This window comes from Rhizobium altiplani (genome assembly GCF_001542405.1).
Taxonomy (GTDB): Bacteria; Pseudomonadota; Alphaproteobacteria; order Rhizobiales; family Rhizobiaceae; genus Rhizobium; species Rhizobium altiplani.
In genome coordinates, this window is sequence record NZ_LNCD01000003.1 from 1 (window position 1) to 57397 (window position 57397).

Sequence of the window (57397 nt, forward strand, 5' to 3'; positions counted from 1 at the left end):
CTACAGCGTAAACTCATAAAATTTCTTGGCATTTATCGACCGGCGTGATTCAAGGCTTCGAAATAGGGAAGCATTTGATGACACGTCGTCGCTACGAACTGACTGACCACGAATGGTCGATTATATCGCCGTTGTTACCCAACAAGCCACGCGGCGTTGCCCGCGTTGATGATCGGCGGGTACTGAATGGCATCCTCTGGCGGTTTCGAACGGGCTCGCCTTGGGCGGAAGTTCCGGAACGCTATGGCCCGCCGACGACCTGTTACAACCGCTTCGTCCGCTGGCGCAAAGCCGGGGTATGGGATCGGCTTCTTGAAGCGGTGTCCAAGGCCTACGATGGCGACATCGTCATGATCGACTCGACCTGTGTCCGCGTTCACCAGCACGCGGCCACGGGAAAAAAAGGGATGGAGACGATGGTGGCATGGGACGTTCCCGCGGCGGCCTTACGAGCAAAATCCATGCGCTCGTCGATGCCGAAGGTCGCCCGGTCAATCTGCGTCTGACTGGTGGACAGATCGCCGATTGTGCCGAAGCCGACGCGCTGACGGATGAGCTTGGCGAGGGGGACATCCTGCTGGCCGACAAGGGTTATGACACGAATGCCATACGGGCAAAGGCCGCCGAGAGAAAGGCCTGGGCCAACATCCCGCCGAAGAGTAATCGCAAGGGCTCTTTCGTATTTTCGCGCTGGGTCTATCGGCAACGTAATCTCGTGGAACGGTTCTTCAACAGGATCAAGCAGTTCCGAGGCATCGCAACCCGATATGACAAGCGCCCGGAAAACTACCTCGCCGCTGTAAAGCTCGTCGCAACAAGAATATGGTGCCAGAGTTTATGAGTCGACGCCGTAAGACAAGCGACTGATCAGATGGCTATGGTCTATTCCTACGATGGCGTCGTGCCGGTGATCCATCCGGCGGCCTTCGTCCATCCGGCCGCGGTGGTGATCGGCGACGTCATCATCGGACCAGCCTGCTATGTCGGGCCTTGCGCCGTGCTGCGCGGGGATTTCGGGCGCATTGTCATGGAACGCGGTTCGAACGTTCAGGAGACCTGCGTCGTACACAGTTTCCCCAATGTCGAGGTGGTGATCGGCGAGGAAGGCCACATCGGGCACGGCGCCGTGCTGCACGGCTGCCGGATCGGTCGCAACGCCATGGTGGGAATGAATGCGGTCGTCATGGACGAGGCTGTCATCGGCGAAAATTCGATCGTTGCCGCCATGGCCTTCGTCAAGGCGGGGGCTGACATCCCGGCAAACAGCCTGGCGGTCGGCTCGCCGGCCAGGGTCATCCGCGAGCTCAGTGAAAAGGAAATCGCTTGGAAGCGCCAGGGCACAGGCGTTTATCAGCGTCTCGCCCTTGAGGCCAGAGACAAGCTTCAACCGGCCGAACCACTCAGCGAGCCGGAGGCGGACCGTCGACGGATCCAGGCACCCGAATATGACCCACTGATCCTGGAACGTCTGAAATTCGGCGATTGAGCCAAGGCATGTTCCCAAAGTTACAACGCTGACCTGATATCGGGGCAAGGAGTTGGCTGACCATCGACGACTGGCAATAGGCGCGATAGGTGTTCTCATTTGGGCTGCGCTGCCGGGGTGATCTGGGCGCGGACCGGGAGCCGAGCCTTTTTTTCTCACAAGGCCTAATTATCAATATCCGCCGCCACCACCGCCTCTGGGAAAGAGTGCCTCTCGAACTGGCCGTAAGCATTGCTCTGAACTGCCTTGAATATCTTCTCGGCCAGGACATCGGCATCGATATTCGCCGCCTTGGCGATCGCGCCGGCGTCGGTGCAGGCTTGATGGAAGCTCTGGATCGACGAGCCGCTGCCATCGTTCGATCGCTGAAATAGAGGATCCGCAGTTGCGTGAGCGCAATATTTGCAAGAGAAGCGGAAATAATTTCCGCCCTGCGTGCTTTTCTGGCTATCCGCGACATTGGACCTGTATTCGCCGACACCGCTTTCGGACGGAATTGATAATCTTCTCGAGGACTATCACCGGATCGCCAGCGAGAGCCTCGACTTGCGGCGCTACGTCGTCGCACGCGGCGCTGACACGCTCGGCAAGTTCCACAACGCGCCTCAACGTCGATGCACCGCTTAATCCAACCTCGTCTGCCAGGGCCTGCCAATCCGCTCGCCGTAGGTCCGGAGCGTTGAACCGGCCGGCGATCCCCTGCGGCAAACTTTGGTCAACCTGACGGTACACAGCCGCGCACATCAGGTCATAGAGCGGCGCCATCTTCGCTGACCCGCCAGCACCGATCAGGATGGAATAGTTCTTGGCATGGGAATCCGAATTGCAAATCAGCACGTTGAATATAACTGCATCGAGCAGCGTCAGGCGCTCGGCAGGCGAAACCAGATCGCTGGCGGTGTCGAACATCATTTTCAGGGTCACGCCGCGTCCGGTGGAGGAGCGCTCATATTTCTGCGATGGGAAGTTGCCCGTTAGCTGGCAAAGATCTTCCTGATGCAGTCGACGAGTCTCGCCTTGCGGATCGGTGAAGCGGTCATGGCGCTTCACGAGCAGATAGCGCCGGTTACCCGCGACACCGATCGTTGCTTCGGCGGCCCCCAGTCCACAGGCGCGCGCGAGGGTAAGGCAGAAGGCTTCGTTCTCGACACTGCCCGCAAGCCGTTTTGAACCCGGCTTCAGAATATGGGTTGAGGGTGTCCCATCGATCGGAATGGAGATGGCGCCACCCTCATCCACGAAGACCGGTAGCTTCTCTTGCACGCCCGCAAGAGACATGGAGACGCCACGTTCTCCAACCAGGAAGGGTTTTGCCGGAAGCTCGCCCAGGATACGCTCCAGTGCCGTCGCATCCGGCACGGGCTGCAGATGAATGCCCGGCTTACGGGGCGCACCAATCGACAATGCACCCGCCGTGTCCCGCCCGATGTGGCCGAGCAGACCAACGATGTCCTGGGGCGAGACCTTCAGCCGCCGGCCGATTTCGGCGAGGTGCGTTTCCGGGAGCAGATTTGCAAGCCAGGGCAGGAGCCGTTCAGCACCGACTGGGCCTGCACGGAGCGACATGGTCAGCGACACTGGGAAGGCCGAGCGGCGCGCTTCCCAGCTCGGGTCATAGTCCAGTCGCCACTCGCCATCGAAGGTCAGGTGGGCGACGGGGAGGGCTTCGTAGAAGATCGTCGTCATCGACCGTCACCGAAGGTCGGCAGGAAGTCCAGGTCATCGTCAGGCGAGGCCGGGGCGGCTTGGGCCGTCCTGAGATCGCCGATCTCGATGCCGACAGTGCGCGCCACGATCAAGGACTTTTCAAGCTGGCAGCTTGGCTTGCCGGATTCGAGCTCGACGATGAAGCGCTCGCCGGTGCCGGACCGGGCGGCAAGCTCGGTCTGTGTCCAGCCAAGCGCCTTCCGATTTTTCCGGATGGCGGCGCCGAAATCGCGTGCGGACCTGAACACCGAGCATCTCCTGAGGTGGCTTACCGTACAGGAAGATTTCCGTTAGACCAACCAATCCTTACCGATCGGGAAGCGTGTGTCCGAAGGCATAAGAATCACCCCGATCGGGACGTTTTTGCGCATCCGGATACCCTTGAAAATCGAGGTCCCTGAGATCCGGGGATCGCGTGTGGTACAAGCCGAGGATGCGATCAAGCTCGCAGTGATACAAGCCTCCAACGAGGCGAATATCTCGAAGCGAGAACTGGCCCGCCGCCTCGGCAAGACCGAAAATGAAGCCAGACGGATCTTGGATCCTGACCATCATTCCAAGCTTGGACAGCTGCAGGATGCGATGCAGGCGCTCGGCAAAACCATCGTCGTTTCGGTTCTCGAAGCGGCTTGAAACAGAGAAAGGCGCGGACCGGGAGTCGGGCCTTTTTTCTCACAAGACCTGATTATCAATATCCACCTGCACCAACGCCTCTGGGAAAGAGTGCCTCAGGCGGCATCGTCCGACCGGTCTTCCCGCTGCCGTTTCCGATGCCGTTGTTCTTCGGCAGCGATCAATCGCCTCGAGAATTCTGCCGGCTATCGACGCCGCAAACTGGTCGCCAGCTGCACTAAGTTTCGCCGCCAGCGCATTACCTGCTTTTGATCCGGATTGCTCGATCGCACCTCCAGCCTCGCGACCGCCTTGAGCAAAACGATCCTCGATACCCTCAAAGACATTCAAGCTGTTCGCCCCGGACTGCGACGCTTTTCTTTCTCTTTGTGATTTCTGGCTCTTTGTGATTTCTGGGATATACTGGAAAATCATGAGCGTTCCGCAAGTGGTAGCGCTGAGCTTGAAGCGTTGGCGGTGGGTGCCGCCAATCCTGATCTCGTTGTTCTTGCTGCTCTTAGCTCCAGGCATCTACACGCTGTCGGCGTCGGCGCAATCCAATCGCGCTGCGGTCGTCCTCAAGGTGAACGGCGCCATCGGACCTGCAACGGCAGATTATGTCATACGGGGCCTTCAGCGTGCCGGCGGACATGCCAGCCTGATTATCCTTGAGATGGACACGCCCGGTGGCCTCGACACGTCCATGCGGGACATCATTCGCGCCATCCTTGCCTCGCCCGTCCCAGTCGCCGGCTTCGTCGCACCGAGCGGCGCAAGGGCTGCCAGCGCCGGTACCTATATTCTCTATGCAAGCCACATTGCCGCGATGGCGCCAGGCACGAACCTCGGAGCAGCCACACCGATCGCGCTCGGGGTGAACCCTTTTGGCGGCGATGCAAAACCCGGGAACGAACCGGACAAGCAAGATAACAAGCAAGCCGAGCCTCCAGCCAGTGCCAGCGAAAAGAAGATCATCAACGACGCGGTGGCGTATATTCGCGGGCTTGCGGAATTGCGCAATCGTAACGCCGACTGGGCAGAGCGGGCCGTGCGGGAAGGCGCGAGCCTTTCATCGACCGCAGCCGTGCGCGAACATGTCATTGATTTCACGGCGGTGGATGTCAACGATCTCCTTGCGCAGGCACAGGCGCGCGTGGTGCGGGTCGGTCAGACAGACATGCGAATTGATACCGCCGGTCTGGCGGTGCAGGAATTCGAACCGGACTGGCGAACACGCCTGCTTTCGGTGATCACCGATCCAAACATCGCAATCATCCTGATGATGGTTGGTATCTATGGCCTCATCTTCGAGTTTCTTGCGCCCGGGACGATGCTCCCAGGAACAATCGGCGGCATCTCACTCCTTCTTGGTCTCTATGCCCTGGCATTGCTTCCGGTGAGTTTTGCCGGCATCGGGCTCATTATCCTCGGCGTCGGATTGACGGTGGCCGAGATGCACTCGCCAAGCTTCGGCGCTCTGGGCATCGGCGGCGGGGTAGCCATGATCCTCGGCGCAACCATTCTGTTTGATACGGATATGCCGGGTCTTCAGGTTTCGCGCCCGGTACTTGGCGCAATCGCTCTTGCCAGCCTCGTTTTCAGCCTTCTCGTTGCACGCCTGGCATTTGCCTCGCGGAGGCGCGAGGTCGCAACGGGCGCTGAGCAGATGATCGGTATTTCGGGCCAGGTCGAGAGTTGGGCCGGGCCTAAAGGCTACGTCATCGCGCATGGCGAGCGCTGGAAGGCAATTTCCACCGAGGCGCTCGCCGCCGGGGACGCTATCGAGGTAATCGCCCGCAACGGTCTGACGCTCGAGGTCGAGAGACGCCTCGACAAGAGTTAGCGGCTTGAAGAGAGCAGGAGAACGTCATGGCTATGTTTGCAGATCTTGCCTTTTATCTTGTCGCGATCCTTATCTTGCTCGTGATCATTGCATCCGCGATCAAGATCCTGCGGGAATACGAACGCGGCGTCGTTTTCACGCTTGGCCGCTTCACAGGCGTCAAGGGACCCGGCCTGATACTCCTGATCCCCTACGTCCAGCAAATGATCCGGGTCGACTTGCGCACGCGGGTACTCGATGTGCCGAGCCAGGACGTCATTTCTCATGACAATGTCTCGGTCCGCGTCAGCGCGGTGATCTATTTCAGGGTCATTGATCCCGGAAAGTCGACGATACAGGTCGAGGACTTCATGATGGCGACCAGCCAGCTTGCCCAGACGACATTGCGCTCGGTCCTCGGCAAGCATGACCTGGACGAGATGCTGGCGGAACGTGACCGGCTCAACCTGGACATTCAGGAAATCCTTGACGCTCAGACGGATGCCTGGGGCATCAAGGTCGCCACTGTCGAGATCAAGCATGTCGACATCAACGAGTCGATGATCCGCGCGATTGCCCGCCAGGCGGAGGCCGAACGCGAGCGACGCGCAAAAGTCATCAATGCCGAGGGTGAACAGCAGGCGGCTGCAAAGCTCCTCGAAGCGGCCCAAGTCCTCGCCAGGCAGCCAGAGGCCATGCAGCTGCGCTATCTGAACACCTTGAACGTCATCGCAAGCGAGAAGAGCTCAACGATCCTGTTCCCCTTCCCGATGGAGTTCGGCAATCTCATGGCTCCGAAACCGAAATGATCAAGCTTCAGGCTCAGCCCGCGGGTCATGATCATCTTAAGAGGCCTTATGCGCGACTGAAGCGCAATTAGCGAAACGTCGCGGGCCCTTAGCGTACCGCCTTGACGCCCTCGAGGATCAGGGTCGTGGCGATATCGGCATACTCGTCACGGCTGACCTGGCCGCCTGGGCGAAACCACATGTAGACCCAGTTCATCATGCCGAAGAGCGACATGGTCACTGGCATCAGCAAGGGCTTGCTGGCATTGAGGTCCGGGTTGATCTCGATGATGGTATTGGAGAAGCGCTTGACGATCCGACGCTCGATGGCGCGCAACTCGTCCAGCTGTTCCTGCGACAGCGCACTCGTGCCGTTCAGCTGCACCTTGTGCTCGTTGTCCGCATCGCGATAATTCTCCAGGACTTGCCGCACCAGCAGCCGAAGTCGCTCCTGAGGCGTCACACTGGGCTCGTCTGCGGCGGCAACGGCAGCTTCCAGTTCCTCGAGATGGTTGCGAATGATGTCGAAAATCAACGCGTCCTTGCTCGGGTAATAGTGATAGAGGAGGGCTTTGGAGACGTTGCTGCGCGAGGCAATGTGGGCCATGGAGGCTTTCTCCATTCCCATTTCCGCAAAGACGGCAGCGGCGCTGCTCAAGAGGCTGCGTTGTTTCTCTTCAAAATCGATCGCGCGCGTTCGTGCCATATTATCCCTGCGTTCCTGTTCTTCCTCCGCGCCCCCACGCGATGAGCCGAAGGCTCCTGATTTTCAGCTTCCCGGAATGATCATCACGCCGGGAAGCAGTGGCCTTATTCCTTTGGCCTGTTGTCGACGACCCGCTTTGCCTTGCCCTCGGATCGTGCGACTCCACCCGGGTCGCGAATCTCGATCTTCGTGGTAACACCAACGACGCTCTTGATGTAGTGGGCAAGGGATTTTGCCGAGGAGGCGCGTGCAATTTCGTCCGCAGCCTCAGGCGTGCACTCGACATGAACCGTCATCTGGTCCATGCGACCGGCGCGGCTGAGCTCGATCTGGAAGTGCGGAGCAAGCCCCTGACACTTCAGAATCTGCTCCTCGATCTGGGTCGGGAAGACGTTGACACCGCGAAGGATCATCATGTCGTCGGAGCGGCCGGTGATCTTTTCGATACGCCGCATGGAGCGGGCCGTACCCGGCAGCAGCCGCGTCAGGTCGCGCGTGCGGTAACGGATGATCGGCAGGCCTTCCTTGGTCAGCGTCGTGAAGACGAGCTCGCCCATTTCACCATCGGGAAGAACCTCGCCCGTCGCCGGGTCGATGATTTCAGGATAGAAATGGTCTTCCCAGATGTGCAGCCCGTCCTTGGTCTCGACGCACTCACTGGCAACGCCGGGGCCCATGACTTCGGAGAGGCCATAGATATCGACCGCATGCATGTCGAACGACTGCTCGATTTCCTGACGCATCGCGTTCGTCCAGGGCTCGGCGCCGAAGATGCCGACCGCCAGCGAGCTCTCGCGCGGGTCGATGCCCTGTCTGTGGAACTCGTCGAGGATCGAAAGCATATAGGATGGCGTCACCATGATGATGCGCGGCCGGAAATCCTGTATCAACGTGACCTGACGTTCTGTCATGCCGCCCGACATCGGCACGACGGTACAGCCAAGCCGTTCGGCGCCGTAGTGGGCGCCAAGGCCACCCGTGAAGAGACCGTAGCCGTAGGCGACGTGGACCATGTCTCCAGGCCGGCCACCGGCAGCACGGATCGAGCGCGCCACCATATCTGCCCAGACGTCGATGTCCTTCTGCGTATAGCCGACGACCGTCGGCTTGCCTGTGGTGCCCGAAGATCCGTGGATGCGCGTCAGCTTCTCGCGCGGCACGGCAAACATGCCAAAGGGATAGGTATCGCGAAGATCCTTCTTGGTCGTGAAGGGGAACTTTGCGAGATCGGCCAGCGACTTCAGATCCGAGGGATGGACGCCCGCTTCGTCGAAACGCGCACGGTAGAAGGGCGAATTCTCATAGGCATGGCTCAGTGACCATTTCATCCGGTCAAGCTGAAGTGCTGCAATCTCGTCACGCGATGCTGTTTCTATCGCTTCGAGGTCGCCGGGGCGGGGTGAAAGGTCTTCCATGTCTGTCTCTCCTCCGAGATGAATGACCGGCGGCTTTACGCCTCTTCCGGCAAAAGGGTGCCCTTGACGGTGCGCGAATGGCCACGGAACTCGGCAATGTGCTCGCCGTTCTGATTGGTCACGTTGATATCGTAGATGCCGCCACGTCCGCGCCGGGAAACCTCCCGCGCGGTTGCCGTCAAGCGGTCGCCGGCAAAGGCCGGTGCGATGTAGGTAACCGAGCAATGCTGCGCGACGGCCCGCTGATTGTAGGTGTTGCAGGCAAAGGCAAAGGCGGAATCGGCCAGCGCGAAGATGTATCCGCCGTGGCAGGTCCCATGGCCGTTGGTCATCTCCGGCTTGATGACCATCGAAATGACCGCCATGCCGGGCGCCACACGTTCCATCGCCATGCCAAGATGACGGGAGGCATTGTCGTCGCGCCACATGGCGTCTGCGCAGGCGTTCGCAAGCTCCTGGGCCATGAGAATGATCCTGTCGGTCATTGTCCCTTGAACTCCGGCTTGCGCTTTTCCAGGAAGGCGGCAACGCCCTCGGCATAGTCGGCACTGCGTCCAGCTTCGCGCTGCAGATCGCGTTCAAGCTCAAGCTGCTCGTCGAGCGAATTGGTCGCCGCTGCCTGGATCGCGCGCTTGGTCATGCCGAGACCCTTTGTCGGTCCGGCAGCAAGTTTGGTGGCAAGGGTCCTGGCTTCATCGAGGAGTGCCGCATCGTCGACCGTCTTCCAGATCAGCCCCCAGCTTGCCGCCGTTTCCGCGTCGAGCGGCTCGGCGGTCAGTGCCAGCGCCTTGGCGCGCGCTTCGCCAAGCAGCCGCGGCAGGCTCCAGGTGCCGCCGGAATCGGGTACGAGGCCGATCTTGGCAAAGGCCTGAATGAACCGCGCCGAGCGCGCCGCCAGAGTGATATCGCATGCAAGCGCGATATTGGCGCCCGCACCCGCGGCAACGCCGTTGACGGCACAGATGACGGGCTTTTCCAGTGTCCTGATCAGCCGGATCAGCGGGTTGTAGAAAAGCTCGATCGTGCGTCCGAGGTCCGGGGCCGCCCCACCCTTGCGCGGATCGCGGTCGCCGAGGTCCTGCCCCGCGCAGAAGCCGCGACCGGCGCCGGTCAGAAGCACAGCCCGAACGGATGCATCCTGATGCGCACGTTCGAAGCCTGCCCTGAGCGCCAGGTGCATTTCTTCATTGAAGGCGTTGAGCTTGTCTGGACGGTTGAGCGTCAACGTAAGGACGCCATCGGCAAATGCCGATTGGACGGTGTCGGATTCGGACATGTTTCCTCCAGTTCCGCCAGGATCGGGCGGTTCATGAAAAAACTCTTGCATAAACCGACCGGCCGGTCAATTATAAATCCACAGCATGAGAGGAACATGTGAATGGATGCCCTTTTCGACCGCCACCAGCCAACCCTTGCCGCAGCCCTGAAGGCTGCGCAGGAACGCGGTTATTGGTCGGCCTATCCTGAAATCCCAAGCGGCAAGATCTATGGCGAAACAGCCAAGGACGATGGCCTGGCATCCTACAAGATCAGGCTCGGCAAGCCTTTCGACTTGCCTGGCCATCCCGAGACGACGAATGTCGGCGCGGAAGTCTCGCCATTTGGCCCGACGCTCGCCATCACCTATCCGGCTGCAGATGCAGACACGCTGATCGCCGCCTCACAGGCTGCGGCACCCGCATGGGCGGATGCGGCGGCAAAGACCCGCGTCGGCATCTGCCTCGAAGTTCTGGCCCGCCTCAATCGCATCAGCTTCGAAATCGCCAATGCCGTCATGCACACGACGGGACAGGCCTTTGCCATGGCATTCCAGGCTGGCGGACCGCATGCACAAGACCGCGGCCTCGAAGCCGTTGCTTATGCCTTCGCGGAGATGACCCGCACGCCGGCTCAGGCCATCTGGACCAAACCGCAGGGCAAGGCCGAGCCGATCGTTCTGGAAAAACACTGGCGTATCCTGCCGCGTGGGATCTCGCTGGTGATTGGCTGCCAGACATTTCCGACCTGGAACAGCTATCCAGGCCTGTTTGCCAGCCTCGCGACCGGCAACACCGTCATCGTCAAGCCGCATCCGGGCGCAATCCTGCCATTGGCGATCACGGTTTCGGTCATTCGCCAGGTGCTTGCCGAAGAGGGATTTGACGCCAATATCGCACTGCTGGCAGCCGATGCGCCGGGCGCCGAAATCACCCGCGATCTCGTTGAGAACAATGCGGTGCAGCTTATCGACTACACCGGCTCGAACAGCTTCGGCGATTGGGTGCGCAAGCATGCCGGAGACGCTCAGGTCTACACCGAAGAGGCTGGTGTCAATTCGATAGTCGTTGCCGGCACCGACGACTTTGCCGGCATGTGTGCCAACATCGCCTTTTCTCTCTCGCTCTACAGCGGCCAGATGTGCACCGCCCCCCAGAACATCTTCGTTCCAAGGAGCGGCATTAAGACCGATGAGGGCCACAAGAGCTTCGACGACGTGGCAAAGGCAATTGCCGCTGCCATCGACGACCTTCTTGGCGATCCGGCACGCGCCGCGGGAGTCTGTGGCGCGATTGCCAACCCGGCTACTCTATCGCGCATCGAGACCGCCCGCAGCCTCGGAACGCTCATTCGCGACTCTGCCCCGGTCACGACAGGCGATGCACGCACGGCAACGCCCCTCGTCCTTGCCGTCGATGCCGACAAGACGGATGCGCATGAGGAAGAGCGCTTCGGTCCGATCACCTTCATCGTCGCTGTTGCGGATGTTGGCGAGGGCATTGAAAAGGCGACAAGCCTCGCCCGTCGCAAGGGTGCGATCACCGCTGCACTTTATGACACCGACAGCAGCCGCATCGACGCTGCTGTCGACGCCTTCGCCAGGGCCGGCGTCAATCTCTCGATCAATCTGACCGGCGGCATCTTCGTCAATCAGAGTGCTGCGTTCAGTGATTTCCACGTCACCGGCGCCAACCCGGCCGGCAATGCCAGCCTGACAGACGCGGCCTTCGTGGCCAACCGCTTCCGAACCGTCATGTGGCGCCGTCCGAAGGCGGCGTGACGACTTTGACCTAACCTTTGTTCTCTTGGGAGGAGACTGACATGAAATTTGCGATGACCACCGCGCTCGCGGGTTCGCTTGCGCTCGGGCTTGGCTTTGCCGGCGAAGCCCTTGCCGACATCCGCATCGGAGCGACTGTCTCGGAAACAGGACCCGCCTCGTTCCTTGGCGACCCTGAAGCCAAGACGCTGAAGCTCCTGGTCGATGAGATCAATGCGGCAGGCGGCGTTCTCGGTGAGAAGCTCGAGCTCGTCATCTACGACGATGGCGGCGATCCGAACAAGGCACGCACCTTCGCAACGCGTCTGGTCGAGGACGACGAAGTCACCGCGGTCATTGGCGGCACCACCACCGGCACCTCGATGGCGATCATCCCGGTTGCCGAAGATGCCGAGATCCCATTCATCTCGCTTGCTGGCGCCATCGAAATCGTCGACCCGGTAAAACCCTACACCTTCAAGACGCCGCATACCGATCGCATGGCCTGCGCAAAGATCTTCGACGACATGAAGAAGAAGGGCTTCACGAAGATCGGCATGATCTCCGGCTCCGACGGCTTCGGCGCCTCCATGCACAAGCAGTGCCTGGCCATCGTTGGCGACTATGGCATTGAAGTGGTTGCAGACGAAACCTATGGGCCGAGCGATGCGGACATGACCCCGCAGCTCACCAACATCAAGAACACGTCAGGCGTGCAGGCAATCCTCAACCCGGGCTTCGGCCAGGGTCCGGCAATCGTCACCCGCAACTACGCACAGCTCGCCGTCGGTCTGCCGCTCTATCAGTCGCATGGTGTCGCCTCCAACGGCTTCATCGATCTGGCTGGCGCAAGTGCGGCCGAAGGCATTCGCCTGCCGGGTACTGCCCTGCTGGTGGCCGACCTCCTGCCAGAAAACGATCCGCAGCGCGCGGTCGTTGCCGCCTACAAGAAGAGCTTCGAAACAGCGACGGGCAAGCCGGTATCGACCTTCGGTGGCTACGCGCATGACGCGCTGCGCATCCTCGTCGACGCAATCAACCGTGCGGGCAAAGCCGATCCCGCAGCCATTCGCGAAGCCATTGAGCAGACGAAGGGCCTCGTCGGAACCACCGGAACCGTCACCATGACGGCTGACGATCACCTCGGCCTCGATCTCACGGCCTTCCGCATGCTGGAGATCCGTGACGGTAGCTGGAAGATCGTCGACTAAGTGCTGAGCCGTGCTTTCGGGAGCGCGTGGCGCTCCCGATCAGGCGCGGTGCAAAGGGAGGCAGCCAATGGCCGAGTTCATGCAATTTCTGCTGTCCGGGGTGACGGTCGGTGCGGTCTACGCGCTGGTGGCCCTCGGCTTCACCATCATCTACAACGCATCCGATGTCGTGAACTTCGCCCAGGGCGAATTCGTCATGCTCGGCGGCATGATCACCGTCTTTTCCTATCAGGCGGGCATTCCACTGCCGCTGGCGGCAATCCTTGCCATTCTCGTGACGGCGGCGATCGGGGTCGCGCTCAACAAGCTCGCCATCGAGCCCGCGCGCGGTGCCCCCGTGGTGTCCCTGATCATCATCACGATTGGCGCCTCGATCTTCATCCGCGGCCTGACGCAGATCGCCTTCGACAAGCAATTGCATCGCTTCCCCGCCTTTTCGGGTGATACGCCGATCGCAATCGGCGGCGCGACGATCCTGCCGCAGAGCCTGTGGGTCGTCGCCGGCGCGCTCATGGTCTTCATTGGCCTCTGGCTGTTCTTCACCAAGACGCTCACCGGCCGCGCGGTGCTGGCGACAGCCAATAACCGCATTGCCGCGCAACTGGTCGGCATCAACACGCGCTACATCATGACGCTGAGCTTCGCGCTTTCGGCCGCGATCGGCGCCTTGGCAGGTGTGCTCGTCACGCCGATCACGCTGACCAGCTATGATGTCGGCATCTCGCTGGCGCTCAAGGGCTTTGCCGCCGCCATGCTGGGCGGGATGGGCAACCCCAAGGGAGCACTCGTGGGCGGCCTGCTTCTCGGTGTCCTCGAGGCAATGACCGCCGGCTACATAAGCTCACAATACAAGGACGCGGCTGCCTTCATCGTGATCCTTGCCGTCCTCTTCGCCATGCCGCAGGGCATCTTCGGCCGCAAAGTCACGGATCGGGTATGACGATGAAGCTCTCCTCGAAAACCACCACGCTGCTTGTGCTGACGCTCGTCGTCGTCGCCCTGCCCTTCCTGTTTCCCTCCTCCTACTATTTCCGCGTCGGCTCGCTGATCTTCGTCAACGGACTTGCGGTGACGGGTCTTGTCATCCTCACCGGATATGCAGGCCAGATCAGCCTCGGCCATGCCGGCTTCGTCGGGATCGGCGGCTACAGCTGTGCGCTTGCGCCTCTCCACATCGGCCTGCATCCAGCCCTCGCCGTCATCCTTGGCGCCGTGCTCTCCGCGCTTGTCGCCTGGCTGGTCGGACGGCCTATCCTGCGGCTGAAGGGATACTACCTGGCCGTCGCCAGTCTCGGGCTTGGAGCGCTGGTTGCCATGGTGCTTGCCAATGAAGCGGGATTGACCGGTGGTCCTGACGGCATTGCCGTTGCCGACCTCGGATTGCGGCCGCTCCTGAAGTCACTCGGTCTCGACATGTCGAACCCGGTCTTCTGGTATGCCTTTACAGGTCTCATCATGCTGATCGGCGCCTGGCTCGCACTCAACCTCTTTCACAGCCCGACCGGGCGTGCGCTGCGCGCCCTTCATGGCTCGGAGGTCGCTGCCCGCACCGTCGGCGTCGATGTCGCGAAATACAAGCTGAGGGCCTTCGTGATCTCCGCCGTCTACGCGTCGGTCGCCGGTTCCCTGCTGGCGCTGCAGAACAAGTTCATCACCCCGGATGTTGCCGGCTACATGCATTCGATCGAGCTCGTCACCATGGCGGTTCTCGGTGGTGCGGGTTCTGTCGTCGGCGCGATCCTCGGGGCCGCCATCCTGACGACGCTGCCTCAGGTCCTGACCGTCTTTCAGGAATATGAGCAGCTCGTGCTCGGCCTCATCATGATGCTCGTGATGATCTTCATGCGCGACGGCCTGCTTCCGAGCCTTGCGCGCCTGATCAGAGGGAGGGGAGAATGAGCCTGCTTCAAGTCGAAGGCCTCGGGATCGACTTTGGCGGCCTGCGCGCCGTCAATGATGTGAGCTTTTCCCTGAAGGCCGGCGAAATCGTCTCGGTGATCGGACCGAACGGCGCCGGCAAGACGACCCTCTTCAACATGATTTCGGGCGTCTACCTGCCCGGCCGCGGGCGAATCCTGCTCGCAGGGGAGGATGTCACCGGCCTCGGGCCGCATCTGCTCGCCGAACGCGGTCTCTCCCGCACGTTCCAGAACCTGCAGATATTCCAGACAATGACGGTGCTGGAGAATGTCACCGTCGGTCATCACCTGCACGAACGGGGATCCATTCTCGCCGATCTCCTGGGTCTCCCGGGCTCGCGCCTGAGAAGCCAGGCCTCGGAAGCCGGAGCCCGCGAACTGCTTAAGCGTGTTGGCCTTGCCCAGGCAGCCGAGAGAACCGCGGGCTCCTTGTCCTACGGCGCGCTGAAACGGCTGGAGATCGCCCGCGCGCTTGCCTTGCAACCACGCGTGCTGCTTCTCGACGAGCCGGCAGCCGGCTGCAATGCCGTGGAAACGGAGGAGATCGATCACCTGATCGCCGAGGTCGCGGCAGAGGGCGTCTCCATCCTGCTTGTGGAGCATGACATGAAGATGGTGATGCGCATTTCGAACCATATCGTGGTGCTCGATCACGGCGAGAAGATCGCAGAAGGAGAACCGGCAGCGGTCGCCCGCAACCCGCGGGTCATCGAAGCCTATCTTGGCGCGCAAGCGGTGGAGGCGGCTGATGTTGACGGTTGAAGGATTGCGCTCCCGCTATGGCCGCATCGAGGTTCTGCACGGCATTGATCTTGAGGTCGGCTCCGGCGAAATCGTCACCGTGGTGGGGGCGAACGGCGCTGGCAAGACGACGCTTCTGCGTTGCCTTTCCGGCATACAGCCGGTGTCATCAGGTTCCATTGTGTTTCGCGGCGAGAGCCTGAACAGTGTTCCAGCCTATCGCCGCCCGGCGCGCGGCCTCGCGCAATCGCCTGAGGGACGGCAGATCTTCACGAACCTCTCCGTCGAGGAAAATCTGCGTCTCGGCGCCTTCCTTTTCTCCGACGACAAGGTCGAACGGGACATGGAGGAAGCATTCGTCATGTTCCCGGTGCTGCGCGAAAAACGCAATCTGGCGGCCGGGGGCCTGTCCGGCGGTCAGCAGCAGATGCTTGCGATTGCGCGTGCCCTGATGGCGCGCCCCTCCTGTCTTCTGCTCGACGAGCCAAGCATGGGACTGGCGCCGATCCTCGTCGCCCAGATCTTCGAGGTGGTGAAAGGCCTGCGTGCGCTCAACGTCACTGTGCTCCTCGTCGAACAGAACGCCTTTGGCGCACTGTCGATTGCCGACCGCGGCTATGTGATGGAGACCGGCCGTATTACAATGTCGGGACCAGCTAAGGACCTGATTGCCGACGAACGAATTCGCGAAGCCTATCTGGGAATTTGACATTATGACCGTGACCATCGAACGAAACGGCGACATCGCCATCGTCACCATCGACAACCCGCCCGTGAACGCCTTGTCGCAGGCAGTGCGGCAGGACCTGTGGAATGCGGCCGAGACGCTGGACGCCGATCCTTCGGTGCGCGCAGTGGTGCTGATCTGCGACGGACGGACGTTCATTGCCGGCGCCGATGTCAACGAATTCGGCAAGCCGCCGATGCCCCCTCACCTTCCCGACCTCGTCGCTCGTATCGAGACGGCAGCCAAGCCGTGGGTTGCCGCAATTCATGGCAGCGCGCTCGGTGGCGGCTTCGAAGTGGCGCTCGGCTGCCGCTTTCGCATAGCCGTGCCGTCGGCAAGCGTCGGGTTGCCCGAAGTCCGCCTCGGCATTGTTCCGGGTGCCGGGGGTACCGTGCGCCTGCCACGGCTGATCGGACCGGCGCTTGCCACCGAGATGGTCACAACGGGTACGCCCGTGGCAGCGCAGAAGGCGCGGTCTCAAGGGCTGATCGATGCTGTTGTCGAGGGTGATCTGGAAAAGGGGGCGATCGACTTTGCGCGTTCTGCCATCGATCAGTCCCTGCCACTTCCACTCCGCCAGCGGGGTGTACCAGCCGTCGACGCGACGTTCTGGGAAACGACCTCAAAGGCGGTCGCCACCCGCGCCAGGCGTGAGGACGCGCCGCTTCGTGCGCTCGCCTGCGTGAGGAAGGCGGCGGAGGCCGATTTCGAAACCGCGATGGCCTTCGAGCGGCAGACATTTCTCGAATTGCGCGGCTCACCCCAGGCTGCAGCCTTGCGCCACGTTTTCTTCACTGAGCGGGCAGCACCGAGGCCGCCTGAGCTTGCAGGGGTCGAGCCCCGAAAGATCCGTTCTGCCGCTGTTATCGGCGGCGGCACGATGGGCGCAGGTATTGCGGCCGCCCTTCGCGATGCGGGTCTGCCCGTAACGCTTGTGGAACGCGACGAGGCTGCGGTCGAGCGCGGCCTTTCTAACCTGCGTTCGATCTTCGAAGGCTCGCTCAAGCGCGGCAAGATCAGTCCAGACGTTGCGGCCGAGCGCCTGGCCGGCGTAACAGGAACGACCGACTACAGCCAGCTTTCTGCAACCGACCTGGTCATCGAAGCAGTGTTTGAGGATCTCGACGTGAAGCGCGAGGTCTTCAGCAGGCTTTCGACGGTTTGCCGCGCCGATGCGGTGCTTGCCACGAATACGTCCTACCTTAATCCCGAGCAGATCGCGGCAGGCATCAGGCACCCGGAGCGCTTCCTCGGGTTGCACTTCTTCAGTCCCGCACATGTCATGAAGCTGCTTGAAATCGTACCGACCGCTCATACCGCGCCCGCGACCCTTGCAACGGGCTTTGCACTTGCGAGGATGCTGAACAAGATCCCTGTGCGCGCCGGCATCTGCGATGGCTTTATAGGCAACCGGATCCTGAAAGTTACGCGCGCCCAGGCCGAACGTCTGTTGCTGGCGGGCGCGACACCACAGGCGGTCGATGCAGCGATGCGCAGCTTCGGGCTGCCCATGGGCCCATTCGAGGCCCAGGACCTCGGCGGCCTCGACATTGCCGCTTTCCAACGCAAGGCGGCGCGTGCCCGTGGCGAGACCCCCTTCGCTCCAATCGCGGAACGGCTTTGCGCATTGGAACGCTTTGGCCAGAAAAGCGGTGGTGGCTGGTACGACTACGCCAAGGGCGATCGCACGCCCAGACACTCGGATATCGTCGCCGACATCATTGCCGGGGAAGCACGAGAAACGCCGCAGCGAGAGTGGGATGAAGCCAGTATCATCGACTGCATCGTCCTGCCGATGGTCAATGAGGCGACAAAGATCCTCAACGAGAAGGTGGCGCTAAGGGCTGAGGATATCGACCTTGTGGAAATCCACGGATATGGCTTTCCGCGCTGGCGCGGTGGTCTGATGCACTATGCTGAAGGGCGCGGACTTGCCGAAATCGCCGCAAGGCTTGACGAGTTCGCAGCAAATGGTCTTGCCGAACCGCCTTGCAATCACTTCGAGAATATTGGACGCGAGCGCGAGATCCCCCTGGAGAAGGGGTCAAACTGATTTGGACAGGAATGTCTGGATGGCCACGTCCTTTAGTAGCCGTATTGTTCCGGATTGTACTGGCTCTTGTTCAGGACAACGCCCAGCACGTTCGTCTTCTCGCGCAGGGTCTGCTCGCAGATATCCACTTCACGTACTGTGCTTTGGCCGGAGGCGGCAACAAGAATAACCCCGTCCACATTCGGCAGAAACGCAAGCACATCGTCGGTCGACAGCATTGGAGGCAAATCATAGAGGATAACGTCCGGATTTATCTCCTGACGCATGTCCTGCAACGATTGAGCCGCCGCCGCACTTTGAAGGAGTTCCGCAGAGAACTGCACCGGCTGCCGGTTTGCTGCAATCGCCAGATTGGCTCCGTGACGGAAGAACGTTTCGCGCAAGCTCGCATCGCCCTTCAGGAAGCTCTCGAGAGAGCCCGGATTCTTGACTGCAAGGGACTTGCCAATCTGCGGGCGCCGCAGATCGAGATCGATCAGGACAGTTCGACAATCCTTTTGATTGGCCAGACTGAATGCAAGGTTGAGCGCGATGCACGTTTTCCCGCATGCTGGGGTAGGAGACGTTATTGCGACCGAAGTCCAATTGTTCTCCCTGAGCAGATGGAGCAGTTTGGTGCGCATCATGTCAAAGGCAACGTGAGCCGCGGATGAACGGCCTAAAGTGATAACGCGATTGTTAACCGCCGAATCGTGGTCGATAACCAGGGGAGGTAGCCCCTCCCAGGTTCCTCTGACAATCTCCAGTGGTTCCGGCAGCACCGGACTGCGATCGTCCATCTCGGCCATCCCTCTGCTATGCGACGCTCTACCAGCATATTCCATTAAAAATCCTCAATCACCGCGTCAGAGGCTGACGCTACTTGGGGTTCACTTTCCTGCTACCAGGTTGCGAAGGACGCCCTCCTCCCGGGCACAACATCACCGGTAGCTGAATGCGCGCGCGACGCTGTTAAGCTTCCTCTTAAATGGTGGCATTCGCGTTTCATTAGGGGTGGCGATGAAAGGGATCACCGCCAATGGCTGGGTCTGGAGCATTTGAACCAATTCGGACGGCCGACGGATCGTCTTGTTCAGTAGCTCGAGCAGTACGATGATTGCGAAACTCAACCCAAGACCAGCGAGGACGCCACCAAGGACGACAAGGCGACGTCGCGACCGCATCGGCTGTTGCGGTTCGGTGGCTTCCTCCAGTAGCGAGAATCGCCCTCCGTCAGAACGCGCTTCAATTTGCTGGCCGACCGAGGCCTCCGCGCGCTTGGCAATTGCCGTGTTGTATTGCGTTTGCGTGTTTTCCCGCGTTCGTTCAAGGGCGTTCAGGCGAATATCAGTAGCCGGCGTGGCGGTTATCGATTGCGTAAGAGAAGCAATCTTCTCGGCTATCTGCACCCGCTCCTTTTCGATCGCATCTATTCGCCTGTCCACGTCCGACAGTTGGAGATCAAGACCGGACTGAGCTCTCGTATCAACACCCTCCTGCTTTGCGGGAACGGTCTTCCCGCGCAGGGCTGCTATGCGCGCCCGCAACGCGACTATATTGGGGCTTGATTCCGCGAAGACCGTTAGTTGATCGGCAAGGGCCTTGTTGAGATCGAGAAGCATCTGCTGTTCTGCGGTAAGAGGTTCGCCCGTTGGATATTTCCCGGTCACCATATAGGTCTCTACCAAAAGACTGCGCCTGGTGCGGAGGTCGGATTCTTCGCGTTCAAGCGATATCAGTCGTTCCTGTAGTGTGCTTTGCTGGGCACGGCGAAACGCGAGACTCTCTGGCAAAGTATCCCTGTTCTCGTTCTTGAATTTCAACAAATCCGCTTCAATACGACTGAGGTCGCCATCGAGACGTTTTACCTCGTCGTTAAAGAACTCCAGCGTGTTGCCCGCCCTATCGGTTCTCTGCTTCTGATTGCTGCTCAGAATCGATGTCGCAAGTTCATTGGCGACACGCGCCGCCAGGGCTGGCGTGCCCGCCTCGAATCCAATGGTGAAAACCGATGCGCCATCCACACTGGTGAGCGCGGTCTGCTCGAAGATAATGCGGGATCGCAAATCCTTGACGAGGTACTCGACCGGGGGTTTTTCCTTCTCGTCGGCATAAATGTCGAGCTTGGCGGCGAGCATGACGAGATTGTCCCGCGTCGTCAGTTGCTGCTGAATTATCTGGAACTGGCCAAGCGAGCTTATCGGCACGGTGGACCGCACGAGATTAGCCGGAATCTGCGGTGCCTCGACCAGGATTCTGGCTGCTGACTGATAGCTGCGCGGCAGAAGGACAGCGACAACGAGAGCGATAGCTGTAGTCACCGCCACGCATAACAGAATTAACGGCAATCTCCGCAGAAGAACAGAAAGATAAAAACGGACGTCGATGTCACCCATTACGAATTCATCCGAACTAAAGAAACAGAGCGGTGTAGTGTAGATATGTCATATTCTGTCAGTTTCGCGATGCAAGATAGTTGGTCTATAGTGTAGGTTTCACCAGGGGATTTCTAGTCAATTTGGCTAGGGCTTTGCTTCACGCAGGCGTAGATTCCAAGTTAACACAACGCCATGAAAGACTTTTCGCCATCACCATCGTCGAGATGTAACCATTATTGGTAAGCATAGTCACCTTGTCTGGCAATCTTATATAAATGTATTCTTCGGGAAGAAACTTGGAGATATACATACCACTGCACGCGTATCGCGACTAAAGCCGTGAAGAACCAACTCCGGATGCTTGCTGATGCACTATTCGATATTAAAGATGGGCCGCCGCAATCTTTTGCGGTCGATCATGCGACTTCCCACGGCGGCGATCGCCTCGTTAATTTTGCTGAACGCCGGCGCAGCACTTGGCGCGCCCCTTCTTCCCAACACGAAAATTCGGCTGACGATCGTCCAGTGGATGCCGACGAAGGGCACCTACGAGCAACTGGCTACAGTTGGAGGAGAGTTTACTGTTTCGGAAGAAGGAACGATTTCGGTTCCTCTCCTTGGCTCTGTTTCTGTTGAAAACATGGATGAGGCAGCACTGGCACCGATCATCGCGAAGCGGTTGAAGGAAAAAATCGGTCTGGTCGATGAGCCGGCCGCCACCGTCGAGATCCTCAGCTACCCTCCGATCTACGTCGTGGGTGACGTTGCAAAACCCGGTGAGTATCAGTTTCGCACCGGAGTCACCGTTCTCCAGGCCCTGGCCATGAGTGGTGGTCAGTTGCGCACGGTCGATACCTTGCAAAGCTCACAAGATACCACCCGGCTGCTTGGCGTATTGAAGGAAATTGACGATGGTCTCGTTCGCAGTTCGGCAAAGATAGAGCGCTTGGAAGCAGAAATGGCAGGAGAAAAGACAATCACGCCACGAGAGGACCGCTCGAAGGCGGACGCTTTCACCACAGCAATCTACAAGCAGGAAGATGTGATTTTTTCCACTCGCGCGAACGAACTGACACGACAATCCAATACACTCTCAGGTTTGCGCGACCTCCTGTCGGACGAGATTGATGTCCTTCAGGAAAAGATAAAAAGCACCGACGCGAATATAAACTCAGCGCAACAGCAGCTTGACAGTACCATCGCTCTCGTTGAGCGAGGCGCGCTCGTCGCGACGCGGCAGGCAGAGGCCGAACGCATGATGAGAAACTATCAAAATGATCGGCTTGATCTCACAGTTGCAATCATGAGAGCCCGCCAAAGTATAAGTCAGACGACACGCGATCTGGAGGGGCTGTACGACAAACGGCAGACAGAAGTCGCGGCGGAGCTGCAATCTGAGCGCGCGACCATGACGCAACTGAAACTGAAAAGGGACACAAATCGGAATCTGCTAATCGACACTCTGTCGTCCGGCAGTGCGTCACAACAGAATGAACAACAGAAGCTAAAATTCGATATCGTACGTCGTGTCTCCGGGAACATTAGCGAGATTGATGCCTCCGAAACGACCGCGATGTTGCCGGGAGATGTTCTGAAAGTGACCGAGCCGAGACCCTCACGCAGTTCTGTTCAAACGATCTTGAATACCGCCAGCCAGTAACGAGAGCACCCGACTCGTGGCGCCACGTACCTAATGATAGGCCAGTCAAAATGACCCTCCCCAGCGGCAGCGGCAGCGGCAGCAAGAGCTACACACAGATTATCAAATCGACGACGCTCATCGGCGGATCGTCTGCTATCAACGTTGTCTTCTCCATTCTCCGAAACAAGGCAATGGCGCTGCTTTTGGGCCCTCAAGGCATCGGCATGATGGCATTTTACAGCTCGATCGCGGATATTTCACAAGCGGTGGCGGGGCTAGGTATCAACGCGAGCGGCGTTCGCCAGATAGCGGCTACCGATTCACGAGATACCCAGCGAATATCCGAGGTCGTGACCGTGCTGCGCCGTGTGTCCTTGCTTTTGGGGCTCGCTGGAGCTGCCATGCTGCTTGTCTTCTCAGCCCCGGTCGCACGGTTCACCTTTGGGGATGACCAGCATACTCTCGGGGTGATGGTCCTATCGCTTGTGGTTTTTTTTCAGGTTGCAGCCGGAGGGAGAGCTGCGCTGCTCCAGGGCGTTCGTGACATATCCGGCCTGGCTCGGATGGGCGTGCTGGGTGGCTTCTTCAGCCTGGCAGTCGGCGTACCAATCATCTATTTCTTCGGAGAGGCTGGGATCGCGGTCTCGCTGGCCGCTGCGAGCTTTGCCGGCTTTGTGACGTCGTGGTGGTTTAGTCGCAGGATTGACATACCCTTGGTTTCCCTCTCGGTGCGACGAGCGTTCCAGGAAACCAGCGCACTTTTCCAACTTGGCATCGTCTTCATGGCGAGCGGATTTCTGACCATGGGCAGTGCTTATGCCATTCGCCTCATCATTTCTGCGGAAAATGGGTTACATGCTGCGGGCCTCTATCAGGCAGCATGGGGGTTGGGAGGCCTATATGCCGGGTTCATCCTGCAGGCGATGGGCACCGACTTTTATCCCCGTCTGACGGGGATCGCGAATGATAATGCTGAATGCAATAGGCTGGTGAATGAACAGGCAGAGGTCAGCATTTTGCTGGCCGGCCCTGGGCTAGTCGCTACCCTTACCTTGGCCCCGGTCGTGATGACCTTTTTCTACTCTTCCGAATTTCGCGAGGCTGTCGATATTCTGCGATGGATCTGCCTCGGGATGATGCTCCGCATCGTCGCCTGGCCGATCGGATTTATTATTCTCGCCAAAAGTGCGAAGGGTATCTTCTTCTCGGTGGAGGTTGCCGCGGCGGTTGTGCACGTTGGCCTTGCTTGGCTGTTCGTGGGCACATTCGGCATTGCCGGCGCCGGCATTGCCTTCTTTGGCCTCTATGTGTGGCATAGTATCGTGATGTACTGGATCGTACGACGTTTCACGCAGTTCCGGTGGTCAGCTGCCAATCGCCGGCTGATCATGGCCTATTTGCCGATATCGACCGTCGTCTTCGGTGCGTTCAAGGTTTTGCCGCTCTGGCAAGCAACCGGCCTCGGACTGGCGACCACGATCGTGGTCGGCCTCTACTCCTTGAGGGTGCTAGCCGGTTTGCTTCCTGAACACGCGTTTCCGCGGCTGATCCGGCCCCTCCTGAATATGCGGGGCGTTTAAGAACGACAGGGCGTCTATCGCCCCCAGATTGCCCTCCTCCACATCGCATCGCTCGTGACAACCAGGCGTTTTCAACAAACCCCTGACAAATCCGCAATACGTCAATTGCAAAGCGCCCGATCATTCGGCCTTGTGGGCCTCGCGGAATGCGTGCACCTCGGTCAGCGACCGGTATCACCTTGCGTCCCTTTCACGGTCGACGATGGCGAACCCAATCCAGCCTCACATCCATTTTCTTCATCGAAATGGGACGAAAGGCCTGGACGCGCTGCCAATTGGGGGTACGGGAAGAGCTTTAGCCGATTCGTAAACGACACTCTGGTTCACGGACGGCCTCACTGATGAGAGCTTACAGCGACGGCTTGCATCCGTGCCGGGCACTCAAAGCCCTAGCTCGCGACATGCTTGCCCACTCGATGAAAAGGCTTTCGCTCTACGCCACTCGCTAGCGAGCAGTACAATCAAAATCCCGGCCATCTCCAGTATCCAGTACCATTTGAGGCCCAAGAAGCGGCTTCTGAAGAAGGTGTCGAGATGATGAAAAGAGGCAGCGCGAATGAGCACGTATCCGATCACAAACGTCGAGCCAATCGATGCAATCCACATCTGAACTGGGGATTTCCTGATACGGTAGATGAAGGCCAGGATAATGGCGACGCACGCGGCAGCAACACCGAAGACGAAATAAATCTGAACAGCCTGGCGTCGGTCGTACCAGCCCTCAGAGTGCGCAATGACACGACCAAGCTCTGTCATGCCAGACTGCAGGTCCAGCTGCTTGTTTATGCCTAGGATAAAAAAGAACAATGAGATAAAGCGCCAGATCCTGGCATCGGATTTGTCGCTCAAGTCTTGCCGCCGGACGCGCCCCATAGTCATCCAGCAACTGATGCTTGCAAGTAAATACAGAGCGACTGTAACCCACCCCCCGATTGTGGGATCGCCAATGCCCGGGTGCCAACTGAACTCATAATTGCTTGTCACTCCTGCCCCCTAAGTGGTTGCGTTTTTGGAGCTCGATATTCGAGGTTTTCGTCGTTGCCCCGAAGTGCAATGCAGTCTGGCCGCGGTCGAAGGGACGATGCAGGTAGAAATTAGCCGACCTGCCCGATTGCCAATTTCGAGGCGGAAACACAGTCCTGGACTGCCCTGGCGACAGCCGTTAGGTCGTTCTCGGTCATCTGCGCAAATAGCGGCAGAATGATTGAATGTAGTTGCGCCAAGACACTTTGGCGCAGGCCCGTTGCGACGCGATGCGAGCCCGGTTCGCTATATGCATCCTCGAGATGGATATTCATAATTCCACGTCTCGTCGAGACGCCCAGATCAAGCAGCTCCTGCATGACTTCGCGCTGGTCGAGATCCTGCGATAGTCGCAGGCAGTAGCTCTGCCAATTGCTGCGAGCCCACGAGGGTTCGATCGGCAATGCCGCCGCGGCCGCCCCGCGGAGCTCCTCGGCATAGCGGCTCGCAATCTCACGCCGCCGCGCGATGATTGCCGGCAGTCGCTTCAGCTGCTCACGCCCAACCGCCGCCTGCATGTCTGTCATGCGATAATTATAACCCAACTCGGGATAGGATTCGAAAATGACCTGTTTCGAGCCGTGGCGTACTGCATCCGTCACACTCATGCCGTGTTGCCGCCACAAGCGGAACTTTCGATCGTATTCCGGGTTGGCCGTTGTCAGCATACCGCCGTCGCCTGTTGTCACCACCTTGCGCGGGTGAAAGGAGAAGCAGGCGATATCGCCATGAGGCTTGCCGATCTTTTCCCATCGACCCTTCCAGAGAATTTCACTGCCGGTTGCGCAAGCGGCATCCTCGATCACCGGGATGGAATGACGGGCCGCGATCGTAACGACGCGGCGCAGGTCGCAGGGCATTCCGAGCTGATGGACGCAAATGATGGCCTTCGTTCGGGGCGTGATGGCCGCTTCGATCAAGTCGGGATCGATGTTGTAGCCATCTTTCTCGATATCGACGAAAACAGGCACGGCTCCGCAATAGCGGATCGCATTCGCGGTTGCGATGAACGTGTGGCTAACCGTGATGACTTCATCGCCAGCCTCAACGCCGACCGCCTTCAGGGCGAGGTGGAGCGCGGTCGTGCAATTGGATACGGCGCATGCGTGCTTGGCACCGACAAAATCGGCGAACTCTTCCTCGAACGCGGCCACCTCTGGCCCTTGCGTAACCCAGCCGGACAGAATGACGCGACGAACCGCCTCGACCTCCTGCTCGTCGAGAACAGGCTTGGCAACCGGGATCTGGCTCATGCTGCCTCTCCTGCGTTCAGGCTCTTTTCCTGGCGCCACCACTCTACGAGATCGCGCAGGCCTTCTTCCATTGTCACCTTTGCGCTGAAGCCTAGAAGCTTCTCTGCCTTGACAGTAGAGGCAAGGCGCCGCGGCACGGCATTGACCTTGCGCGCCGGCCCGAATTGCGGTTCCAGCGAAGAGCCCATGACCTTGGTCAGGAGGGCTGCAAGTTCTCGAAGGCTCGTCTCGCTGCCGCTTGCGACGTTGAAAACCTCATCGGTGACATCGGATTGTGCTGCAAGCAGGTTGGCCCGTGCGATGTCGTGCACATGCACGAAATCCATCGTTTGCATGCCATCGCCGAGGATGATCGGCGGCAGGCCGCTGGCAATGCGTTCCATCCAGCGGATCAGCACTTCCGTGTAGGCGCCATAGACGTCCATGCGCGGACCGTAGACGTTGAAGTAGCGAAGCGCGACGTAACGCAGGCCGTACATCTCCGCAAAGCTGCGCAGCAGGCCTTCGTTGAAGGCTTTGGCAGCACCGTAAATGGTCCGATTGTTGTAAGGGTGATGTTCCTCGGTGGTCGGGAACGTATCGGCCAGCCCCAGGACCGAGGCGGAGGACGCAGCCACAACTTTGGAAACTCCAGCCTGCACGGCCGCTTCGAGAACGTCGAACGTTCCGCCTGCCAGAACATCAAAGGCAAGCCGTGGCTCCTCGGCGCATTGCGTGATGCGAATGGCGGCCTGGTGGAAGACGACATCGATGCCCTGGCTGACATCCTTGAGAAGCGCACGGTCCCTGATATCGCCCTCGACAATCGTCACCGGAGCCCGATCGATGGCGTCAACAAGGTTCTCACGCCTGCCTCGGACGAAATTGTCCAGGACCACGATTTCCCTGGGGTCTTCGCGGGCGACGAGATCGGCAATATGCGAGCCGATGAGACCGGCGCCACCGGTGATCAAGATCCGCTTGTTCTTCATGCTCTAACACTCCGAATTTGGTCCGCTTGAATCCTGATCCGTTCGCCAGCGGAGGAATTTTGCCGGAACGCCCGCAACAACTGAGAAGGGAGCGACGTCGTCAACGACCACGGCGCCAGCGCCGACAATTGCGCCCTTGCCGACGGTCACGCCGGGAAGAATGGTGGCATTGGTGCCGATGTCTGCCCATGCGCCGATAAGGACCGGCTTGATTTCCAGGTCGGTGCGAATGATGGGCATGTCGACCGGCATTGCAGTATGGCTTGAACCGAGGACCTTTGCGCCCGGACCCCATCCGACATGATCCTCAAGGACGAGATCACGTGCATCAAAATAGGCCTGCGGGCCGATCCAGACGTTGTTTCCGATCCGACAGGTGCCGTCGAATCTGCCCTGAATGTAGGCTTGGGCGCCGATAAACACCCCGTTGCCGATCTCGAAGGTTTCCGGGTGCTTGAAACCGGCTCCGCTACCGACTTGCAGGCCGTCGCCACAAGCGCGCGCCAGGCTTTTCCAGATTGTCTTGCGCATGAAACTGTCGACGAAACCGTCGCCCGTTGCGAAGCGCGCGTAGAGTTCGACGAGACCCGCTGTCCCATAGGAGCGGGTGAGTTCCCCGGCCAGATGAACGACATAGTCAGGATCCACGGAGGTTTGCTGACGCCCATGCACGGCCAGGACAAGACGCACGCCGGTGACGGGGTCAGCTGACATAGGCTTCCTGCTCCACAGCAGCTGCAATCTGATCGACTTGCCTCAGTGTCAGCTCCGGATAGATCGGCAGCGAGAGCACCTCACGCGCTGCGGCCTCCGATATCGGGAAATCTCCGGCACGATAGCCAAGATCAGCATGCGCCTTTTGAAGGTGGATCGGGATCGGATAATGGAGGCCGGTATGGATGCCCGCCGACCGCAACGAGTGCTGGAGATGCTCACGGTCGCGCGAGCGCACGGCGTAGACATGATAGACATGGCGCCGATCCATCATCGCAACGGGGGCGCTGACCGAGCGCGAGCTGGCCAAAAGGCCGGAGTAGCGATTGGCACGAACCCGGCGTGCTTCGGTCCAGGCCTCGAGGTGCCGAAGTTTGACGCGCAGGATCGCGCCCTGGATCTCATCCATGCGATAGTTGTAGCCCTTCAGCGCATGGTGATAGCGCTGCTCCTGGCCCCAGTCCCGCAGCATCCTGATCGTCTTGGCGTGCTCGTCGTCGTTGGTGACGACGATGCCGCCCTCGCCACAGGCCCCGAGGTTCTTGCCGGGGTAGAAGCTGAAACAGCCGGACACGCCGATACTTCCCGCACGGCGTTGCTTGTATTCTGCGCCGTGGGCTTGGCAGGCGTCTTCGATGACAGGAATTCCGTGCCTGTCAGCAATGGCCTTGATGGCGTCCATGTCGGCCATCTGCCCATAGAGATGGACAGGCATTATGGCCTTGGTCCGAGGCGTGATTGCTGCCTCAAGCAAGGCCGGATCCATTGTGAGCGTTACCGGTTCGACATCGACGAAGACCGGGCGGGCCCCGGTATAGCAGACCGCGGATGCGGTTGCGACGAAGCTGAAGGAAACGGTAATGACCTCGTCGCCCGGGCCAACGCCTGCGGCGAGCAAGGCAAGATGCAAAGCGCTTGTGCCGGTGTTGACGGCGATCGCATGCTTGGCGTCGCAATAGGCCGCGAACTCCTCTTCGAAGCGAGCAACTTCTTCGCCAAGGACATAGTGGCCCGACGCCAGCACGCGCAGCACTGCGGGTTCAACCTCGCTTCTGATGGCGGCGTACTGAGCCTTGAGATCGAGAAGGGGGATCATGCAATCAGCCTCGCGGGCTCGAGTTCGATGACACGTCCGCGCTGGGCAAGCGACTGGGTGGCAGCCTCGAGAATGCGCACCACGCGAAGTCCCGCATGACCGTCGGCGATCGGCTGGCCGTTTGTCATGACACAATCGACAAACTGCTTGAGCTCACGTCCAAGCGCTTCCGTCATATCAAGTTGTGGGGCGTACATATCTCCGGTGCGATAGCCGACGCGCATGTCGTGGACCTTCTTGCCATCGGCCTGCGGATTGCCGTTGAGTGTGATGCCCTTGTCATAGACCTTGATCTTCTCGCTCGGCTCCAGATCGTCATAGACGATCATCTTGCTGCTGCCGCCGATAAGCGTACGGCGCACTTTGACCGGCGCCAGCCAGTTGACGTGGATGTGGGCGATCAGCTTGCTTTCGAAGAAGAGCGTCAGATAGGCGATGTTTTCGGGCTCACCGGCAACATGGCCCATGCCCGTTGCCGAGACCGCCACCGGCTTTTCCGGCAGCACGTAATCCATGATTGACAGGTCATGGACTGCGAGATCCCAGATGACGCTGACATCATGCTGGAAGAGGCCGAGATTCACGCGCACTGAATCGTAGTAATAGATGTCTCCGAGACCATTCTCGATGATTTCCCGCATCTTGCGCACCGCACCTGTATGAATGAAGGTGTGGTCAACCGCGAGAATGAGCCGACGCCGCGCGGCCTCTTCCACCATCCGGCGAGCTTCTTCGGACGTTGACGCCATCGGCTTTTCGACAAACACATGCTTGCCGGCCATCAGCGCTTTCATGGCCAGCATGTAGTGAGCCGACACGGGCGTCGCGATCGCAACGGCGTCAACACGGGGATCACGCAAGACCTCGTCGAAATCGTCTGTAATCTGGACCGTCGGGTAGCGCAGCTGGACGCCGGCGAGGCGATCCTTTTTGAGATCGCATACCCAAATAAGCTTTGCACCTGGCGTTTCTGCAAGATTCCGGACCAGGTTCGGCCCCCAATATCCGTAACCGACGACGGCAACCCCAATCATCTTGCTCTCCCCGATGGAATGACTTCGACTGGCGCATCCTTTGCGCGGCCAATAATCTTTGCCGGTACACCGGCAACAATTGCGTATGCAGGCACGTCCTTGGTAACGACCGCGCCCGCGCCGATCTGAGCGCCTTCACCAATCGTTATGCCGGCGACGATGGTCGCGTTGCTGCCGATCGAGGCGTAACGCTTGACGAGCGTCGGCACGACCGACCAGTCCTTGTCAGACTGAAGGGAACCATCGAGGTTGACGGCACGTGGGTGCAGATCGTTGGTAAACATCACACCGTGACCCACGAAAACGCCGTCTTCGATGGTGACGCCCTCGCAGATGAAGGAGTGGCTGGAAATCTTGCAGTTTTCTGCAATCGAGGCGTTCTTCTGGATCTCGACAAAAGTTCCGATGCGCGTGCCTGTGCCGATTGAACAGCCGTATAAATTGACGAGATCCGGATGATGGATAACTACATCATCGCCCAGCCTCACGCTTTGTGCGATCATGGTACCCGCTCCACGTGGAAACGGCGTGATCCAATCAGTTCATTTTTCACTTTGAGCATAAAAACGCGCCCCTCAGCTGAACCATGTACTGAGGACAAGGAAGTATTTTTTACCTTGAGAGTAAAGAAAACAAAAATCGGTATTCGATAGATCGAAAGGAGTACACTTGAAAGAATCTTACCAATTATACATTGGTCATCGAAAGTAATTTGTAGAACGGCATGGAGACTTTTCTATTGGTCTCGACTTTTGGGAACCGTGGGAGTTATGTCGGACAGCACGATTGGGGCATACGACAGAATTCATGCAGGCCAGGGTTCTTGCGTGACGGGGATGTTCGCGGTTTCTGCGACGAAGCAAAGCTTTCGACTGTGGCAGAGAATTATTCTCTTTCCCGCAGCCACCGGCACGTCGAGGGGCTTATCCGGCCCTGTTGTTCCCGGTCAGCAAAAATACCGGTCGCTGCAGAATGGTCTTCGGCGCACGACCGAACGCATTTTGACCTACGTGTGCGATGACCGTCCTTCGGGCAGCGGCATCTGCGCTGCTTAACGCATCTGTCGTGATTGCAGTTTCAAGAGCTCTGCGACATGTTTGGAGATCGCCGCGCTTCCCTCATTGCTGAGAAGCTCTTCACTGATCGTTTTCGCTTTGCCGCGGAATTGCTCACCGCCAAGAATATCTCGAATGCTGCTCGAAACGGATTGGACGGAGACATCCCTGCGCCAAAGTTTTTTGCCCACGCCTAAATGTTCGACGACGGAGGCGTTATAGGCCTGGTCGGCAAAAAACGGAATGCACAACATCGGTGTCGCTCCAAACAGCGCCTCCTGTACGCTATGGGGACCCGCCTGAGTGACGAAGCACTGCACGTTGGCAATGGCTAGAATTTCGGGCTGCGGAACAAACGATTCAAACCGAATTTTGTTATCCACAGGCAGCTTGGATACAAGCGACCGCTGATTTGCGGGCAAGCTCCAGAGCACACGGACATCGAGCAAACGCAATCCATCATGGACTGCTCTGGCAAAGGGACCATCGATCTCCACAGCTGAACCAAACGATACGTATACAATTGGACGCTCGATGTCTGCATCGATCCAGGCTCGAAGATCATCAGACAATGGCAGGGATGAATGAAATTTGAGCGCAGGAAACTCCCGCCGGGTCGCCCCTTTGGTTTGCAGCGCCGAGCTTAACCGCCTTCGTTCCAACGAGGCCGTCCCGAAAACGAGCCATTCGGGGGGCACCGCTTCGTGCCCACGAATTGGAAAGGCAGCTTTAAACTCAGCTATTGCAGTTTGACGGACAGAACGCAGCTTCAGCCAATCGCCAAAAAATCGAAAGCGATAATATGATGAACATAGTGCCTTCGATACCGACGAGATCTTCTCGACAGCTGTCTGAACGATTTCAGGCACTCTGGTCAAACCAAACGTTTGAACGAAAGGCCTCTGGTGATAGGCGAGACTTCCGTCGAAACTATTGATCAGCAATCGCACACCCAGCGATTGAGCAATATGCGCGTACCAGTCTACAAACCACTTGGCATCGCTAATGATCACGTCCGGCCGTTGACGCTGAAGTTCCTCGTTCAATCGAAGGGCCTCGCGTCCGACTCCCGCACTAATTTTGGGGTAAATCGCCAGATAGTGAAGATAGAGACATACGCTGGTGAAGAAACTCGATCGCTTAAAAAACCGATCCATTTCCCTACCCAGCTCCTGCCGCGGTATCGCGTCAAGTTCGAACGACTCGAATGGAAAGCGCTTCAACAATGGGGCACATTCGCTGGCGATATAACATTTGATATGAAATCCCGCCTCCTTCAAAGCGTCCGCCAACTTCAGAAGCGGCTGAAGGTGACCGTAATCAGGAATGAAGCAGATGATAGCGACCGAGCGCTGTCTTGGGGGCAAGTACACGAAATATCTCCTCGTCTCGATGACAGTCCCGGCCATAGAACGCTACAATTGCGTGGGTTATCACGGCAGAACAGACCCCTGATCGCCACAACTCAGCTCAATGACTTCATTGGCGGTTCCGCGTTCTGCCGCCGCCTGCAACAAGGAGAGTTCTGACTGGTTGGTGAAATCGGCGGCGGAGCGTCCCTTACGTTGATCGATAGCATGCGATATTGGCCATCCGACAGTTTCAGTAACGGTTGCGCCGAACGATCGTTGCCGACGCACATCGACGGCAGGGACATGATCGAGCCCAGATACCCGCAGCTTCATCTTGCCTACACCCCTATCCATCTCCAATAAGTCTACTTGTGTCGCCATATCGATCTCGGATACCTCGGCGGGATCGCTTCACTCGCCTACCTCACTGAATGGAGCGATGTACGCCCGATCGACGCCATTGATAATGGGCCAGCCGCCGCTGGAAAGAGGCATGCTTCCGGGCGAGCCACGTTCTCAAATGCCCTCGCTTTCGTGCCCGGATGCGTTCAAACGATCGCCACTCCACAGTCGACTTTAGGTCCGGATTAATCGAGGAAGCGAACTGCTCATATGCTTGGGGCGTCGCTTCTAACTCTATGCCGCATTCGATCGATTGTTGCACATGTCGAATCGCCGTTCGAGAAAGTGCACTTTTGGCGAGGTTATAAAGGTGGGCGGCCTCTGGCAGATTTCCCGCCTCTTTACTGAACGCAGACGCAAACGCAGCAAGTCGCGCCTTCAGGTCAAAGAGCATACCGGAATGCACCGTCCGCTGCATACTGAGGGGATGCATTCGATAGCACGCCTGATCGGCGCCTTTTACGCGACCAACATCGCTGACCGAGGCGGCCCGCAGCCACATTTCCATATCTCCGGAATGGGGCAAGGCAGGATCATATCCCCCAATGCGGTGCTGAACGCTTGTCCGCAGAACAACCTCTGGGCAACAAATAAAGTTGCTACCCGCCCGACACATCATTTCGACCCATTCACTGCCAGACCAAATCGTCCAACCCGACGCCTTGGTCTTGATGTCCGATGGCGCCTCCTCCTGAAACATTCGTGGATTTCCATATACGAGACCGACCGAGGGATGCTGATCCATCAGATCGGCTGCTCTGCGAAGTGCGCCAGGCGTCAACAAATCATCGGCCGAAAGTAGCACCACATAATCCGCCGATACGAGTTCAAGTCCCTCATTGTATGTCGCGATATGCCCTTTGTTCACAGGGTGATGGATAAAGGAAATGCGAGGATCGGACTCCGCCAACTCACGACAAACATCTACCGTATCGTCCGACGAACAATCGTCGATAATGAGAACGCTTACATCGACGCCTTCCTGCGATAGAGCGCTGGCAACGCAGCCCCGTAAATAGCGACCGTAGTTGTAACATGGGATAACGATTTGGACGGTGCTCACGTTCGCCTCTTCTCTCGGACCATGACCATGCGTGCGGTTTTCTTTCATTCCATCCATGGATGGCGTGGTTTTTTGCCAGACCGTGAAGTGCCTCGTCAGACGGACATTCCCGCGCGATTTGGGATTGTTAAATGCCCCGAGTCTTTGGTTTTCCCCTCGTTAAGCGGATCCGGCTGGAAATTCTTGACGGCTCCCGACTTGATGTTCTCCCCTGCAGTCAAGCTATTGCTACGAGACGCCTTGCGGATTTTGGAAATCTCGCATCGAAAGCTGCAGCTTAGGAAGCCTTGTCCGCCGCCACTTTGGGAGAAGCTCGTATACCCCCTTCGACTACTGGTCAGCGCTCAGCCGTGGCGTCGGTCCCGAAGTTCCCGGGCACGGCAGTTTGATCTCGGGTACCGTCCAGCCTTGAGAGGTGCATGATACGGTCCGTTCCAGCAGTCGAGTGGATCGACGCAATTCATCTGCGGCTGCAAGAGGGTGGCCAACGTCGGCCCAGCTCCATCCACGCTGTGGCGATCAAGCATAAGCTCACCATCGCTGTCATCCTTGGTTTGGCCGAACAGTCGGCATCCGTCGCGCTGATCGGGGGTACTGGCAAATTTCAGCGTTCAGGCCAGTAGACATCTTGTTAGTTATCGCTGAATGGATGATCGATCCTGTCAGCCATTTGGTGAAAGCCAGTATAGCCTAGAGGTAATTGCCGGCGATTGAACTTCAAACTACACTAAATTGAGCGTCGGAAAGTATTTCGGAGGTCTGTCTGGTGCCATCAGTGTTTGTATTGCTTTCTAGACGCTTAGATGAAAAGGCGTGGAACGTGGCCTTTCTGAGAGGGGAGGCGCCGGATCAGTCCCCTTACGGATACCATCATGCGCGTTCAGCAGAATGGACGATAACCTTTTCAAAACCGACCGAGACGCATGGAATGGCTCGCCTGTTTGACAGCGTTTCCAGACGTGTGTTTGGATTTGACGTGGTGCACATATGGAGAAATCGATCCGACATTGCCAATTCGTCGTTTATTTGGACACACACTGAGGGCGAACATCTCGCCGCGAGCCTGTTGCTGCGTTTCAAGAGAGATCGCCGTTCGCGTCCGAGGCTAATAGCTCAGTCAGTTTGGCTGATGGATAGATGGGATCGAATGCCCCCCCCAAGACGCTGGCTCAACAGGTGGCTTTTACGTTCGGCAGATATACTGACCTTTCTTTCCCCTCTAAATGCTGAGAAGGCCCGCCGCCTTTTCCCAAAGACCAGGGTAGAAGTGGTGCCCTTCGGTATATCTTTGGATTCGTTCAACACAAGTCGCCCGCCTCTGCAGAATTTCCACACCCCAATCCGAGTACTTGCACTGGGAAACGATAGGCATAGGGATTGGCCGACTTTTGCCGCAGCCCTTGCTTCGGAGAAGCAGGTTGAGGTTCGAATTGGATCGAGCACATTTCCCCGCCAGCTGTTAGCGTCCCACTTTCAGGTCTCTCAACTTGATCTGGCTGGAATCCGCGCCTGGCTCGCTTGGGCCGATATTCTCGTGGTGCCACTGAAACCTAATCTTCACGCGTCAGGTTTGACAACGGTACTTGAAGCTGTGGCGCTCGGCGTACCCGTCGTCGCATCGCGTTCGGGCGGGCTGGAATGGTATTTTGATCATGACTGCGTCACCTACGTCGAATCAGAAGACCCTGATGAGCTTCGCAGGGCCATCTTGAGTCTGACGCCGGAGGTCGCTGCAGATCGAGCTAGACGGGCAATTGAGCGTTTGAAGGGTAGCGACTTCTCGACGGAGGGATATGCTCGTCGCCATGTCGAATTAAGCCTTTCACTCCTACAGTAGACACCAAGTGAGACATGCCATCCGCGTACCAAAACGCCGAGGCACGATTACGTGCCACGCCGTTGCGATGATGAGGGTTGCCCAGTTCGTCCTTCGCTCGATCCGACTTCAACTCCAGTCGGCCGCGACAAGACGCCCGGCATTGGCTTGCTTGCGGATTCTGGAACGAGTGTGCCACGTTGCCCCCTGCTGGCTGTATATGCATTGGCTTTCTGCTCCAGAATCCAGACGCCGCTTCCCAGCATGAACATGAACCAGGCGTAGGCCGCAGCCCAGAAGTGCACTGTGAAGCCGACGACCACAAACACGACCATGCAAATCACGTAGGCAGTTCGATAGGCGTCGACCTTCTCATCGAGGCCTTTTTTGAAAGCAGCCGGAAGAACGACCGCCATATAAGCGCCAAATATGAAGATGACGGCGGGCATCCCGTGGCGCATACCCATCACAAGCCAGAAATTGTCGACGCTGTCTCCCATCCAGGAAAGTTTTTCTTCCCATACGCCATACCCGATACCGAACCAGGGGTGATTGGCGACAGTGGCAGAGCCGCATTCCCAAATCGCTAAGCGATACCATCCTGTCTGCGCGTCAAATGTGAAATGGGATATGTAGAAACTGACAGGCGTCTGATTTGATCCGACCTCCACCACAAGGTATGCGATAAAGATGATTGCCCACAATAGCTTCCAGCGCCATTCGAAACGCTTGAGCAGCGAATTCCAGGCTATCACGGCGAATTGCAGGACCATGCCGGCAAGAGGCGCAGATGACATGGACATAAACGTGGCCAGAGATATAAGTGCTGTCTTCCTCCACCTCGCCAAAGCGCTCCCGCGATAGCCTAGGACCGAATAGGCCAAGCCGACTACGCTCCCGCAGAAGACGCCATAAAGGATCGGATGGCCGAATGGACCCTGCACTCGCGTGAGGCCCCATCGCCCATCGATCATCGAGATGTCTGACGTTGGGAACACCAATCCGAAAATTGTCAGGAGCGGCTTTTGTCCGGTAAACCATTCATAGAGGGCGAACGGCAAAAGGATCATGACCGACTTGCAGGCGACTCGGACCATGTTGTGAAAATCATTCTCAGTGCGAATGTAGCAGCGCGCCAACATATAAGCACCGAGCGTCTCCACGTTGTTGATTCCGATTGCTTCGATCATAGGCTCGAAACCGTGAACAATCGCCAGACTTATCGACGCCCAGAAGCTGAAGAGTATGACCGCGATATCCGCGACGCGTATTGGTCCAACTTTCCCGCTTAGCCACATCACGAGGCAGGGCAATAGCATTACGAGTAGAACGATACGATATACGGAGAGGTTCAGAGGGCCGAGTGGTATTATCCAGGGAATGATCAGACCTGCCAAAAAGATGACAACTGGCAAGGGCAACGCAGTTCGGGCGCCGGCTGATGTTTCACCTTGATTGTGAGGTTGACCGCGCGCCGAGCCAGCAGCAATGGTTTTGGATTTGCCTGTCCTCGTTGAAGTACAGCCAGGAAGCGTTCTGGTGGAATTGGACGCAGTGGCTTCCCTTGCAATCACCTCGATACCCGCCGCGTCTGGCGTTTGACGGTTGCAATCCGGCTGACTTGAACGTTGCTCAGCCTGGTGGGCAACCAGCAATTCGGATCACATTCTGCCTTCCTGCGTGTCCGAGAAATTGGCGTAGTCCCTGCTGCGATCAGCATGATAACTCCGATACCTGACTGTTCTTCCTAGCCTATAAAGATCGGTGTGGCCGATCAGCCCCACAAATGGTTGAATTGGCTTATCCGTTTGGCCGATTGAAACGTGCTTCCTAATCTCGTCAGGAAAGGGGGCTGGCGTTATGCCTCACTTCGCGGGCGACGGTGGACGTATTCGATATCATAGGCCCTAAACCCAGGCCCGGAGGGTCAGGCGCGCTGCTCTGCGCAGGCGCCTCATGGCTGGAAGGTGACCATTCAAAATATGGTCGACCATCGCATCCGTCATGCTGTTTCGTATCGAAGTTCGGGCTTGCAGGAAACGTCCTGTTGTGGCGTCCCCGCCGTCGCTCGAGTAGACGGTTTGGTAGCCGCAAGCACGCAGCTTGGCCAGTGTCGAACGGTTATAGCGACCGAAAGGAATCGAAGCCGAAAGCACGCTATGGCCGCAAATCTCTTCGAGTTGACGTTTCGACCGCCCCAACTCCCATTCAAGTTCACGCTCCGACAGACCCGACCAATCGCGGTGGTCTATCCCGTGCGTTCCTATACGCATGCCCATTTCCAGAAGACGTCGAACAGCGTCTGGATCCAGCGATCCTGTCTTGTCCAAGCGCCCGGTTAGCACGAAGAATTCGGCGTCCAGACCCCTCCTGCACAGTTCAGGCGCAGCAAGGCGAAGGTCTGACAGGTTGCCGTCATCGAAGGTAATAAGAAACTTGGCCCGATTCACATGGCAGCAGACGCGATCGAGGATTTCGCAGAAACGGTCAAGGCCTATCCAGTAATCGGCTTCCCCACAGTCGAGGATCCGCTCAGGTTCACCAATTCCGTGAAACGTCAAAATCCGGCGCTTCATGGCCTCTCCCATTCAGACACCGGCCGTCGCCCGAAATTGCATGATCGCCGCGGAAGGCCGTAATGCGCCGCCTAGTCCAGCGCGATGGATTGACCCGCGCCAACAGCGAAGCATCTGCCCGAACGCTATACCCGAAGCAAACATGGCTGCTTTTAGCCGTCCGTGATGCCGGCGATAGTAGCGGATACGGTTTGCCGTCATTAGCGCGAACAACCGCGCGCTGCTGCCGCTGCCGCCACAGGCATGGATCACTTTTGCCCGCGGTTCAAAGATAATTGAAAGGCCAGCTTCTCGCACCCGTCGCTGGTAGTCGACTTCCTCGCTATAGAGAAAGAAAGACTCGTCCCACTCACCGACGATTCTGCGTGCGTGCGCGGATATGAGAAGCGCGGACCCGGTCGCCCATTCGACAACACCGGGGCTGTCGTATTGTGGGGACAAATCGACGATTTCTCCCCATCCGATCTTCGCTGCCAGACTTCCGCCGAGAACAGCCTCCGCCCAGGCACTCAGAACAGAGGGCTCGCGACGCAACGTTGGGTCGACGCTGCCGTCCTGCCTGTAGTTGATTGGAACGACCACTCCGACAGTCGGGGTTGCCAGGTGTTCGAAAAGCGGTCTTATCGCGTCCGGATGAAGTCGCAGATCCGGATTGAGTATGAGTAGACCTGCGCCTTGACGAACGGTTGCAGCAGCCTCATTGATGGCTGCCGCATAACCGGCGTTCCACCCCATAGGGATCACCCTTGCTCCGATAGGATGAGCCGCGGCAATCTCCGCAGAGCCGTCTTGCGAATTGTTGTCAGCGATAACGACTTCGAAACGCTCGATTCCCCGAAGTCCATCCGAAAGCGAGTCAAGCAAAGCCGGCAACGCGTCAGCACTGTTGTAGGTGACGATGATGACGGCGAGCCCATCCCGATCGTCCGAAGATGCTTCAACAGTGTTCATGGTTGCCCCCATTTCAGCCCCGCTTCCTATCTCGGTGACCGTTTCAATGCGTTATATGGCGGTCGATGAACGCAGCGAGCGAACCGACTGTTTCGAAAATCTCGCCGGTGAAATCCTCATCATCGATCTGGAATCCGAATCTAGCCTCCAGGGCCGCCGCTAGGCTTAGCACCGCGAACGAATCGAGCTCGGGAATATTGCCGAACAACGGCGTGGAGGCTTCCGCGATGCGGGCCCGGTCTGCGATTCCAAGTGTATCTGCGATCACATCCTTGACCGATTCGAATGTTGACGAATTCATGGCACCTCACCGTTTCCTACAAGTAGAGTGGGTTTTAAGCTGTTTAAACAAGGATCTCCGGCGGCAGCGGATGGCCGAGAAATGCTGTCGGGCTCGCCGTCAAGCCATAGGCGCCAGCCTGGAAAATGACGACCAGATCGCCGACTTCTGCCGAAGGCAAACATACATTGTCCCCGAGCAGGTCGAGCGGCGTGCAAAGGCAGCCAACGACTGACACCGTCTCACAGTCCTGCCCGCCCATTCTGTTGCCGATCACCAGCGGATAGTTTCGCCGGATGACCTGACCAAAGTTCCCGGAGGCGGCCAGCTGATGGTGAAGTCCGCCATCGACGACCAGATAGGTCCGGCCGCGCGACACCTTTCGGTCGATGACGCGCGTGACATAGATTCCGGCCTCACCAACAAGGTACCGTCCGAGTTCTATCACCACACGGGCGTCCGGAAGAACCGGGCGAATTGAGCCTTCAATAAGGTCGTTCAGCCTCTGTCCGATTGGCAGGAGGTCAAGTGGCTGATCCTTCTCGAAATAAGGAATTCCAAAGCCTCCCCCGAGATTGAGGTAGCGCACATGAAAGCCGCACGCATCGGCAAGCGAGAGCAACAGTCCGACATTGTGAGATAGAGCATCGCAAAGAATATCGGCGTGTAGGTTCTGAGACCCTGCGAAGACGTGGAAACCGACAAAGTCGAGGTCGGTGTCTGCAAAATGGCGAAGCAGGCCCGGCACTTGCTCGGCATCGATACCGAACTGTTGAGGGCCACCGCCCATCTTCATGCCAGAGCCCTTGACCTGGTAATCCGGGTTAACCCGCAGGGCGACTCGCGGCCGGATCCCGAGGCGGTTTCCCACCTCCAGGATACGCGTTGCTTCGCCGGCAGATTCCATTTCGATGGTCACACCGGCGGCCACGGCCTGGGAAAGCTCCTGCGATGTTTTGCCGGGACCGGCAAAACTGATCCTGGCTGGCGGCACAACTGTGTCCAGCGCCGTTTTCATTTCGTACGCCGAGGCTACGTCGAAGGAGTCAACAAGCCCTGCCATGTGCTGAACCAGCGCAGGCATCGGGTTGGCTTTGACCGCGTAAGAGAGCTTTACATCCCTCGGCAAGACAGAGCGAAGGTAGGAAACGCGCGCGTTGATCAGGCGACGGTCATATGCGAAAAACGGTGTTGTCCCGACACGCTCGGCCAAACGGTCAAGGCGTATGCCGCCAACCGCCAGGATGTCTTCGGCAACATCGAACATGCCAATGGAGGGATGTAAGCTCATCGACCCAATTGCTCCCTCAAGAGTGCACGGTCAAACTTGCCGTTAGGATTGGTTGGTATTGAAGCCATTTCGACGACTTTCGAAGGCACCATGTATTGCGGCAGCTGACGTCTGAACGCCGTCAGCAAGGCACTAACGTCCAGCGTTTCGGCAACCGGACTGGCAACGAGAACGATGCGCTGCCCGAGGGCCTGATCATCGATGCCCATGGCAACCGCGTCGCGCGCAAGGCCAGTAGCATAGGCGACCTCCTCGATCTCGGTCGGGCTGACGCGGTAACCCGAGGTCTTGATCATTTCATCGCGGCGGCCAACGAAATACAGGAACCCCTCTTCATCACGGATAACCGTATCTCCGGAGAACACGGCCAATTCCGGTTGCCGCCAGCCGGCGTCTGTGCCGGGCAAGGGGCGAAACCGCTCGCCAGTGCGTGCGGGATCGTTCCAGTATCCCAAGGCCACCAGAGGGCCTCGGTGAACCAGCTCACCAGGTTCGTTGGGGCCGCAAAGGGTTCCATCGGGTCGCACGACAAGGATCTCGGCATTCGGGATGGCCTTGCCGATGGAATCCGGTCGACGATCGATTTCTAAGGGGTCGAGATAGGTTGATCTGAACGCCTCCGTCAATCCGTACATCAGATAGGGAAGCGCATTGGGAAAGGAGGCACGAAGTCGGTCCAGCGTAGCCTTCGGCATCCTGCCGCCCGTGTTTGCGAAGTAGCGCAATCGTGCGGCGACCTCCGGAGGCCAGTGAAGCTCGCAGACCTGTATCCAAAACGGTGGAACGCCCGTGATGCCCGTTACATTATGCTTTTCGCACAGGCGCACAACGTCGCCGGGCAGCAAGTAGTTCATGAGCACGACGTGAGCCCCAGAATTGAAGGCTGTCGTCAACTGGCTAAGCCCGGCGTCAAAACTCAATGGCAGGACCGACAGGATCGTATCGTGAGGTCCGTTGCCGAGGTAGTGACTTACACTCTCGGCACCAACAATCATATTTCGGTGACTGAGAACGACGCCCTTTGGCTTCCCGGTGCTTCCTGACGTGTACAGAATAGCCGCAATATCGCAGTCGACACCTGCCGAAGCTGGTCCTCCAGTCTCCTCGTCGGGGCAAACGCGGTCGGCCCAGGAATGCGTATGCCAGGCCTCGCCCGCATTCGCATCGCCGCCAGCGGGCCCGTCTACAAGGACGACATGCTCAAGCGCACTCTCTGCGGTGACGAACTCTCGCAGTTGCTCCAGGCGGTCAGAGGATGTGACCAGCACCCGCACATCGCAGTCGGCGAGAATATGGGCGACCTGCTGGGGCCTCAGCAAGGGATTGATCGGCACGGTTGTGCACTGCGCAGCAGCCGTCCCGAATATTGTCACAACCGTTTCGACGCGTTTGTCGAGAAGCACCGCCACCCGGTCCCCGCGTCCGGTCTCAAGGGCACTGAGGGTCGCTGCAAAACCAGCCACGTATTCCCACAATTGCATATAGCTGAGGGTCGAGCTCTTAAAGGTAAGCGCGGGCGCGGATCCGTAGCGAGCCGCACCGTTGCGAAGCAAATCGGATAGATTGACTTTTACAGGTGACAGCATGTCAGGCCCCAAACTCCTTACTACCAAGGGACGCAGGTAAGTTCGCTGTAGAGGTAATCCACTTGGCTCGGCGATACCCGGCTGCTCAGGATCATCTTCGGACGTGGCGATTTGAGCGGAACCGACAGCATCGGCGGAGCGCTGACAAATCGGTTCTCGACAATGGTGACCGCCAGGCCAAAACGTGTCAGCAGATAGCTGCGGACATGCCAGGCGACTTCGGAAAACAGCTCCACATCCCCCACGTGCAGGATCGAAGCGAAGAGGCGCAAGCCCTTGCGCGTATCCTTGCGGAACATCACGTAGCAGCATCGATCGCCCTTGATGACTGCGAGATGATGTGCTGCAGGCGCGCGTGCATGGTCCCTGTATATTTGAAGATCGCGGACATCGAGATAGGTTTCGATTGACGCTTGATGGTCGATGATGCGTACGCCACTCCCCCACCTCGGCCAAGGCAGATTGACCGCGAGCGTAGCCGTCGTATCGAGCTGCTGGAATTTCAGCCGGCGATTCAGCGGAACGACGTTGCCACTGGGAGAGAGATCGGTGAACGTGTAGCCGGGTTGGTCGAGCAACGCCTTCAGCAACCTCAATCCATGCGATCGATAGGCATCCTGCACACACCAGGCAGCCAGGTTGCAAAAATTCTCGCTCTGTCCGGCCACACTCCGCTGCGAGTAAAACGCGACATACGCGCCAACGATGCTCTGGCCGCAAACCAGCATAAAACCATGATTTGGAGACGCACTCGGCCAAGTCGGTCGAATGGCCTCGGCCCAAACTCCGGCAGTAAGCCGACCATTCAGTTCGTTGTGAAGGAAACTTGCGACGTCATCCACATCGGCAGTGGTGATGGGAACCACTGCGACAGTCCTGTCACTATTTTGAAAGGCCACACCCGTCACTTTCGACAAATTCCCTATATCCCCACAGAGAAAAAGCAAATCGAGACCAATCTTCTACAAGTATAACCGCACGTATTAATAGATATCCTTATGGCTGACGATCAGCCGACCAAAGTTCAACTGCTTATCCTGTTTGGTATCTAGAGAATTTCTGCCAACCGCCCCTAGTATTCGGCCACACCCTGTCTCGAGACACCACGGGAGGCCGCCATTTCTAAGAATCATCACATTCTGATCTTGGTCGAGAACTTGCCAGTCCCCTTCGATCGACGAGTATGGCAGGAAGCACAAGCGTTGACGGAAGCGGGCTACGAGGTGTCCGTGATATGCCCGCAAGGCAAGGGCTATGACAAAAGCTACGAAGTCATCAACGGTGTGCATATATATCGGCATCCGCTTCGCGAGGCCAAATCCGCGAAGGGTTATCTTCGGGAATATGGGACGGCGCTCTTCCATCAGTTACGCCTGTCTTTTCGCGTGCGCCGCCGCCAATCAATCGATGCGATCCAAGCCTGCAATCCTCCAGACCTGATGTTTCTCGTCGCGCTTGTTCACAAGGTGCTCTTTGGCACGCGCTTCGTCTTCGACCATCACGACCTTAGCCCCGAACTTTATGTGACCAAGTTCGGACGGAAGGATCTCTTCTACCGTCTTCTTTGTTTCTTCGAGAGACAGACATTCCGAATGGCGGATGTGAGCATTGCAACCAACGAGACCTTCCGTGATATCGCGATCTCACGCGGTGGCATGGAACCGGACCGCGTGGTTGTGGTCAAGAGCTATCCGGAAGCTTCCCGTTTTCATCGCACGATTGCAGACCCGTCCCTGGTCGTACCCGGTAAACGCCTCATCGGCTACATCGGCATCATGGGTGAGCAGGACGGGGTAGATTCTCTTGTCCGTGCGCTGGCAGAGATTGTGCACGTGCGCAAGCGCGACGACATTCATGGTATCATCATTGGTGATGGGCCCGAACTGCCTCGACTGCGAGCGATGGCGGCCGAATTGGGCCTTGGTCATGTTCTTCGCTTCAGCGGCTACCTCAGTGGTCAGCCGCTGATGGCGCATTTGTCAGCTATGGACGTGGGTGTCATCCCCGACCCGCCGAACGAGTTCAACGACAAGCTCTCAATGAACAAGGTTTTCGAATACATGATGCTCGGCTTGCCGATTGTTCAATTCAATCTTCGGCAGGCGATACGCGATGCCGGGAACGCAGCCATCGTCGTGCGCGAACACTCACCGCGAGCACTGGCCGACGGTATCCTCGCATTGGTCGACGATCCCCAACGGTGCTCTGAAATGGCATCCGTCGGGCGCGCGGTCGCCGAGCGCGAGTTTCGGTGGACGACGGAGGCCCGTCGCTATCTCGGCGCCTACCGAACAATGTTTCGCAGGAGCTTGGACGTCAATGATCAGCGTCATTATCCCGCATCTTGATCAACCGGAATTGCTGCGATCCTGCCTGGCGTCGCTGACATCCCAAACTGGCCTGCGGCAGCCGTTTGAACTGATCGTCGTCGACAATGGTTCGAAAGAACTGCCGGTGAATGCGTGCGCCGCCTACCCGGGAACAAGCCTCTTGTCCGAGCCGGTGCCAGGCCCCGGTCCGGCGCGCAACCGCGGCGTATCGCATGCTACTGGCGATATTCTCGCCTTCATCGATGCCGACTGCACTGCCGACAGTCACTGGCTATCCGAGATCGAACGGCAATTCGAGACGGATGGAAGCCTGAACATTCTTGGTGGCGATGTGCGTATCAGCTACGAGAATTCGGAGCGTCCGACGCTTCTGGAGGCTTACGAGACCGTGTTCGCCTACAGAATGAAGGAGTACATAGCAAAGCAAGGATTCACCGGGACCGGAAACCTGGCCATGCGTGCCAGCGTGTTTGCCGCAGTCGGCCTTTTTGGCGGGATCGACATTGCCGAAGATCGTGACTGGGGGCAGCGAGCACTAAGCAAGGGATACCGAACTCGATACTGTCCTGAAATGATCGTCTTCCACCCGGCTCGAAAGAGCTTCTCCGAACTCGCACGCAAGTGGCAACGACATACCGCTCACGATTTTGCACGCATTCGCGCGATGCGGGGCTGGTGGCCACGGTGGATCATTCGCACGGCAGCCATCGCGCTGTCGCCTGCGGCCGAGATGTTCCGGATTGCCGCGTCAGACCGGCTGGATGGATTGAGAGCTCGCATGCTTGCGTTTGTCGGCGTGGTTCTCGTCCGCTGCTACCGGGCAGCCATCATGCTGTCGCTTGCCTTCGGTGCGAGTTCAGCGCGAATGAGCGGTCGCTGGAACCCGGCATCGATCTCGGCACTCCCGCGTGACGGATAGTTGACCGTCGCGCTGTCGCATGAGGTCCGATCCATCCGGACGGGAGCATGTCTGCCTGCGACAGCATCAAGCTCACTTCACTTTGCACGTTGACAGTGCTTGGTGTCGCCGCTCATCTGTCGATGACTGGTGAAGCCGAAGATGTCATCACGTTTCCGGGGCCTGGCGAGATCACGGCGCCAATCACCGTAATCGGTGTGCATATGGTCCCTTGGTGATCAACGCAGCCGAGGTGGCCATCTCACGCTCCAAACCCACCCGAAGTTGGTGTGGTCACAGTCACGGCCTCCCCCGCCTCGATCACCGTTTGGTCGCTAGCCTTTAGTACTTCGCGACGACCGTCCAGTCGGTGGATACTCGTTGACCCGACCCTGCCGTCCCCCCCTCCATTGATGCCCCGAGGCGGGCGGTCACGGTGGGAAGACAGGATGGCGCATTCCATCCGCTCCAGAAATCGGATCGTGCGTTCGGTGCCGTCGCCGGCGCCCCACCTACCCTTTCCACCCGAACCCTCCCTGATGTGGAAGTCTTCCAGCAGCACCGGGAACCGGAGCTCCAGCACCTCGGGATCCGTCAGCCGGGAATTCGTCATATGGGTATGGACGCCCGCCGTTCCAGCAAAGCCACGGCCGTCGTTCATCCGACCCGCCGGCGAACCCGAGCAGATCGTCTCGTAATATTGGTATTTCGCATTGCCGAACGTCAGATTGTTCATTGTCCCCTGCGCATTGGCCATCGACCCCATGGCACCGAAGAGCGCATTGGTCACATGCTGGGACGTCTCGACATTCCCGGCAACCACCGCGGCGGGATAGGCCGGCTTTAGCATAGAGCCGTCCGGGATAATGATGTTGATCGGCCGCAGGCAGCCCGCGTTCATCGGGATATTGGCCTCGACCATCACGCGGAAAGCATAGAGAACGGCAGCGCGAGTGACCGGCTCGGGCGCATTGAAATTGTTGGCCTGAACCGCCGACGTTCCGGTAAAATCCACGGTCGCTTCGCGGCTCTGGCGATCGACTGTAATCTTGACCCTGATTAGCTGACCCGTGTCGGTTGGATAGTCGTACCGGGCGCTGTCCGGCAACCGCTCGATGACCCGGCGCACACTTTCGGCCGCATTGTCCTGAACGTGACCCATATAGGCCTCGACCACTGAAAGACCGAAATGGGCAACCATCCGGCGCAACTCCGCCACACCCTTTTCATTCGAAGCGATCTGCGCCCTTATATCCGCCATGTTCTGGTGCGGATTGCGCGCCGGATACGGATGGTTCGTCAGGAGATCGTAGAGCTCCGCCTCGCGAAAGCGGCCGCGTTCGACCAGTTGGAAGTTGTCGAAAAGCACCCCCTCCTCTTCGACGGTTGTCGCGAGCGGGGTCATCGAGCCCGGTGCCGTCCCTCCGACATCGGCGTGATGTCCGCGGGAAGCGACATAGAACAGGATGTCGCGGCCGGTGTCGTCGAAGACAGGCGTGACAACCGTTATGTCCGGGAGGTGGGTGCCTCCGTTGTACGGAGCGTTGAGAGCGAACACATCGCCCGGGTGGATTCGTCCCTCGTTCAACCTGATGATCGTCTCCACCGATCGGTCCATGGAGCCCAGGTGCACCGGCATATGCGGTGCATTGGCTACCAGCGCCCCGGTTCGATCGAAAACCGCGCAGGAGAAATCCAACCGTTCCTTGATATTGACGGAAGAGGCGGTGTTTTGCAGCGTGAGACCCATCTGTTCAGCAATCGACATAAAGAGATTGTTGAATATCTCCAGCATGATCGGATCAGCCTGCGTCCCAAGTGCGGCGGCTGTCCTCTTCTTTTCAACGCGGCGGAGCAGGACGTGGTTCTTCGAGGTGATCTCTGCCTGCCATCCGGGCTCGATGACGATCGTCTGATTGGCTTCGATAATGAGCGCCGGACCAGGTGCCTGGCTACCGGGCAGGAGATCGTCACGCTTGAAGACGCTGGTATCACGCCAAGCGCCGTCGAAAAAGACGCGCCGGCTCTCAGATGCACGAGTGACCGCTGCTACCGCCTGCAAGTCGTCTTCCTGATGCCTTTGGGCGGATCGGTCAGTCCCCTCGACGGCGACGGATTCGATGACAATCGCTTTACCGTCGTAAACGAAACCAAAATGCGCCGTGTGCGCCCGTTCAAAATCGACCAGCGCCTCGCCTATCGAGCCGTGGTTAAAATTGACGGGCAGCGTGGTGTCCGTACCTTCGTAACGAAGGTCCAGGACGGATCTGAAGTCAACGCTGCCGGCTGGTATGCCTTGTGTTTCCAGCTCTTCACCCACCCCGGCACTCAAAGAGGCGATCAGCCGGTCAAGTTCCGGGAGCGACGCTTCCGAAAGAGGCTTGATGAACGCTTGCTGACGGGATGCGAAGATCGATGACAGGCCCATGCCGTAAGCAGACAGCAGACCGGAAAAGGGGTGAACCAACACCATCGACATGCCGAGTGCATCGGCAACGAGGCAGGCGTGTTGCCCACCCGCACCACCGAAGCAGTTCAAGAGGTAGCCTGTCACGTCGTAGCCACGCTGTACCGAGATTTTCTTGATAGCGTTGGCCATATTCTCGACCGCGATCTTTATGAAGCCTTCCGCGACGCTTTCCGGGCTGTGTCCGCTGGCGGCATGCGCGGACATTGCCTCGAACTTCTCGCGCACGGCCTCGATATCGAGTGGTTCGTTCTGGGCCGGCCCGAAGATTGCGGGAAACAGATCCGGCTGCAGTTTTCCGAGCATGACGTTGGCGTCCGTCACCGCCAATTCCCCGCCACGACGATAGCAGGCGGGTCCGGGATTGGCGCCCGCCGAATCAGGACCGACGCGGAACCGACCGGTCTCAAAATGAAGGATAGAGCCGCCGCCGGCAGCGACGGTATGAATGCGCATCATCGGCGCCCTCACTCGAACGCCCGCAACTTCGGTGTCGAAGACGCGTTCGTACTCGCCATCAAAGTGGGCTACATCCGTTGAGGTGCCTCCCATGTCAAAGCCGATAACCTTGTGGAACCCGGCAAGTTTTGCGGTCTCCACCATACCGACCACACCGCCGGCCGGCCCCGAAAGGAGTGCATCCTTGCCCTGAAACATATGGGCGGCGGTCAGCCCCCCCGATGACATCATGAAGTTGAGGCGCGTCGACGTTTTTCCCGCATGCTCTACTCCCAGCTCGTCCGCCACCTGCTGAACGTAGCGAGATAAAATGGGCGAGAGATAGGCGTCCACGACCGTCGTATCGCCGCGACCGACCAGCTTGAGCAGCGGAGACACCTCATGACTTACCGAAATCTGCTTGAATCCCGCTGCCCGGCAGAGGTCTGCGACCACTTTTTCGTGCTGCGGATATTTGTAGGAGTGCATGAACACGATCGCGACCGCATCAATCCCATCCATCCTTGCTCTGGCAATCGCCTGCTCTGCAGCGCTCGTCTCGAGCGGCACCTCGATCGAGCCATCCACGCGAATGCGTTCTTGGACTTCCACGACCCGCTCGTAGAGCTGTTCCGGCAGAATGATCTCCTTGGCAAAAATGTCGGGGCGTGCCTGGTAGGCAATGCGAAGCGCGTCGCGAAAGCCCTTGGTGATCAATAAGAGGACCCTGTCACCCTTGCGTTCCAGAAGCGCGTTGGTCGCAACGGTCGTCCCCATGCGAATGTCGCCTATGCGATCGGGCGGTATCTTGTCCGTCGTCTCGAGGCCGAGCAGGCCGCGAATCCCGTGGATCGCAGCATCGCGATAAGATTCCGGATTTTCGGAGAGAAGCTTTCGCGGATGCAAACTGCCATCAGGTGCACGCCCAATAATATCCGTGAAAGTGCCTCCTCGATCGATCCAAAAATCCCAGGCCCCATCAGACATGTTCCACGCTCCCGTGCCGGATGCCAAAAAATATCGCAGTCGGTGCCGCGCTCACTTCACAAGACAATGGACAAATTGTTCTACGTATTCAATGTGCGGGCATCGCGTGTTTGCGACAGCGCAAGCTATCTCGCTTCGAGCCTCTTTCAAATTGCCGCATTGAGATCTATTGCTGTGCTCCGTAAAAGCATTCGCGTCAGCGAAGGAGAAGCGGTTGCAGGCAAGAAACGCGATGATCATGCGGTGGATGTTGCGCATGACCTGCGCCATCGCGCTGCTGTTTGTCGGCTTCGCCCATCAACCGCCGTCTTTTGCCAAAGGCGCTTTCCTTCCCTCCGAGTTTGCAGAATATATTCTGCCCGACGGCACGCTTCCCGTTATCTGCATCTCGGGCAAGGCAGACGGGATGAGCAAGCATGACACGGCGCAGCAAGCGCAGGGTTGTGAGGCTTGCCGGATTGCTGCCTCGGTCCTGCTGCCCGTTCCCGACAAATATCGCGGCGAGCGTCCTCGTATCACAACCGCTGCCATGCGGCCCTACGAAGAGGACGGGTCTTTCCGGCGGGTCCTTCCCCCGAATATCGGTCCAAGGGCGCCTCCGGCCTCTTCTGCCTTTGCTTGAACCAGCATTTCGGCTTCCCCCGCGATGCTTGTCACAGTGGCGACTGACCTGCGCCTAGGTACTGTTCGGCCCAAAGCAGATCGCACCCGTATCCAATTTCCATTTCGCAATGACGTTTTTCTCTCTGCCGTCGTGCAACGCCGCGAGAGATGCATCCTGTCAGGAGCACCCTATGAAGAAACTGATCATACTCATCACAGGCCTGATCTTTGCCGGTCTGTTTGCTGCAATCGCTACCGCCAATGACATCAAGGTGGGCGCCATCGACATCGGCCACCCCCGCACTCGAGCCATGGTGCCGGGTGCCAAGGTCGGCGGCGGCTACCTGAACCTGACCAACACCGGTTCGGCCGATGACAGGCTCGTCAGCATCACATCCGACCGGGCGGCAAAAACCGAAGTTCATCAAATGAGCGTCAACAACGGCGTCATGACCATGCGACCCGTCGCGGGCGGGCTCGTCATTCCCGCGGGTCAGACGGTTGAGCTGCAACCTGGCGGCTTCCACATCATGTTCATGGACGTCGCGCAGCCGTTCAAGCAAGGGGAAACGATCAAGGCGACCCTGACCTTCGAAAAGGCTGGATCGGTTGACGTCGAGTTTACGGTCGGCAGTGCTGGCGGGGCGAATGCGTCCGCAAAGGACGGCCACTCGGATATGGGTGGCATGGACATGTCCAAGCCGCAATAGGGGCCGCGACCGGCAGGCTCGCGTGCTCTACCGCATCAGAACGATAGTCAGAATATGAGACAGGAACATGTCCAAACATACACGCCTTACCGCATTGTCGGCCCTTGCACTCGTCATTTTTGCTGGCCAAGCTCTTGCGCACGCTCATCTGACCGAGAGCGTGCCTGCCGACAAGGCAACGGTCGCAGTCTCTCCCGACGAGCTCGACCTGCACTTTTCCGAAGAGCTGGATCTTAAGTTCTCCGGCGCGAAAATCATCGGCCCGGACAAGGCCTCAGTGAAGACCGGTGATGCCATGCTGATGGATGACGGAAAGACCCTGATGGTTCCTCTTCCCGAAAAGCTCGATCCCGGCGCCTATGAAGTGGAATGGCACGTTCTTTCGACAGACGGCCATAAGACCAAGGGCGCATACGGCTTCACGGTCAAGCCGTGACACCAGACGCCGCGCTCGTCCTGTGCCGCTTCCTGTTCTATGGTTCCGCCATATTTTTGTGGGGCGCATCAGCCTACATCTGCTGGATTGCACCGGCAGATGTGGCGGCACAGGTGAGCCGACGGCTCCGTCATTGCTTTGCCCTCTCAACGCTTCTGATCATCGGCACGACGGCGTCCCTGCTCCCGCTGCGAGCGGCTGCGATCGGCGAGGGCTGGGCCGACGCGTTTGCGCCGCAAATGCTATCCTCCGTCCTTACAGGGACCAATGTCGGGCAGGCCTGGATTGCCCAGGCTTGCGCCGCCGGTCTTTTGATCGCGTCTTGCCTGGTAACGGGCCGCTTCAGACACGGTGCCCGCGCGATGAGCGCGGGGTTGCTGCTCGTCAGCCTCACGCTCAGTGGCCATGCCGCGATGCACAGTGGATGGTTACGCATGATGCATCGTCTCAACGACGGTGTTCATCTCCTGTCGGGTGGCGCCTGGCTCGGCGCTTTGGTCCCCATCGTCGTCACTTTGCCGCTGTTGAGAGATACCCGATGCCAGAGAGACGCACGGACGGCGTTGATGCGGTTTTCAACTGCGGGTCATGTTGCCGTGGCACTCGTCATCACGACCGGCGTCATCAATACAGCACTGATTGTCGGATCCTTTCCACTGGACTGGCAGCTCGAGTATCAGCTTCTGCTCAGCATCAAGATCCTCATCGTGCTCGCCCTGATCGCGCTTGCGATAGGAAATCGCTACCTTCTTGTTCCAAGGCTTGCTCGCAACCCGTCGCTGCAGCCACTGAAGTGGGCGACTGGAGCCGAAATAGTCCTGGGGTTTGCCGTGCTTGGCCTTGTCGCCGTGTTTGGCATGCTGCAGCCGACTTGAACGGCTCGACGTTGAAACGATCTACGTCAAATGACGGTGTCGCTGATCTTTTCGCTTTATCCCCCTGATCCCGCGTGCCATTTTCTGGACAACGTGCACGTAGTAGGGGCCTCCCATGTTTTCAAAGATCTCCAGATTTAACGCCGCGCTCGCGGTTTGCGTCCTTACTCCAGCGCTCGCCTTCGCCCACACCGGCGTTGGCCAGACAGTTGGCTTCGCCCACGGCTTCACGCATCCGGTCTCCGGGCTCGATCACGTGCTGGCGATGATCCTTGTCGGCGTGCTTGCCTGGCAGCTCGGCGGACGTGCGCTGTTTCTCGTGCCGACCACCTTCGTCTCGGTGATGGCGATCGGCGGCGCACTCGGGATGATGGGAATTTCCGTTCCATTTGTCGAAGCCGGAATTGCCTTTTCCGTGATCGTCCTCGGTGCCGTCGTCGCGCTGGGTGTCCGCGCGCCCCTCGCCATCGCAGCCGGGGTTGTCGGCCTTTTTGCTATTTTTCATGGACATGCGCACGGTTCCGAAATGCCTGCAGCTGCCGCTGGCATCGCCTATGCCGCGGGTTTCATGCTGGCAACGGCAGCACTCCACATTGCCGGCATAGCCCTCGGCTATCTGGTCGGTAAAGCGAACGAGCAGCAGGGTGCAATCGTGATGCGCTCGGTTGGCGGCATTGCCGCACTCGCCGGCGTTGGTCTGCTTACCGGTCTCATCTAGCAAATCGGCTGCCCGGCCAAAGGGCCGGGCACGCCCTCAGCGCACCCCAATACCGGCTGTCAGACCGCCATCGATACGGTGATCCGATCCGGTAATGAACGCAGCCTTGTCCGACGCCAGGAAGGCTGCAAGTGCAGCCACCTCTTCGGGTTCAGCAATGCGACCAAGCGGATGCGCCTTTCCGAAACGCCGAAACACGGCATCGATATCGGCATCCTGTCCTTCGAATGTTCGCGCCGCCAGCTCCAGGATCGGCGTACGCACCGAACCGGGGCTGATCGACACGACGCGTATATTGTCTGCCGCAAAGTCGATCGCCATCGCCCGCGTCAATGCGTGGATCGCCCCTTTCGAAGCGACGTAGCCAGAAACGCCAGGCTGGCACGCAAAGCCTTGCACACTTGAAATATTGATGATCGCGCCGCCGCCGCGCTTGCGCATCTCGGGCACGCCATGCTCAGCTGTCAGATGGATCGAGCCGACATTCACCGCCATGCAGCGCATGAACGTCTCGAAGGGTGTATCGGTGGCATTGCCGTAAGGGTGCACCGCCGCCGAATTGACGATGATGTCCACGCCACCAAACGCTGCGACGGCTTCAGCAAAGGCGTCAGCCACGCTTGCGGGGGCGGAAACATCCGTTCGGATAACACGCAGGGCCAGACCATCCTCCACACCGATCTCGGCAAGCCTGGTGTTCGCCGTTTCATCGATGCCAAGGCAGGCAACAGCCGCACCCTCTCGCGCCAGATGCAATGCGATCGCGCGTCCGATTCCGGTTGTCCCGGTAACGATTGCGATCTTGCCGGCATATTCTCCCATCAGCCTCTCCTACTTTTCGGCATGCTCATTCAACAATGAACTCAAGACCGGCACTGAGGTGCCGATCCATGTGATAGACAAAGGCAATCCGGTCGCGACAGCGCAGAGCCTGCAGAATATCGCGGTGCTCGGCTACAACCGTCTCCAAAGTCAGTCGTTGCGATTTTCCGGCGAGCATCAATCGCTGTATGACAGGCTTCAGCATTCCATAGGTTTCCGACAATGTGCGATTGCCGGCAGCTCCCACAAGCAGGCGGTGGAACTCGAAATCGAGCTCGGAGGCTCGCTCGGCGTCTTCCGTTCTCAGGATGGCTGCATTGACGGCTTCCATCTCGGCAAGGGCCTCTCCCGTCAGACGGTCAGCAAGCAGATCGAACAGGTTCATTTCCGTCAGTCGCCGATAACCCTGGATGTCGCGGAAGGCATCGACGGAAATCTCCATGGCAAAGGAGAAGAGATCGCACATGGCGTTCTGATGCTGGTCTGTCAGGACGGCGCCGACTTTTTGCCTGGATTCGGCGACCCCATAGGCCTTCAAGGTGCGGAAGGCTTCGCGCACCGTGTTTCGGCTGGAATCGAACATCGCGGCGAGCTCGACTTCGCTCGGCAGGACATCGCCCACACCGAGCCCCCGCTCACGGATGAGGCCGCGGATTTGTCGGACGACATCATCTACCGCCGAGGCGCGATTGCTGTACTGCACAGTGAAAAGCTCCGTTTTCCGGAAAACCTAATATGTTGGCCTTATTTTGGCAATCGTCGCTTTCAGCTTGCTAAGATCAACAAAAATACGCTTAATTGTCCAACATTTCAGGGAGGTGTTGTCATGCTGGAGAGTTGGCGCTGGTTCGGACCGCAGGATCCGGTCACATTGTCCCATGCTCGTCAGGCTGGCGCGCACGGCATCGTAACTGCGCTCCACCATATCTATGACGGCCGGGTATGGACGCCGGACGACGTTGCCGAACGCATGTCCCTGGTGAGAAATGCCGGCATGGTCTGGTCGGTATGCGAGTCTATCCCGGTCAATTCGGCGATCAAGCTGCGAAACGCAAACTGGCGTCGTTATGTCGATGCGTGGAAGCAGAGTCTCGCCAATCTCGGCAAAGGCGGCGTACCTGTGGTCTGCTACAATTTCATGCCCGTCGTGGACTGGACACGTACCAACCTGCTTTATCCGACGCCCGTTGGCGGCCTGGCGCTTCGCTTCGACATGATCGATTTCATCGCCTACGACGTCTTTGTTTTGAAGCGTATTGCGGCCGAAGAGAGCTACAACGCTCCGCTCGTTGAAGCGGCGCGCCAGCGATTGGCAGGCATGAGCGAGGAGGATGTGGAAACCCTCGAGAGGAATATTATTGCCGGCCTTCCCGGCGGCGAAGACAGCCACACGCGCGAAACCATCCGCGGGCATATCGCGGCATTTGACGAACTCTCAGACGACGACATGCGCAGCAACCTGGTCGAGTTTCTGAAAGAGGTCGTGCCGGTGGCCGTCGAGAACAACGTACGTCTCGCAATTCACCCGGACGACCCGCCCTTCTCGCTGTTCGGGTTGCCGCGTGTCGTCTCGACGTCGGAAGATATCGAGACTATCCTCGCAGCGGTCGATCACACGGCCAACGGCATAACCCTGTGTGCCGGATCCTACGGCTCGCGCCACGGCAACGACGTCGTCGGCATGGCGAGCCGCTTTGCCGACCGCATCCATTTCGCGCACCTGCGAAATGTCAGCAAGGAAGCGGACGGCTCCTTCATCGAGTCCGAGCACCTCGGCGGCGACGTCAACATGGTCTCGCTGATCTCGGTACTGCGTCGGGAGGAGCGCCGCCGGGCCGCGTCCGGAAGGGCGGACAGCGTCATCCCGATGCGCCCCGACCATGGCCATCTGCTGATCGACGACCAGACGAAGAAGGTCAACCCGGGCTATTCCTGCATCGGCCGACTCAAGGGATTGGCGGAACTCAGAGGCGTAATCGCAGCGGTGGATGAGTTGGACGTTCAGACTGCATAGCTCTTGCCGCATGGCGACACGGATAGCTGGCGGATATCACGGATTTTCTGACTTACAGCGTCCTCACGCACTCCGGCGCGCATCGAGGGCATGACGCAGAGAGTTCTGCACGATCGATGGCGTTGCCGGCTTGCTGACCACACCCAGTGCTCCGTGAACACGGCCAACGACCGCCGCGGGGTTGCTGGTCATGAAGAGGACCGTTACGCCAAATTCATCGACGAGCCGTTGACCAATCTCTGGGCCAGTCGCGCCGTCAGCCAAGTTGACGTCGACAAAGGCGATGTCGGCCTGTGCGGCTAGTGACAAAGCCTGCCTTCTGTCGGTTGCGACACCGACGACATCGAGCCCCATGTCCCTGACTGTCGTTTCAAGATCTAGCGCAACGAGATAGTCATCTTCAACGATCAAGACGCTTTCACGCGTGGCACCACCTGTCCGCGATTGTGTTCCGACATTGCTGCCCATGATTGCCCCTTGCTTCTGCTTGTTTTTGCAACACTGGTTACGCGCAACTGCATGTTGGCGAGCGGATAACGGCATTGAGGACAATATGTTCCGCGCTGAGGCGGATTCGCTCGCCAATAGATCGCTGTTAACGCTAATAAACCGTTAAGGACAAATGTGAGGAGCAATCAGAGGTAGCCCATGGAAAAGACATCGCGGCTCAGATATCGAGCCCGCGAAATAGCATCCCTTAGCTGATCTCGGGCACCCTTGGCCCATTCCGAAACAACACGTCGGTCGAGTTGACAATGGGTTGTGGAGTGCCGAGAGTGCACCCTGGATCAGCGCCAGTCACCTTGGGGGGACCTATGTCTGTACGCGCGTTTTTCGCCTTCACCGCCGTTGCTCTCGCGTCTCTTACCGCAAGCCTTCCCGCATTCGCGGCAGACACAAAACGCGAAATCCAGACAGTCCAGGACGCCGATTACTTCGGCTTTGATCTGCGGACCGAACAGAACGTTACGCTGGATCAATGCAAAACATCCTGCATCGGCGACAAGTCCTGCAAAGCCTTCACCTATAATCCGAAGGTGAAGTGGTGCTTCCTGAAGTCCGACTTCAAGACGATGAACGCTTTCCCGGGCGCTATCGCCGGCAAGATCGTCGAGACTGCCGCCGCAAAGCCGGAGCCGGATATCGGGCCTGCCCCGCGGCTCAACTTTCTCTCCGGAGATGTGAGAGAGCAGGCACGCGACGACAAGGCCAATCTTGAAGTGGCCGACGATCGGCAGGGCCAGAGCGCCGACAGCCTGATCGCCAACGGCCGTCTCGACCTGACGGCAGGCAATGTCATTGATGCCGTGAAATCCTTCCGAAGTGCGCTCGCACTTTCCCCCGACAATGCCGATCTTTGGCTGGAAACGGCGCGCGCCGGCGACAGCTTTACCAAGACCGACGACAACGATGGCAGCGAGATCTACGGACAGGCTGTGCTGGACGCGGTCAATGGCTATGAGTTGACACGAACAGCCTCGGCCCGTGCCGAGGCTCTTTCCGTACTCGCCGCAGCACTCGACAAGAACACCAACTATCGCGCCGCACTCAATGCCTACAAGGCAAGCCTGGCACTCGTGAACGCGAAGGAGGTCCAGGCGGCCTTCCTGCTGCTGAAATCGACGCAGGGATTTCGCATTACCGAGCATACGGTCGACGCCGACAGTGCAAATCCCCGTATCTGCGCGACATTCTCCGAGACCCTGGTCAAGACGCTGGACTATACGCCCTTCGTGACGCTGAATGGTGCGGCCCCCAAGGCGCTCGAAACCAAGGACAAGCAGGTCTGCATCGAGGGGCTGACCCACGGTGAAAATTACAAGATCACGTTCCGCACCGGCCTGCCCTCTTCGG

General features: G+C 58.5%; 54 protein-coding genes and 2 pseudogenes (1 of these 56 cut by a window edge). 25 read left to right on the forward strand and 31 right to left on the reverse strand.

Annotated elements, in window-relative coordinates; all coding sequences use genetic code 11:
• Positions 1 to 77: 77 nt before the first annotated feature.
• A pseudogene (locus AS026_RS38960) lies at positions 78 to 841 on the forward strand (IS5 family transposase).
• 30 nt (positions 842 to 871) lie between these two features.
• Entirely contained in the window at positions 872 to 1486 is a 615-nt protein-coding gene (locus AS026_RS00705; RefSeq protein ID WP_062368336.1) for a transferase hexapeptide repeat family protein, read from the forward strand.
• A gap of 209 nt (positions 1487 to 1695) precedes the next feature.
• On the opposite strand, the pseudogene AS026_RS42855 reads toward AS026_RS00705, so the two are convergent.
• The 3 genes and pseudogenes from AS026_RS42855 to AS026_RS00715 all read right to left on the reverse strand — a co-directional run.
• A pseudogene (locus AS026_RS42855) lies at positions 1696 to 1875 on the reverse strand (DUF6880 family protein); the annotation flags it as partial.
• 58 nt (positions 1876 to 1933) lie between these two features.
• Positions 1934 to 3172: a type II toxin-antitoxin system HipA family toxin gene (locus AS026_RS00710; protein ID WP_062368337.1), complete on the reverse strand. Its 1239-nt coding sequence runs from the start codon at positions 3170 to 3172 to the stop codon at positions 1934 to 1936.
• Positions 3169 to 3441 (reverse strand): helix-turn-helix transcriptional regulator, encoded by a 273-nt coding sequence (locus AS026_RS00715; RefSeq protein ID WP_062368338.1) that lies wholly within the window; start codon positions 3439 to 3441, stop codon positions 3169 to 3171. Before AS026_RS00715 ends, AS026_RS00710 begins: the two co-directional genes overlap by 4 nt.
• A 169-nt stretch (positions 3442 to 3610) precedes the next feature.
• Here AS026_RS00715 and AS026_RS40925 point away from each other — a divergent pair, with 169 nt between their 5' ends.
• The gene (locus AS026_RS40925) at positions 3611 to 3826 is read left to right on the forward strand and encodes a hypothetical protein (protein ID WP_245307280.1); all 216 of its coding nucleotides are present in this window, start codon (positions 3611 to 3613) and stop codon (positions 3824 to 3826) included.
• Between the two features lie 39 nt (positions 3827 to 3865).
• On the opposite strand, the gene AS026_RS00725 is transcribed toward AS026_RS40925, so the two are convergent.
• Entirely contained in the window at positions 3866 to 4240 is a 375-nt protein-coding gene (locus AS026_RS00725; RefSeq protein ID WP_062368339.1) for a hypothetical protein, read from the reverse strand.
• On the opposite strand from AS026_RS00725, the gene AS026_RS00730 reads away from it, so the two are divergent.
• Complete coding sequence (locus AS026_RS00730) at positions 4239 to 5648, forward strand: NfeD family protein (RefSeq protein ID WP_062368340.1); 1410 nt, start codon at positions 4239 to 4241, stop codon at positions 5646 to 5648. The two genes, AS026_RS00725 and AS026_RS00730, sit on opposite strands and share 2 nt — an antisense overlap.
• 26 nt (positions 5649 to 5674) lie before the next feature.
• Positions 5675 to 6436 (forward strand): slipin family protein, encoded by a 762-nt coding sequence (locus tag AS026_RS00735; RefSeq protein WP_062368341.1) that lies wholly within the window; start codon positions 5675 to 5677, stop codon positions 6434 to 6436.
• A gap of 88 nt (positions 6437 to 6524) precedes the next feature.
• Here the strand turns inward: AS026_RS00735 and AS026_RS00740 are convergent, their stop codons facing one another.
• The 4 genes from AS026_RS00740 to paaG form a co-directional block, all read right to left on the reverse strand.
• A complete protein-coding gene (locus AS026_RS00740; RefSeq protein WP_025660533.1) occupies positions 6525 to 7121 on the reverse strand; it encodes a TetR/AcrR family transcriptional regulator in 597 nt (198 codons plus the stop codon).
• Positions 7122 to 7225: 104 nt separating this feature from the next.
• Positions 7226 to 8536, reverse strand: a complete 1311-nt coding sequence (gene paaK / locus AS026_RS00745) for a phenylacetate--CoA ligase PaaK (protein ID WP_062368342.1) — start codon at positions 8534 to 8536, stop codon at positions 7226 to 7228.
• Between the two features lie 35 nt (positions 8537 to 8571).
• A complete protein-coding gene (gene paaI / locus AS026_RS00750; protein WP_062368343.1) occupies positions 8572 to 9021 on the reverse strand; it encodes a hydroxyphenylacetyl-CoA thioesterase PaaI in 450 nt (149 codons plus the stop codon).
• The gene (paaG, locus tag AS026_RS00755; RefSeq protein WP_062368344.1) at positions 9018 to 9812 is read right to left on the reverse strand and encodes a 2-(1,2-epoxy-1,2-dihydrophenyl)acetyl-CoA isomerase PaaG; all 795 of its coding nucleotides are present in this window, start codon (positions 9810 to 9812) and stop codon (positions 9018 to 9020) included. Before paaG ends, paaI begins: the two co-directional genes overlap by 4 nt.
• A 102-nt stretch (positions 9813 to 9914) precedes the next feature.
• Between paaG and paaN the strand changes: the two genes are divergently transcribed.
• The 7 genes from paaN (at position 9915) to AS026_RS00790 (ending at position 18203) form a co-directional block, all read left to right on the forward strand.
• Positions 9915 to 11573 carry a phenylacetic acid degradation protein PaaN gene (gene paaN / locus AS026_RS00760; RefSeq protein WP_062368345.1) on the forward strand — a complete coding sequence of 553 codons (1659 nt, stop codon included), beginning with the start codon at positions 9915 to 9917 and terminating at the stop codon, positions 11571 to 11573.
• Positions 11574 to 11614: 41 nt separating this feature from the next.
• Positions 11615 to 12763 (forward strand): ABC transporter substrate-binding protein, encoded by a 1149-nt coding sequence (locus AS026_RS00765; protein ID WP_062368346.1) that lies wholly within the window; start codon positions 11615 to 11617, stop codon positions 12761 to 12763.
• Between the two features lie 67 nt (positions 12764 to 12830).
• A complete protein-coding gene (locus tag AS026_RS00770) occupies positions 12831 to 13703 on the forward strand; it encodes a branched-chain amino acid ABC transporter permease (protein WP_018856760.1) in 873 nt (290 codons plus the stop codon).
• A gap of 2 nt (positions 13704 to 13705) precedes the next feature.
• Positions 13706 to 14662: a branched-chain amino acid ABC transporter permease gene (locus AS026_RS00775; protein ID WP_425349741.1), complete on the forward strand. Its 957-nt coding sequence runs from the start codon at positions 13706 to 13708 to the stop codon at positions 14660 to 14662.
• Positions 14659 to 15444 (forward strand): ABC transporter ATP-binding protein, encoded by a 786-nt coding sequence (locus tag AS026_RS00780; protein WP_062368348.1) that lies wholly within the window; start codon positions 14659 to 14661, stop codon positions 15442 to 15444. The genes AS026_RS00775 and AS026_RS00780 overlap by 4 nt, the downstream gene beginning before the upstream one ends.
• Positions 15431 to 16132 carry an ABC transporter ATP-binding protein gene (locus AS026_RS00785; protein ID WP_062368349.1) on the forward strand — a complete coding sequence of 234 codons (702 nt, stop codon included), beginning with the start codon at positions 15431 to 15433 and terminating at the stop codon, positions 16130 to 16132. Before AS026_RS00780 ends, AS026_RS00785 begins: the two co-directional genes overlap by 14 nt.
• Positions 16133 to 16136: 4 nt before the next feature.
• The gene (locus AS026_RS00790; RefSeq protein ID WP_062368350.1) at positions 16137 to 18203 is read left to right on the forward strand and encodes a 3-hydroxyacyl-CoA dehydrogenase NAD-binding domain-containing protein; all 2067 of its coding nucleotides are present in this window, start codon (positions 16137 to 16139) and stop codon (positions 18201 to 18203) included.
• A gap of 32 nt (positions 18204 to 18235) precedes the next feature.
• Here the strand turns inward: AS026_RS00790 and AS026_RS00795 are convergent, their stop codons facing one another.
• On the reverse strand, positions 18236 to 18982 hold the full coding sequence (locus AS026_RS00795) for a CpsD/CapB family tyrosine-protein kinase (protein ID WP_062368467.1): 747 nt from the start codon (positions 18980 to 18982) through the stop codon (positions 18236 to 18238).
• 141 nt (positions 18983 to 19123) lie between these two features.
• Positions 19124 to 20578, reverse strand: coding sequence for a GumC family protein (locus AS026_RS00800; protein WP_062368351.1), 1455 nt, complete (start codon positions 20576 to 20578; stop codon positions 19124 to 19126).
• Positions 20579 to 20927: 349 nt separating this feature from the next.
• Here AS026_RS00800 and AS026_RS00805 point away from each other — a divergent pair, with 349 nt between their 5' ends.
• Together AS026_RS00805 and AS026_RS00810 are read left to right on the forward strand one after the other, a co-directional pair.
• On the forward strand, positions 20928 to 22220 hold the full coding sequence (locus tag AS026_RS00805) for a polysaccharide biosynthesis/export family protein (RefSeq protein WP_062368352.1): 1293 nt from the start codon (positions 20928 to 20930) through the stop codon (positions 22218 to 22220).
• Between the two features lie 50 nt (positions 22221 to 22270).
• Entirely contained in the window at positions 22271 to 23782 is a 1512-nt protein-coding gene (locus AS026_RS00810; RefSeq protein ID WP_062368353.1) for an O-antigen translocase, read from the forward strand.
• Between the two features lie 381 nt (positions 23783 to 24163).
• Here AS026_RS00810 and AS026_RS00815 read toward each other — a convergent pair whose 3' ends face one another.
• From AS026_RS00815 to AS026_RS00860, 10 genes are all read right to left on the reverse strand, one after another.
• Complete coding sequence (locus tag AS026_RS00815; protein ID WP_245307281.1) at positions 24164 to 24631, reverse strand: hypothetical protein; 468 nt, start codon at positions 24629 to 24631, stop codon at positions 24164 to 24166.
• A 245-nt stretch (positions 24632 to 24876) separates the two neighbouring features.
• Positions 24877 to 26058, reverse strand: coding sequence for a DegT/DnrJ/EryC1/StrS family aminotransferase (locus AS026_RS00820; RefSeq protein ID WP_062368355.1), 1182 nt, complete (start codon positions 26056 to 26058; stop codon positions 24877 to 24879).
• Positions 26055 to 27029: an NAD-dependent epimerase/dehydratase family protein gene (locus tag AS026_RS00825; protein ID WP_062368356.1), complete on the reverse strand. Its 975-nt coding sequence runs from the start codon at positions 27027 to 27029 to the stop codon at positions 26055 to 26057. Before AS026_RS00825 ends, AS026_RS00820 begins: the two co-directional genes overlap by 4 nt.
• Positions 27030 to 27032: 3 nt before the next feature.
• Positions 27033 to 27743, reverse strand: coding sequence for an acyltransferase (locus AS026_RS00830; RefSeq protein ID WP_062368357.1), 711 nt, complete (start codon positions 27741 to 27743; stop codon positions 27033 to 27035).
• On the reverse strand, positions 27733 to 28839 hold the full coding sequence (locus AS026_RS00835; RefSeq protein ID WP_062368358.1) for a DegT/DnrJ/EryC1/StrS family aminotransferase: 1107 nt from the start codon (positions 28837 to 28839) through the stop codon (positions 27733 to 27735). Before AS026_RS00835 ends, AS026_RS00830 begins: the two co-directional genes overlap by 11 nt.
• Positions 28836 to 29873 (reverse strand): Gfo/Idh/MocA family protein, encoded by a 1038-nt coding sequence (locus AS026_RS00840; protein ID WP_062368359.1) that lies wholly within the window; start codon positions 29871 to 29873, stop codon positions 28836 to 28838. The genes AS026_RS00835 and AS026_RS00840 overlap by 4 nt, the downstream gene beginning before the upstream one ends.
• Positions 29870 to 30376 (reverse strand): acyltransferase, encoded by a 507-nt coding sequence (locus tag AS026_RS00845; RefSeq protein WP_062368360.1) that lies wholly within the window; start codon positions 30374 to 30376, stop codon positions 29870 to 29872. The genes AS026_RS00840 and AS026_RS00845 overlap by 4 nt, the downstream gene beginning before the upstream one ends.
• Before the next feature lie 548 nt (positions 30377 to 30924).
• Positions 30925 to 32301 (reverse strand): glycosyltransferase, encoded by a 1377-nt coding sequence (locus AS026_RS00850; protein WP_160330082.1) that lies wholly within the window; start codon positions 32299 to 32301, stop codon positions 30925 to 30927.
• 60 nt (positions 32302 to 32361) lie between these two features.
• Positions 32362 to 32661: a hypothetical protein gene (locus tag AS026_RS00855; RefSeq protein WP_131815262.1), complete on the reverse strand. Its 300-nt coding sequence runs from the start codon at positions 32659 to 32661 to the stop codon at positions 32362 to 32364.
• A gap of 43 nt (positions 32662 to 32704) precedes the next feature.
• Entirely contained in the window at positions 32705 to 33802 is a 1098-nt protein-coding gene (locus tag AS026_RS00860) for a glycosyltransferase family 2 protein (protein WP_062368363.1), read from the reverse strand.
• A gap of 709 nt (positions 33803 to 34511) precedes the next feature.
• Here AS026_RS00860 and AS026_RS00870 point away from each other — a divergent pair.
• Entirely contained in the window at positions 34512 to 35582 is a 1071-nt protein-coding gene (locus AS026_RS00870) for a glycosyltransferase family 4 protein (RefSeq protein ID WP_131815263.1), read from the forward strand.
• Between the two features lie 47 nt (positions 35583 to 35629).
• Here the strand turns inward: AS026_RS00870 and AS026_RS00875 are convergent, their stop codons facing one another.
• From AS026_RS00875 to AS026_RS00905, 7 genes are all read right to left on the reverse strand, one after another.
• Positions 35630 to 37216 carry an O-antigen ligase family protein gene (locus tag AS026_RS00875; protein ID WP_245307282.1) on the reverse strand — a complete coding sequence of 529 codons (1587 nt, stop codon included), beginning with the start codon at positions 37214 to 37216 and terminating at the stop codon, positions 35630 to 35632.
• Positions 37217 to 37468: 252 nt separating this feature from the next.
• Positions 37469 to 38137 carry a polysaccharide deacetylase family protein gene (locus AS026_RS00880; protein WP_082728400.1) on the reverse strand — a complete coding sequence of 223 codons (669 nt, stop codon included), beginning with the start codon at positions 38135 to 38137 and terminating at the stop codon, positions 37469 to 37471.
• 12 nt (positions 38138 to 38149) lie between these two features.
• Positions 38150 to 39088, reverse strand: coding sequence for a glycosyltransferase family 2 protein (locus AS026_RS00885; protein ID WP_245307283.1), 939 nt, complete (start codon positions 39086 to 39088; stop codon positions 38150 to 38152).
• 43 nt (positions 39089 to 39131) lie between these two features.
• The gene (locus AS026_RS00890) at positions 39132 to 39389 is read right to left on the reverse strand and encodes an acyl carrier protein (protein WP_062368369.1); all 258 of its coding nucleotides are present in this window, start codon (positions 39387 to 39389) and stop codon (positions 39132 to 39134) included.
• 43 nt (positions 39390 to 39432) lie between these two features.
• A complete protein-coding gene (locus AS026_RS00895) occupies positions 39433 to 40659 on the reverse strand; it encodes a pyridoxal-dependent decarboxylase, exosortase A system-associated (RefSeq protein ID WP_062368370.1) in 1227 nt (408 codons plus the stop codon).
• On the reverse strand, positions 40656 to 42245 hold the full coding sequence (locus tag AS026_RS00900) for an acyl-CoA ligase (AMP-forming), exosortase A system-associated (protein ID WP_062368371.1): 1590 nt from the start codon (positions 42243 to 42245) through the stop codon (positions 40656 to 40658). The genes AS026_RS00895 and AS026_RS00900 overlap by 4 nt, the downstream gene beginning before the upstream one ends.
• A 20-nt stretch (positions 42246 to 42265) precedes the next feature.
• Positions 42266 to 42913 carry a hypothetical protein gene (locus tag AS026_RS00905; RefSeq protein ID WP_245307284.1) on the reverse strand — a complete coding sequence of 216 codons (648 nt, stop codon included), beginning with the start codon at positions 42911 to 42913 and terminating at the stop codon, positions 42266 to 42268.
• Between the two features lie 489 nt (positions 42914 to 43402).
• Between AS026_RS00905 and AS026_RS00910 the strand changes: the two genes are divergently transcribed.
• From AS026_RS00910 to AS026_RS41900, 3 genes are read left to right on the forward strand one after another with little or no spacing between them, the layout of a single operon-like run.
• Positions 43403 to 44593 (forward strand): glycosyltransferase family 4 protein, encoded by a 1191-nt coding sequence (locus tag AS026_RS00910; protein ID WP_245307285.1) that lies wholly within the window; start codon positions 43403 to 43405, stop codon positions 44591 to 44593.
• Complete coding sequence (locus tag AS026_RS00915; protein ID WP_062368372.1) at positions 44565 to 45494, forward strand: glycosyltransferase family 2 protein; 930 nt, start codon at positions 44565 to 44567, stop codon at positions 45492 to 45494. Before AS026_RS00910 ends, AS026_RS00915 begins: the two co-directional genes overlap by 29 nt.
• 47 nt (positions 45495 to 45541) lie before the next feature.
• Positions 45542 to 45712, forward strand: a complete 171-nt coding sequence (locus AS026_RS41900) for a hypothetical protein (RefSeq protein WP_160330083.1) — start codon at positions 45542 to 45544, stop codon at positions 45710 to 45712.
• A gap of 23 nt (positions 45713 to 45735) precedes the next feature.
• Here the strand turns inward: AS026_RS41900 and AS026_RS00920 are convergent, their stop codons facing one another.
• A complete protein-coding gene (locus AS026_RS00920) occupies positions 45736 to 49365 on the reverse strand; it encodes a hydantoinase B/oxoprolinase family protein (protein WP_062368373.1) in 3630 nt (1209 codons plus the stop codon).
• Positions 49366 to 49579: 214 nt separating this feature from the next.
• Here AS026_RS00920 and AS026_RS00925 point away from each other — a divergent pair, with 214 nt between their 5' ends.
• The 5 genes from AS026_RS00925 to AS026_RS00945 all read left to right on the forward strand — a co-directional run bounded on the left by AS026_RS00925 (position 49580) and on the right by AS026_RS00945 (position 52707).
• Positions 49580 to 49987 carry a hypothetical protein gene (locus tag AS026_RS00925; protein WP_245307286.1) on the forward strand — a complete coding sequence of 136 codons (408 nt, stop codon included), beginning with the start codon at positions 49580 to 49582 and terminating at the stop codon, positions 49985 to 49987.
• Between the two features lie 172 nt (positions 49988 to 50159).
• Positions 50160 to 50678: a copper chaperone PCu(A)C gene (locus AS026_RS00930; RefSeq protein WP_062368374.1), complete on the forward strand. Its 519-nt coding sequence runs from the start codon at positions 50160 to 50162 to the stop codon at positions 50676 to 50678.
• Between the two features lie 67 nt (positions 50679 to 50745).
• Entirely contained in the window at positions 50746 to 51114 is a 369-nt protein-coding gene (copC, locus tag AS026_RS00935; RefSeq protein ID WP_062368375.1) for a copper homeostasis periplasmic binding protein CopC, read from the forward strand.
• Positions 51111 to 51989, forward strand: coding sequence for a copper homeostasis membrane protein CopD (copD, locus tag AS026_RS00940; RefSeq protein WP_062368376.1), 879 nt, complete (start codon positions 51111 to 51113; stop codon positions 51987 to 51989). Before copC ends, copD begins: the two co-directional genes overlap by 4 nt.
• A 115-nt stretch (positions 51990 to 52104) precedes the next feature.
• Positions 52105 to 52707, forward strand: a complete 603-nt coding sequence (locus AS026_RS00945) for a HupE/UreJ family protein (RefSeq protein WP_062368377.1) — start codon at positions 52105 to 52107, stop codon at positions 52705 to 52707.
• Between the two features lie 36 nt (positions 52708 to 52743).
• On the opposite strand, the gene AS026_RS00950 is transcribed toward AS026_RS00945, so the two are convergent.
• Both AS026_RS00950 and AS026_RS00955 read right to left on the reverse strand, forming a co-directional pair.
• A complete protein-coding gene (locus AS026_RS00950; protein ID WP_062368378.1) occupies positions 52744 to 53529 on the reverse strand; it encodes an SDR family NAD(P)-dependent oxidoreductase in 786 nt (261 codons plus the stop codon).
• Between the two features lie 25 nt (positions 53530 to 53554).
• A complete protein-coding gene (locus AS026_RS00955) occupies positions 53555 to 54232 on the reverse strand; it encodes a FadR/GntR family transcriptional regulator (RefSeq protein WP_062368379.1) in 678 nt (225 codons plus the stop codon).
• Positions 54233 to 54355: 123 nt separating this feature from the next.
• On the opposite strand from AS026_RS00955, the gene uxuA reads away from it, so the two are divergent.
• Entirely contained in the window at positions 54356 to 55543 is a 1188-nt protein-coding gene (uxuA, locus tag AS026_RS00960) for a mannonate dehydratase (protein ID WP_062368380.1), read from the forward strand.
• 63 nt (positions 55544 to 55606) lie between these two features.
• Here the strand turns inward: uxuA and AS026_RS00965 are convergent, their stop codons facing one another.
• The gene (locus AS026_RS00965) at positions 55607 to 56011 is read right to left on the reverse strand and encodes a response regulator (protein ID WP_062368381.1); all 405 of its coding nucleotides are present in this window, start codon (positions 56009 to 56011) and stop codon (positions 55607 to 55609) included.
• A gap of 347 nt (positions 56012 to 56358) precedes the next feature.
• Between AS026_RS00965 and AS026_RS00970 the strand changes: the two genes are divergently transcribed.
• Positions 56359 to 57397, forward strand: partial view of an alpha-2-macroglobulin family protein gene (locus AS026_RS00970; RefSeq protein WP_062368382.1) — the 5' end (the start) only. It continues 4439 nt past the right edge of the window; only the first 1039 of its 5478 coding nucleotides appear in the window; its start codon is at positions 56359 to 56361; its stop codon lies beyond the right edge, outside the window.

What these genes read in the sequence shown, in the direction of transcription:
- AS026_RS00930 (WP_062368374.1), top strand. Translation starts at nt 50,160, where the DNA reads ATGAAGAAACTGATCATACTCATCACAGGCCTGATCTTTGCCGGTCTG.
- AS026_RS41900 (WP_160330083.1), top strand. Translation starts at nt 45,542, where the DNA reads ATGTCTGCCTGCGACAGCATCAAGCTCACTTCACTTTGCACGTTGACA.
- AS026_RS00740 (WP_025660533.1), bottom strand. Translation starts at nt 7,121, where the DNA reads ATGGCACGAACGCGCGCGATCGATTTTGAAGAGAAACAACGCAGCCTC.
- copC (WP_062368375.1), top strand. Translation starts at nt 50,746, where the DNA reads ATGTCCAAACATACACGCCTTACCGCATTGTCGGCCCTTGCACTCGTC.
- AS026_RS00805 (WP_062368352.1), top strand. Translation starts at nt 20,928, where the DNA reads ATGCACTATTCGATATTAAAGATGGGCCGCCGCAATCTTTTGCGGTCG.
- AS026_RS00855 (WP_131815262.1), bottom strand. Translation starts at nt 32,661, where the DNA reads ATGGCGACACAAGTAGACTTATTGGAGATGGATAGGGGTGTAGGCAAG.
- AS026_RS00885 (WP_245307283.1), bottom strand. Translation starts at nt 39,088, where the DNA reads ATGAACACTGTTGAAGCATCTTCGGACGATCGGGATGGGCTCGCCGTC.
- paaK (WP_062368342.1), bottom strand. Translation starts at nt 8,536, where the DNA reads ATGGAAGACCTTTCACCCCGCCCCGGCGACCTCGAAGCGATAGAAACA.
- AS026_RS00860 (WP_062368363.1), bottom strand. Translation starts at nt 33,802, where the DNA reads ATGGATGGAATGAAAGAAAACCGCACGCATGGTCATGGTCCGAGAGAA.
- AS026_RS00770 (WP_018856760.1), top strand. Translation starts at nt 12,831, where the DNA reads ATGGCCGAGTTCATGCAATTTCTGCTGTCCGGGGTGACGGTCGGTGCG.
- AS026_RS00890 (WP_062368369.1), bottom strand. Translation starts at nt 39,389, where the DNA reads ATGAATTCGTCAACATTCGAATCGGTCAAGGATGTGATCGCAGATACA.
- AS026_RS00900 (WP_062368371.1), bottom strand. Translation starts at nt 42,245, where the DNA reads ATGCTGTCACCTGTAAAAGTCAATCTATCCGATTTGCTTCGCAACGGT.
- AS026_RS00725 (WP_062368339.1), bottom strand. Translation starts at nt 4,240, where the DNA reads ATGATTTTCCAGTATATCCCAGAAATCACAAAGAGCCAGAAATCACAA.
- paaI (WP_062368343.1), bottom strand. Translation starts at nt 9,021, where the DNA reads ATGACCGACAGGATCATTCTCATGGCCCAGGAGCTTGCGAACGCCTGC.
- AS026_RS00785 (WP_062368349.1), top strand. Translation starts at nt 15,431, where the DNA reads ATGTTGACGGTTGAAGGATTGCGCTCCCGCTATGGCCGCATCGAGGTT.
- AS026_RS00765 (WP_062368346.1), top strand. Translation starts at nt 11,615, where the DNA reads ATGAAATTTGCGATGACCACCGCGCTCGCGGGTTCGCTTGCGCTCGGG.
- AS026_RS00965 (WP_062368381.1), bottom strand. Translation starts at nt 56,011, where the DNA reads ATGGGCAGCAATGTCGGAACACAATCGCGGACAGGTGGTGCCACGCGT.
- AS026_RS00795 (WP_062368467.1), bottom strand. Translation starts at nt 18,982, where the DNA reads ATGGACGATCGCAGTCCGGTGCTGCCGGAACCACTGGAGATTGTCAGA.
- paaN (WP_062368345.1), top strand. Translation starts at nt 9,915, where the DNA reads ATGGATGCCCTTTTCGACCGCCACCAGCCAACCCTTGCCGCAGCCCTG.
- AS026_RS00825 (WP_062368356.1), bottom strand. Translation starts at nt 27,029, where the DNA reads ATGAAGAACAAGCGGATCTTGATCACCGGTGGCGCCGGTCTCATCGGC.
- AS026_RS00835 (WP_062368358.1), bottom strand. Translation starts at nt 28,839, where the DNA reads ATGATCCCCCTTCTCGATCTCAAGGCTCAGTACGCCGCCATCAGAAGC.
- AS026_RS00790 (WP_062368350.1), top strand. Translation starts at nt 16,137, where the DNA reads ATGACCGTGACCATCGAACGAAACGGCGACATCGCCATCGTCACCATC.
- AS026_RS00780 (WP_062368348.1), top strand. Translation starts at nt 14,659, where the DNA reads ATGAGCCTGCTTCAAGTCGAAGGCCTCGGGATCGACTTTGGCGGCCTG.
- AS026_RS00830 (WP_062368357.1), bottom strand. Translation starts at nt 27,743, where the DNA reads ATGTCAGCTGACCCCGTCACCGGCGTGCGTCTTGTCCTGGCCGTGCAT.
- AS026_RS00950 (WP_062368378.1), bottom strand. Translation starts at nt 53,529, where the DNA reads ATGGGAGAATATGCCGGCAAGATCGCAATCGTTACCGGGACAACCGGA.
- AS026_RS00710 (WP_062368337.1), bottom strand. Translation starts at nt 3,172, where the DNA reads ATGACGACGATCTTCTACGAAGCCCTCCCCGTCGCCCACCTGACCTTC.
- AS026_RS00945 (WP_062368377.1), top strand. Translation starts at nt 52,105, where the DNA reads ATGTTTTCAAAGATCTCCAGATTTAACGCCGCGCTCGCGGTTTGCGTC.
- AS026_RS00775 (WP_425349741.1), top strand. Translation starts at nt 13,706, where the DNA reads ATGAAGCTCTCCTCGAAAACCACCACGCTGCTTGTGCTGACGCTCGTC.
- AS026_RS00895 (WP_062368370.1), bottom strand. Translation starts at nt 40,659, where the DNA reads ATGAGCTTACATCCCTCCATTGGCATGTTCGATGTTGCCGAAGACATC.
- AS026_RS00800 (WP_062368351.1), bottom strand. Translation starts at nt 20,578, where the DNA reads ATGGGTGACATCGACGTCCGTTTTTATCTTTCTGTTCTTCTGCGGAGA.
- AS026_RS00820 (WP_062368355.1), bottom strand. Translation starts at nt 26,058, where the DNA reads ATGAGCCAGATCCCGGTTGCCAAGCCTGTTCTCGACGAGCAGGAGGTC.
- paaG (WP_062368344.1), bottom strand. Translation starts at nt 9,812, where the DNA reads ATGTCCGAATCCGACACCGTCCAATCGGCATTTGCCGATGGCGTCCTT.
- AS026_RS00810 (WP_062368353.1), top strand. Translation starts at nt 22,271, where the DNA reads ATGACCCTCCCCAGCGGCAGCGGCAGCGGCAGCAAGAGCTACACACAG.
- AS026_RS00705 (WP_062368336.1), top strand. Translation starts at nt 872, where the DNA reads ATGGCTATGGTCTATTCCTACGATGGCGTCGTGCCGGTGATCCATCCG.
- AS026_RS00920 (WP_062368373.1), bottom strand. Translation starts at nt 49,365, where the DNA reads ATGTCTGATGGGGCCTGGGATTTTTGGATCGATCGAGGAGGCACTTTC.
- uxuA (WP_062368380.1), top strand. Translation starts at nt 54,356, where the DNA reads ATGCTGGAGAGTTGGCGCTGGTTCGGACCGCAGGATCCGGTCACATTG.
- AS026_RS00880 (WP_082728400.1), bottom strand. Translation starts at nt 38,137, where the DNA reads ATGAAGCGCCGGATTTTGACGTTTCACGGAATTGGTGAACCTGAGCGG.
- AS026_RS00915 (WP_062368372.1), top strand. Translation starts at nt 44,565, where the DNA reads ATGATCAGCGTCATTATCCCGCATCTTGATCAACCGGAATTGCTGCGA.
- AS026_RS00845 (WP_062368360.1), bottom strand. Translation starts at nt 30,376, where the DNA reads ATGATCGCACAAAGCGTGAGGCTGGGCGATGATGTAGTTATCCATCAT.
- AS026_RS00840 (WP_062368359.1), bottom strand. Translation starts at nt 29,873, where the DNA reads ATGATTGGGGTTGCCGTCGTCGGTTACGGATATTGGGGGCCGAACCTG.
- AS026_RS00735 (WP_062368341.1), top strand. Translation starts at nt 5,675, where the DNA reads ATGGCTATGTTTGCAGATCTTGCCTTTTATCTTGTCGCGATCCTTATC.
- AS026_RS00730 (WP_062368340.1), top strand. Translation starts at nt 4,239, where the DNA reads ATGAGCGTTCCGCAAGTGGTAGCGCTGAGCTTGAAGCGTTGGCGGTGG.